This is a genomic window from Paenibacillus polygoni, assembly GCF_030263935.1.
Taxonomy (GTDB): domain Bacteria; phylum Bacillota; class Bacilli; order Paenibacillales; family Paenibacillaceae; genus Paenibacillus; species Paenibacillus polygoni.
Map to the genome: position 1 here is coordinate 1108186 of NZ_CP127162.1, position 57671 is coordinate 1165856.

The 57671-nt window shown below is 42.1% G+C and carries 54 protein-coding genes, 6 tRNA genes, 1 pseudogene and 2 riboswitches (2 of these 63 only partly in view); of the genes and pseudogenes, 43 read left to right on the top strand and 18 right to left on the bottom strand.

The window, feature by feature from the left end; genetic code table 11:
* The 3 genes in view from QPK24_RS05270 to fdhF are tightly spaced (at most 16 nt apart) and all read right to left on the bottom strand, a layout consistent with a single transcriptional unit that may run on beyond the window.
* Positions 1-113: the start of a P-loop NTPase gene (locus QPK24_RS05270; protein ID WP_285746773.1), read on the bottom strand. The gene continues 928 nt to the left of window position 1, outside the view; the window shows 113 of its 1041 coding nt (coding positions 1-113); the start codon lies at positions 111-113; its stop codon lies off the left edge, out of view.
* A 16-nt stretch (positions 114-129) separates the two neighbouring features.
* Positions 130-606 (bottom strand): helical membrane plugin domain-containing protein, encoded by a 477-nt coding sequence (locus QPK24_RS05275; protein WP_285746776.1) that lies wholly within the window; start codon positions 604-606, stop codon positions 130-132.
* Positions 607-611: 5 nt separating this feature from the next.
* Positions 612-3548, bottom strand: coding sequence for a formate dehydrogenase subunit alpha (fdhF, locus tag QPK24_RS05280; RefSeq protein ID WP_285746778.1), 2937 nt, complete (start codon positions 3546-3548; stop codon positions 612-614).
* 616 nt (positions 3549-4164) lie between these two features.
* Between fdhF and QPK24_RS05285 the strand changes: the two genes are divergently transcribed.
* From QPK24_RS05285 to QPK24_RS05310, 6 genes are all read left to right on the top strand, one after another.
* A complete protein-coding gene (locus QPK24_RS05285; RefSeq protein WP_285746780.1) occupies positions 4165-4512 on the top strand; it encodes a Na-translocating system protein MpsC family protein in 348 nt (115 codons plus the stop codon).
* Positions 4513-4523: 11 nt separating this feature from the next.
* Complete coding sequence (fdhD, locus tag QPK24_RS05290) at positions 4524-5348, top strand: formate dehydrogenase accessory sulfurtransferase FdhD (RefSeq protein WP_285746783.1); 825 nt, start codon at positions 4524-4526, stop codon at positions 5346-5348.
* A 28-nt stretch (positions 5349-5376) separates the two neighbouring features.
* On the top strand, positions 5377-6393 hold the full coding sequence (gene moaA / locus QPK24_RS05295; RefSeq protein WP_285749103.1) for a GTP 3',8-cyclase MoaA: 1017 nt from the start codon (positions 5377-5379) through the stop codon (positions 6391-6393).
* Between the two features lie 466 nt (positions 6394-6859).
* Complete coding sequence (locus QPK24_RS05300; protein ID WP_285746786.1) at positions 6860-7837, top strand: ring-cleaving dioxygenase; 978 nt, start codon at positions 6860-6862, stop codon at positions 7835-7837.
* Between the two features lie 301 nt (positions 7838-8138).
* Positions 8139-8732 (top strand): nitroreductase family protein, encoded by a 594-nt coding sequence (locus QPK24_RS05305; protein ID WP_285746789.1) that lies wholly within the window; start codon positions 8139-8141, stop codon positions 8730-8732.
* A 151-nt stretch (positions 8733-8883) separates the two neighbouring features.
* Positions 8884-9153 (top strand): phage holin family protein, encoded by a 270-nt coding sequence (locus QPK24_RS05310; RefSeq protein ID WP_285746791.1) that lies wholly within the window; start codon positions 8884-8886, stop codon positions 9151-9153.
* A gap of 156 nt (positions 9154-9309) precedes the next feature.
* On the opposite strand, the gene QPK24_RS05315 is transcribed toward QPK24_RS05310, so the two are convergent.
* Both QPK24_RS05315 and QPK24_RS05320 read right to left on the bottom strand, forming a co-directional pair.
* Positions 9310-11055 carry a glycine betaine ABC transporter substrate-binding protein gene (locus QPK24_RS05315; protein ID WP_285746793.1) on the bottom strand — a complete coding sequence of 582 codons (1746 nt, stop codon included), beginning with the start codon at positions 11053-11055 and terminating at the stop codon, positions 9310-9312.
* Positions 11033-12250, bottom strand: a complete 1218-nt coding sequence (locus tag QPK24_RS05320; protein WP_285746795.1) for a quaternary amine ABC transporter ATP-binding protein — start codon at positions 12248-12250, stop codon at positions 11033-11035. The genes QPK24_RS05315 and QPK24_RS05320 overlap by 23 nt, the downstream gene beginning before the upstream one ends.
* Before the next feature lie 436 nt (positions 12251-12686).
* On the opposite strand from QPK24_RS05320, the gene QPK24_RS05325 reads away from it, so the two are divergent.
* The 7 genes from QPK24_RS05325 to QPK24_RS05355 all read left to right on the top strand — a co-directional run bounded on the left by QPK24_RS05325 (position 12687) and on the right by QPK24_RS05355 (position 22308).
* The gene (locus QPK24_RS05325; protein WP_285746797.1) at positions 12687-13250 is read left to right on the top strand and encodes a GbsR/MarR family transcriptional regulator; all 564 of its coding nucleotides are present in this window, start codon (positions 12687-12689) and stop codon (positions 13248-13250) included.
* Between the two features lie 175 nt (positions 13251-13425).
* Positions 13426-14607, top strand: a complete 1182-nt coding sequence (locus QPK24_RS05330) for a LolA family protein (protein WP_285746799.1) — start codon at positions 13426-13428, stop codon at positions 14605-14607.
* Between the two features lie 249 nt (positions 14608-14856).
* Positions 14857-16038, top strand: coding sequence for an alanine racemase (gene alr, locus QPK24_RS05335; RefSeq protein ID WP_285746802.1), 1182 nt, complete (start codon positions 14857-14859; stop codon positions 16036-16038).
* Between the two features lie 220 nt (positions 16039-16258).
* Complete coding sequence (locus QPK24_RS05340; protein WP_160032285.1) at positions 16259-16540, top strand: CopG family ribbon-helix-helix protein; 282 nt, start codon at positions 16259-16261, stop codon at positions 16538-16540.
* Between the two features lie 3 nt (positions 16541-16543).
* On the top strand, positions 16544-16894 hold the full coding sequence (locus QPK24_RS05345) for a type II toxin-antitoxin system PemK/MazF family toxin (protein WP_160032284.1): 351 nt from the start codon (positions 16544-16546) through the stop codon (positions 16892-16894).
* A 234-nt stretch (positions 16895-17128) separates the two neighbouring features.
* Entirely contained in the window at positions 17129-19318 is a 2190-nt protein-coding gene (locus QPK24_RS05350; RefSeq protein ID WP_285746804.1) for an alpha-galactosidase, read from the top strand.
* 776 nt (positions 19319-20094) lie between these two features.
* Positions 20095-22308 carry a Tex family protein gene (locus tag QPK24_RS05355; RefSeq protein ID WP_285746806.1) on the top strand — a complete coding sequence of 738 codons (2214 nt, stop codon included), beginning with the start codon at positions 20095-20097 and terminating at the stop codon, positions 22306-22308.
* A gap of 66 nt (positions 22309-22374) precedes the next feature.
* On the opposite strand, the gene cmpA is transcribed toward QPK24_RS05355, so the two are convergent.
* Positions 22375-22518, bottom strand: coding sequence for a cortex morphogenetic protein CmpA (gene cmpA, locus QPK24_RS05360; protein WP_285746808.1), 144 nt, complete (start codon positions 22516-22518; stop codon positions 22375-22377).
* A 124-nt stretch (positions 22519-22642) separates the two neighbouring features.
* Positions 22643-23011, bottom strand: a complete 369-nt coding sequence (locus QPK24_RS05365; RefSeq protein WP_285746810.1) for a hydrolase/acyltransferase — start codon at positions 23009-23011, stop codon at positions 22643-22645.
* Between the two features lie 114 nt (positions 23012-23125).
* Between QPK24_RS05365 and QPK24_RS05370 the strand changes: the two genes are divergently transcribed.
* The 4 genes and pseudogenes from QPK24_RS05370 to QPK24_RS05385 all read left to right on the top strand — a co-directional run bounded on the left by QPK24_RS05370 (position 23126) and on the right by QPK24_RS05385 (position 24043).
* A complete protein-coding gene (locus tag QPK24_RS05370) occupies positions 23126-23596 on the top strand; it encodes a SprT family protein (RefSeq protein ID WP_285749105.1) in 471 nt (156 codons plus the stop codon).
* A pseudogene (locus QPK24_RS05375) lies at positions 23597-23825 on the top strand (ABC transporter permease); the annotation flags it as partial. It lies immediately after the preceding gene.
* A 47-nt stretch (positions 23826-23872) separates the two neighbouring features.
* A tRNA-Asn gene (locus tag QPK24_RS05380) sits at positions 23873-23948 on the top strand.
* A 6-nt stretch (positions 23949-23954) separates the two neighbouring features.
* A tRNA-Ser gene (locus QPK24_RS05385) sits at positions 23955-24043 on the top strand.
* 313 nt (positions 24044-24356) lie between these two features.
* On the opposite strand, the gene QPK24_RS05390 is transcribed toward QPK24_RS05385, so the two are convergent.
* Positions 24357-25223: a Cof-type HAD-IIB family hydrolase gene (locus QPK24_RS05390; protein WP_285749106.1), complete on the bottom strand. Its 867-nt coding sequence runs from the start codon at positions 25221-25223 to the stop codon at positions 24357-24359.
* Complete coding sequence (locus QPK24_RS05395) at positions 25223-26005, bottom strand: DeoR/GlpR family DNA-binding transcription regulator (RefSeq protein ID WP_285746812.1); 783 nt, start codon at positions 26003-26005, stop codon at positions 25223-25225. Before QPK24_RS05395 ends, QPK24_RS05390 begins: the two co-directional genes overlap by 1 nt.
* A 229-nt stretch (positions 26006-26234) precedes the next feature.
* On the opposite strand from QPK24_RS05395, the gene QPK24_RS05400 reads away from it, so the two are divergent.
* From QPK24_RS05400 to QPK24_RS05410, 3 genes are all read left to right on the top strand, one after another.
* Positions 26235-26306, top strand: a tRNA-Glu gene (locus QPK24_RS05400).
* A 72-nt stretch (positions 26307-26378) separates the two neighbouring features.
* Positions 26379-26454 (top strand) — tRNA-Lys (locus QPK24_RS05405).
* 14 nt (positions 26455-26468) lie between these two features.
* Positions 26469-26551 (top strand) — tRNA-Leu (locus tag QPK24_RS05410).
* Between the two features lie 182 nt (positions 26552-26733).
* Here QPK24_RS05410 and QPK24_RS05415 read toward each other — a convergent pair.
* Positions 26734-27576 carry a DegV family protein gene (locus tag QPK24_RS05415; protein ID WP_285746814.1) on the bottom strand — a complete coding sequence of 281 codons (843 nt, stop codon included), beginning with the start codon at positions 27574-27576 and terminating at the stop codon, positions 26734-26736.
* A gap of 231 nt (positions 27577-27807) precedes the next feature.
* On the opposite strand from QPK24_RS05415, the gene QPK24_RS05420 reads away from it, so the two are divergent.
* The 6 genes from QPK24_RS05420 (at position 27808) to urtE (ending at position 33452) form a co-directional block, all read left to right on the top strand.
* On the top strand, positions 27808-28197 hold the full coding sequence (locus tag QPK24_RS05420; protein WP_285746816.1) for a helix-turn-helix domain-containing protein: 390 nt from the start codon (positions 27808-27810) through the stop codon (positions 28195-28197).
* A gap of 485 nt (positions 28198-28682) precedes the next feature.
* The gene (gene urtA, locus QPK24_RS05425; RefSeq protein WP_407082952.1) at positions 28683-29945 is read left to right on the top strand and encodes an urea ABC transporter substrate-binding protein; all 1263 of its coding nucleotides are present in this window, start codon (positions 28683-28685) and stop codon (positions 29943-29945) included.
* Between the two features lie 44 nt (positions 29946-29989).
* Positions 29990-30895, top strand: coding sequence for an urea ABC transporter permease subunit UrtB (gene urtB / locus QPK24_RS05430; protein ID WP_285746818.1), 906 nt, complete (start codon positions 29990-29992; stop codon positions 30893-30895).
* An 11-nt stretch (positions 30896-30906) separates the two neighbouring features.
* Complete coding sequence (urtC, locus tag QPK24_RS05435) at positions 30907-32007, top strand: urea ABC transporter permease subunit UrtC (RefSeq protein WP_285746820.1); 1101 nt, start codon at positions 30907-30909, stop codon at positions 32005-32007.
* Entirely contained in the window at positions 31961-32779 is an 819-nt protein-coding gene (gene urtD, locus QPK24_RS05440; RefSeq protein ID WP_285746822.1) for an urea ABC transporter ATP-binding protein UrtD, read from the top strand. The genes urtC and urtD overlap by 47 nt, the downstream gene beginning before the upstream one ends.
* Entirely contained in the window at positions 32757-33452 is a 696-nt protein-coding gene (gene urtE, locus QPK24_RS05445) for an urea ABC transporter ATP-binding subunit UrtE (protein WP_285746824.1), read from the top strand. The genes urtD and urtE overlap by 23 nt, the downstream gene beginning before the upstream one ends.
* Before the next feature lie 84 nt (positions 33453-33536).
* Here urtE and QPK24_RS05450 read toward each other — a convergent pair whose 3' ends face one another.
* Complete coding sequence (locus QPK24_RS05450; RefSeq protein ID WP_285746826.1) at positions 33537-34160, bottom strand: hypothetical protein; 624 nt, start codon at positions 34158-34160, stop codon at positions 33537-33539.
* Between the two features lie 222 nt (positions 34161-34382).
* On the bottom strand, positions 34383-35105 hold the full coding sequence (locus tag QPK24_RS05455) for an urease accessory protein UreF (protein ID WP_285746828.1): 723 nt from the start codon (positions 35103-35105) through the stop codon (positions 34383-34385).
* A gap of 330 nt (positions 35106-35435) precedes the next feature.
* Here QPK24_RS05455 and QPK24_RS05460 point away from each other — a divergent pair.
* Positions 35436-35518 (top strand) — tRNA-Leu (locus tag QPK24_RS05460).
* Between the two features lie 51 nt (positions 35519-35569).
* On the opposite strand, the gene QPK24_RS05465 is transcribed toward QPK24_RS05460, so the two are convergent.
* Positions 35570-36061 (bottom strand): glutathione peroxidase, encoded by a 492-nt coding sequence (locus QPK24_RS05465; RefSeq protein ID WP_285746830.1) that lies wholly within the window; start codon positions 36059-36061, stop codon positions 35570-35572.
* Between the two features lie 365 nt (positions 36062-36426).
* Positions 36427-36647: riboswitch (cyclic di-AMP (ydaO/yuaA leader) on the top strand.
* A 60-nt stretch (positions 36648-36707) separates the two neighbouring features.
* Positions 36708-36910: riboswitch (cyclic di-AMP (ydaO/yuaA leader) on the top strand.
* Positions 36911-37056: 146 nt separating this feature from the next.
* Between QPK24_RS05465 and QPK24_RS05470 the strand changes: the two genes are divergently transcribed.
* On the top strand, positions 37057-37470 hold the full coding sequence (locus tag QPK24_RS05470) for a hypothetical protein (protein WP_285746832.1): 414 nt from the start codon (positions 37057-37059) through the stop codon (positions 37468-37470).
* Positions 37471-37672: 202 nt separating this feature from the next.
* Entirely contained in the window at positions 37673-38344 is a 672-nt protein-coding gene (locus QPK24_RS05475; protein WP_285746835.1) for an HAD family hydrolase, read from the top strand.
* A 143-nt stretch (positions 38345-38487) separates the two neighbouring features.
* Here the strand turns inward: QPK24_RS05475 and QPK24_RS05480 are convergent, their stop codons facing one another.
* A complete protein-coding gene (locus QPK24_RS05480; RefSeq protein ID WP_285746838.1) occupies positions 38488-39186 on the bottom strand; it encodes a Crp/Fnr family transcriptional regulator in 699 nt (232 codons plus the stop codon).
* A 217-nt stretch (positions 39187-39403) separates the two neighbouring features.
* Here QPK24_RS05480 and QPK24_RS05485 point away from each other — a divergent pair, with 217 nt between their 5' ends.
* Positions 39404-40591 (top strand): NupC/NupG family nucleoside CNT transporter, encoded by a 1188-nt coding sequence (locus QPK24_RS05485; RefSeq protein ID WP_285746840.1) that lies wholly within the window; start codon positions 39404-39406, stop codon positions 40589-40591.
* Between the two features lie 146 nt (positions 40592-40737).
* On the opposite strand, the gene QPK24_RS05490 is transcribed toward QPK24_RS05485, so the two are convergent.
* Positions 40738-42045, bottom strand: a complete 1308-nt coding sequence (locus QPK24_RS05490) for an Nramp family divalent metal transporter (protein ID WP_285749110.1) — start codon at positions 42043-42045, stop codon at positions 40738-40740.
* A 432-nt stretch (positions 42046-42477) separates the two neighbouring features.
* Positions 42478-43392, bottom strand: a complete 915-nt coding sequence (locus QPK24_RS05495) for a serine hydrolase domain-containing protein (RefSeq protein ID WP_285746842.1) — start codon at positions 43390-43392, stop codon at positions 42478-42480.
* Positions 43393-43895: 503 nt separating this feature from the next.
* Here QPK24_RS05495 and QPK24_RS05500 point away from each other — a divergent pair.
* The 3 genes from QPK24_RS05500 (at position 43896) to QPK24_RS05510 (ending at position 45352) form a co-directional block, all read left to right on the top strand.
* Positions 43896-44315, top strand: coding sequence for an organic hydroperoxide resistance protein (locus QPK24_RS05500; RefSeq protein ID WP_285746844.1), 420 nt, complete (start codon positions 43896-43898; stop codon positions 44313-44315).
* A gap of 225 nt (positions 44316-44540) precedes the next feature.
* A complete protein-coding gene (locus QPK24_RS05505; protein WP_285746846.1) occupies positions 44541-44816 on the top strand; it encodes a hypothetical protein in 276 nt (91 codons plus the stop codon).
* A 98-nt stretch (positions 44817-44914) separates the two neighbouring features.
* Positions 44915-45352, top strand: coding sequence for a thiol-disulfide oxidoreductase DCC family protein (locus QPK24_RS05510; RefSeq protein WP_285746849.1), 438 nt, complete (start codon positions 44915-44917; stop codon positions 45350-45352).
* A gap of 102 nt (positions 45353-45454) precedes the next feature.
* Here QPK24_RS05510 and QPK24_RS05515 read toward each other — a convergent pair whose 3' ends face one another.
* Complete coding sequence (locus tag QPK24_RS05515; protein ID WP_407082992.1) at positions 45455-46324, bottom strand: thermonuclease family protein; 870 nt, start codon at positions 46322-46324, stop codon at positions 45455-45457.
* 297 nt (positions 46325-46621) lie between these two features.
* On the opposite strand from QPK24_RS05515, the gene QPK24_RS05520 reads away from it, so the two are divergent.
* From QPK24_RS05520 to QPK24_RS05565, 10 genes are all read left to right on the top strand, one after another.
* Positions 46622-47800, top strand: coding sequence for a nucleotide-binding protein (locus tag QPK24_RS05520; RefSeq protein ID WP_285746852.1), 1179 nt, complete (start codon positions 46622-46624; stop codon positions 47798-47800).
* Complete coding sequence (locus tag QPK24_RS05525) at positions 47797-49032, top strand: TadA family conjugal transfer-associated ATPase (protein ID WP_285746854.1); 1236 nt, start codon at positions 47797-47799, stop codon at positions 49030-49032. The genes QPK24_RS05520 and QPK24_RS05525 overlap by 4 nt, the downstream gene beginning before the upstream one ends.
* 7 nt (positions 49033-49039) lie before the next feature.
* Positions 49040-49849 (top strand): type II secretion system F family protein, encoded by an 810-nt coding sequence (locus tag QPK24_RS05530; RefSeq protein WP_407082953.1) that lies wholly within the window; start codon positions 49040-49042, stop codon positions 49847-49849.
* A 13-nt stretch (positions 49850-49862) separates the two neighbouring features.
* Complete coding sequence (locus QPK24_RS05535) at positions 49863-50732, top strand: type II secretion system F family protein (protein ID WP_285746856.1); 870 nt, start codon at positions 49863-49865, stop codon at positions 50730-50732.
* A 12-nt stretch (positions 50733-50744) separates the two neighbouring features.
* Complete coding sequence (locus QPK24_RS05540; protein ID WP_285746859.1) at positions 50745-50933, top strand: Flp1 family type IVb pilin; 189 nt, start codon at positions 50745-50747, stop codon at positions 50931-50933.
* Positions 50934-50955: 22 nt separating this feature from the next.
* Positions 50956-51600 carry a TadE family protein gene (locus tag QPK24_RS05545; protein WP_285746861.1) on the top strand — a complete coding sequence of 215 codons (645 nt, stop codon included), beginning with the start codon at positions 50956-50958 and terminating at the stop codon, positions 51598-51600.
* A 26-nt stretch (positions 51601-51626) separates the two neighbouring features.
* A complete protein-coding gene (locus QPK24_RS05550) occupies positions 51627-53831 on the top strand; it encodes a hypothetical protein (RefSeq protein ID WP_285746863.1) in 2205 nt (734 codons plus the stop codon).
* Between the two features lie 36 nt (positions 53832-53867).
* Positions 53868-54869 carry a TadE/TadG family type IV pilus assembly protein gene (locus QPK24_RS05555; protein ID WP_285746865.1) on the top strand — a complete coding sequence of 334 codons (1002 nt, stop codon included), beginning with the start codon at positions 53868-53870 and terminating at the stop codon, positions 54867-54869.
* Positions 54866-55408 carry an A24 family peptidase gene (locus QPK24_RS05560; protein ID WP_285746867.1) on the top strand — a complete coding sequence of 181 codons (543 nt, stop codon included), beginning with the start codon at positions 54866-54868 and terminating at the stop codon, positions 55406-55408. The genes QPK24_RS05555 and QPK24_RS05560 overlap by 4 nt, the downstream gene beginning before the upstream one ends.
* Before the next feature lie 70 nt (positions 55409-55478).
* The gene (locus QPK24_RS05565; RefSeq protein ID WP_285746869.1) at positions 55479-57389 is read left to right on the top strand and encodes a DUF6382 and FHA domain-containing protein; all 1911 of its coding nucleotides are present in this window, start codon (positions 55479-55481) and stop codon (positions 57387-57389) included.
* On the opposite strand, the gene QPK24_RS05570 is transcribed toward QPK24_RS05565, so the two are convergent.
* Positions 57386-57671, bottom strand: partial view of a TIGR01777 family oxidoreductase gene (locus QPK24_RS05570; protein ID WP_285746871.1) — the final stretch only. It continues 608 nt past the right edge of the window; the window shows 286 of its 894 coding nt (coding positions 609-894); the start codon falls outside the window, past its right edge; its stop codon occupies positions 57386-57388. The genes QPK24_RS05565 and QPK24_RS05570 overlap by 4 nt on opposite strands.

Below are 57671 nucleotides of genomic sequence, written 5' to 3' on the forward strand. Positions count from 1 at the left end.
TGCGTACCGTCAATCTTTATATTCCGAACCATATTCAGGTCAACGATACTTTGATGAAGTTCCGGGTCATTAATGTTTTTAAGTGTTTGTAAAATCCGTTCGTTTGTCAGCATGTAAGAAACCACCTTCTTATTTTAAGCCTTTGCCAAGCCCTTTTAAAAAGTGAATTCCAAAATTTAAAGAGCGATTGACATCTGGATCATTTAATAGTTTTAAAAGTTTGAAGGCACTAATCTTTTCATCGGATTCAATAGCCTTGTTTGCTTCATCTAAGCCTGTAGTTAAGCTGTTAATCAGCTTCGCGGTTGTTTCCGGTTCGACTTCAGACAGCGCTCCGGCAGCACCCATTAAGTTATTGATGATATTCGTAACAGGTTTACGAGTCATTTGACCAAGGGCGATTTTTGCGACATCTTCTTTTGCTTCTAGTAGTTTTCCCGCCGCTTCTAGAGCTCCCATATCATTCAAATCAGCCATGATCGAAAAGACCTGATTCACCATGTCTTCATTTTCAGAAAGAAGCTGTTTTAAATTCTCTAACTTTTCTTCCTTACGTTGTTCTTCTGTCACTTGTTGTTTTTTTATCGTTGTAATTGGCGCAGCCATCTGAGTCACTTCCCTTCGTGAGTCGTTGTTAAGTGTACGTATCCAGGACGGTTCCATTTACGCTCGACTTCAACGCCATTTTGCGGATGACGTTTTTTATAACGCGGATTTGTTCTAGGCAGCGGATTTTTTCCTTTTGGCTTCAGTATTTCCACGCGTACTTTTGTTTGTTTGTAAGCCGGTGTAGATGTATTGATATCTGCAGCCGGTCCGGTTAAGAAATTGATTGCTGAATCTTTGCTGACGGAGTTCATTGGCAGAAATAATTCTTTTCCTTGTACCCGATCAGTTATTAGGGCATTAAGTTTTAATGCGCCATATGGTGATACGAGACGAAGCAGGGCGCCATCTTCAATGCCGCGTTCTTTGGCGAGTTCAGGTGATACTTCCACAAAAATCTCAGGTACTTTGGACTGAATCCCTTTGGATTTATTCGTCATGTTTCCTTCATGGAAGTGTTCAAGCATACGGCCATTGTTAATAAGGCAGTCATACTGTGCTTCGTATTCGACAGGCTGTACCCAATCATGTAAAGCGAAACGTGCTTTTTTATCCGGGAAGTTAAACCCATCTTCATAGAGCAGAGGTGTATCTTTTCCATCCAGACTCCCCCAGCAGAAGCTGCCCCAATCTGCAAGAACATCATAGTTTGCTTCAGCGAAGATCGGAGAGAGGCTGGCCATTTCATCAAAAATTTCACTTGGATGGCTGTAATTCCAATCTGCACCTAAGCGGCGAGCGACGGCCTGAAGAATCTCCCAATCGGCTTTTGATTCACCGAGCGTTGGCAGTACTTGATAGAGACGCTGTACACGGCGTTCTGTATTGGTAAAAGTACCTTCTTTTTCAAGCGATGGTGCTGCAGGCAGAATCACATCTGCATACTGCGCTGTACGTGATAGGAAGATATCTTGTACAACAAAAAATTCGAGTTGTGAGAGAACCTTATCTACGTGATTTGCATCGCAGTCGACTAGAGCCATATCTTCGCCCACTAAATACATAGCTTTCATCTTACCTTCCATAATCGCATCTAACATTTGCATGTTTGTACGACCTGGTTCTGGTTTGATTTTTACGCCATATGCTTTTTCAAATTTTTCACGTTCTGCATCGTTCGTTACTTTTTGGTAACCTGGCAGGAGATTTGGAAGTGTACCCATGTCACAAGCGCCTTGCACATTGTTATGACCGCGAAGAGGGTAGGCACCTGCACCAGGACGACGATAGTTACCTGTAGCAAGCAGCAGATTGGAAATCGCTGCGGATGTATAGGAACCGCCCGTATTTTGGGTAACGCCCATACCCCAAAGCACACAGGTACCGTCTGCATCACGAATCATTTCGGCCACTTGAATCAGTGTTTCTTTTGAAATCCCTGTCTGTTGTTCTGCATATTCCAGAGTGTATTTATCAAGTACGGCTTTAAATTCATCATAGAAATTCACGTTCTCTTGAATAAACGCTTCATCATGCCAGCCTTGATCAATGATGTATTTGGTAACAGCCATTAACCATACTTGGTCTGTACCTTGTTTTGGACGCATGAAAATATCGGAACGCTCAGCCATCTCATGTTTACGAATATCGGAAACAATTAATTTTTGACCGTGTAATTTATGAGCACGTTTGACGCGAGTCGCTAATACGGGATGACCTTCTGCAGGGTTTGCCCCAACAATGATGACAAGACCCGCTTTCGCAATATCTTTAATTGTTCCTGCATCTCCGCCCATACCTACTGTACGCATTAGTCCATCTGTAGCAGGGGACTGGCAATAGCGTGAACAGTTATCGACATCGTTTGTTTCAAACAATTGACGAGCCATTTTTTGAATCAAGTAGTTTTCTTCATTTGTAATTTTGGAAGAGGAGATAAATCCGACAGAACCTGTACCGTATTCTTTTTGGATACCGCCAAGTCTAGATGCGATCAGGTCCAGCGCTTCATCCCAAGATGCCTCAACAAATTCATTGTTTTTGCGAATCAGTGGTTTCGTAATCCGTTCTTCGGAGTTTACGAAGTCCCAGCCGAATTTCCCTTTGACACAAGTAGATACTGCATTTACAGGACCGTCAGAAGGTTGGACTTTTAGGATTTTGCGATCTTTGGTCCATACTTCAAATGAGCAGCCTACGCCGCAGAAAGTACATACCGTTTTTGTTTTTTTCGTGCGTTTACTGCGCATGGCAGCTTCGACCTCAGAAACAGCGAAGATACCGCTGTACCCAGGTTCAACTTCCTTAATCAAATCAATCATCGGATCAAGCATGTCTTGTTTAAGACCAGTCATAAAACCGGCTTCGCCAAGCATAGTTTTCTCCATAAGTGCATTACATGGACAAACCGTAACGCATTGTCCGCAGCTTACACAGGAAGAATCGTTGATCGCAACGCCTTCATCCCAGATCACTCGCGGTCTTTCGGCTTCCCAGTCAATGGATAACGTTTCGTTCACTTGCAGGCTTTGGCATACTTCTACACATTGCCCGCATGCGATACATTGGTTCGGGTCGTACCGGTAAAATGGATGTGACATATCGACTTCATGGGGTTCCACTTTTGGTTTATAGGGATATTTTTGATGTTCAATTTCCATGAGTTCTGCCGTGTTATGTAATTTACAGTTCCCGTTGTTATTGTCACATACGGTACAGTAGAGCAAATGATTTTCGAGTATACGGTCCATGGCTTCGGTTTGCGCAGCTTTTGCCTTTTCGGAATTCAGCTGAACGTTCATACCGTCTATAGCTTTTGTGGAACAAGAACGAACAAGTTCGCCATTGACTTCAACGATACATGTATCACAAGTTTGGATGGGATCAACAGAGGGGACGTGGCAGATTTGCGGATGGGCGATGCCGTTATGATTAAGGGTATCCAGGATGGTTGCCCCTTCTGCTGCATCATACGGTACGCCATTAATATTAATTTTGGTCAAGGTGATTTCCTCCTTTTGTTCTAAGAGACTTATATGTTCACAGGATCCTAATTAGGATGAAATAATGAATAAAATAACGAGTTGATGATTAGATTTAATGAAACCGTGATTACGAGGTATCTGTGTGAAATAGGTTTGGAAAATAAAAAATCCACCATGAAACAGCATGCCCTATACATGCTAAATGTTCATGGTGGATAAAATTCATAGCAGGCCGTGCTATAAATCCAATCTACTTCATTTCAATTTTTAGTACACCAATAGAATTCAAATATTAAGATCCATATGAGAAATGAGTTCAAATCTATTCTATAAACCCATGTAGGAATCAAAATACGTAAACACCATTCGTATATCATTTATTATAGCTCTTTTCAATTAAAATGATCAATAATATCAATAAAATTAATTGATGAGAGTCATTATCATTTGTATTCTCTAAACAGAATTAACTAAAAAATTAGCTGATCTTTTGATAAGATAAATGGACAAGAGAAACCATTACTAGTACTATTTTAACTGCATAAGCTGCTGATTTCATACAAAATGATAAGGGTTATCCTTATGAAAATACGATAATAAACAAAAGTTTCATAATGATAGGAGATTCGTTAAAATGTCAAAAAAAATACATGAATTTAATGACATGATTCGAAAACTACGCAAAGATAAATTTGGAAAAGGACCCGATCGTATTCATACCGTTTTCGTCGAGAATATGGCAGTTTCCACACTTTATGGAAATATTACACCTACCGAAAAATTCATTGCGAGTACTCCTGAAGGATTAAAAATGGTTCATGCAGCACGTACAAGTATGATCCAAGATTTGTACAGTGAATCGCCTCCAGAAGGCATGGAAGAACTCGTAGGTTCGAAATTGCTGCATTTATTTTCAGATATCAAAATTGAAGAGGATTTTGCTATTTCTGTATTTGTTTTTGAAGATAATATTAGTGAATAAGAGGATGCCTTATGGAAAATGCAGTAACTAGAAAGGTTATACATGTTGCAGATAAACAAATGAAAGAAATAGAAGATCTCGTGGTAACAGAACATGCAGTTACGGTCAAAATTAACCAAGAAGAATTTGTTACCATGGTTTGCACACCAGAGTATGTAGAAGATATGGTTGTTGGATATTTAGCTTCTGAACGGATCATTCGGAGTGCAGACGACCTTGAAGACATTTGGTACCAGCCAAAAGAAGGTTATGTGCATGTCAAAACAAAGAACGTAAATCCTTTTTATCAACAATTTCAAAATAAACGATACATTACTTCTTGTTGCGGGACGAGCCGCCAAGGTTTTGTGTTTGCCAATGATGCACTGGTAGCTAAAAAAATGGAAGATATTCATGTGAGAGTTACTACCGAGGATTGTTTCCGTTTAATGAACGATCTGCAAGATTCCGCTGAGACATTTAGAAAGACAGGCGGTGTGCATAATGCGTCGTTATGTGATGTGAATGGGATTATCCTAAGCCGTATGGATATCGGACGTCATAATGCACTTGATAAAATATATGGATATTGCCTGCGAAATAACATCAGCTTGAAAGATAAAATCATCGTATTCAGCGGACGAATTTCATCGGAAATTTTACTTAAAGTATCCAAAATTGGTTGTGAAATTGTCTTGTCCAAATCTGCTCCCACCGAACTTGCTCTGCAACTGGCAGATGAACTCGGTATTACAACGGTAGGTTTTATTAGACAAAATTCACTTAATATTTATACACATAAAGAGCGTATTCTTTTACCTGAGCAAGATGCAGAAAACGGACCTGTAAATGAATAACTCTTACTAATGAAAGAAGGAGATTACAATTTCAAATCTACAAGACCAACTACATAGACCTCTAAGAGATATAAGGATATCCGTGACAGACCGATGTAATTTTCGTTGTCAGTATTGTATGCCTGCCGAGGTATTTGGTCCAGATTTTGCCTTTTTACCGTCTGATAAAATACTCAGTTTCGAAGAAATTGAAAGATTAGTTAAGATTTTCGTCTCATTAGGTGTGAGAAAAGTACGTATTACGGGCGGGGAACCTTTACTGCGTCAAGATCTGCCTAAGTTGATAGAACGGATTCATCACATCGCCGGGGTAGAGGAGATTGCCTTAACAACCAATGGTACTCTACTAAAAAAATATGCACATGATCTAGCAAAAGCAGGATTAGCACGAGTCTCGGTTAGTCTGGATTCCTTAGATGAAGATCGTTTTTTTGAGATGAATGGTCACCGCGGAAAAGTGTCAACGGTATTAGAAGGAATAGAAAAAGCAGCAGAGGCCGGACTGCAAGTGAAGATCAATATGGTAGTGCAAAAAGGAAAGAATGACCAAGATATCGTACCTATGGCAAGATTTTTTAAAGAGAAAGAACATATTCTCAGGTTTATTGAGTACATGGATGTTGGAAATTCAAACGGTTGGCGATTGGATGACGTGGTGTCAAAAAAAGAAATCATTGACCGGATTAACGAGTTCTCTCCTTTGAAACCTACCGAGCCTAATTATATCGGGGAAGTAGCTACCCGTTATCAATATGAAGATGGTCAGGGTGAGATCGGCGTGATTTCTTCGGTTACCGATTCATTTTGCGGGACTTGCTCGCGTGCACGGATCTCTGCCGAAGGGAAACTGTATACTTGTCTATTTGCCACAGAGGGAACGAATTTGCGTGATTTATTACGGTCTGGGGAAGATGATGAATCGATCACCCGGTTTATTTCAAACGTATGGGAAAATAGAGATGATCGCTATTCTGATGAACGTAATGAAGAGACAATGAGAAAAAGAAAGAACTCGAAAATTGAAATGTCACACATCGGTGGTTAGATAGAATAAAGAAGAGGGCAGAAGAATTTCTCTGCTCCCTCCTTGAATAACAAGGTCAGATGGAGAGAGCAGGGTTCAAAAGAACCAAATTCAGAAGAAATTGAATGAAGTGACTCCGATTGGTGTAATGATAAGAAGGGAGAAAATGAGTTATGAGTTCGATATAGAAGGGAAATCATCCCGATTTATTTTGCGAAAAAAGGTTGACTTTCATTTAGATAAGTAATAAACTTTAGTTAAGCGATTGAGAAAAAGTAAGTTACAAATATCAAGTTATGAAATGCCAATAAGCATGAATGAATAAAAATCCCTGAATGTTAGAGATATGGAATGCAGCTCATTTTCATTAGAAAATAAAGAAGCCATTCGTTTTAATTTCGTCGAACATATGGGATTTGATTTTTAACTACATATCTTAAATTTGTAATACTTTAATTAAAGGTAATTTAGAAGGCAGGGATAAAATATGAACCATTTAAAAGGGATTCACCATGTAACCGCAATTACGAGTAACGCTGAGAAAAATTATGAGTTTTTCACTTATGTCCTCGGTATGAGACTTGTGAAAAAGACAGTAAATCAAGATGATATTCAGACGTATCATTTGTTCTTTGCCGATGATAAAGGCAGTGCAGGTACAGATATGACGTTCTTTGATTTTCCTGGTATTCCAAAAGGGACCCATGGTAATGATGAAATCTACAAATCTTCTTTCCGAGTTCCTACCGACAAAGCGATTGATTATTGGAAAGAACGTTTTGATCGTCTAGGAGTAAGTCACTCAGGCATACAAGAGCTGTTCGGGAAGAAAACCTTATCTTTCGTTGATTTTGATGATCAGCAGTATCAATTGATCTCAGATGAGTTTAATCAAGGGGTCCCTTCGGGTACACCATGGCAAAAAGGCCCGATCCCGCTGGAATATGCGATCACAGGCCTCGGTCCTATCTTTGTTCGCTTCTCTCAGTTTGATTATTTCAAAGAATTGATGGAGAGAGTACTTTTGTTCAAGGAAATTGCACAGGAAGGAAATCTTCACTTGTTTGAAGGAGGCGAAGGTGGAAATGGAGCACAGGTTGTTGTTGAAGACAACACAGAACTTCCGCCAGCTCGTCAAGGTTACGGTACGGTTCACCATGCTGCATTCCGGGTAGAAAACCGGGCTGTGCTTGATGAGTGGACATCTCGTATGGAAAGCTTCGGCTTTACTACGTCAGGTTATGTAGACCGCCACTTCTTTGAATCTTTGTATGCAAGAGTCACTCCGCAAATTTTGTTTGAGTTTGCAACAGATGGCCCTGGTTTTATGGGGGATGAACCTTATGAAACGCTGGGAGAGAAATTGTCTCTGCCGCCGTTTTTGGAACCGCGCCGTGAGCAGATTGAGCGAGATGTTCGCCCGATTGACACGATGCGAAGTGATAAAGTTTTCAATAAGGAGTAAACTGCAAAATTTTATCGTCGTAGAATTGATATAAATTTTGCAGTAACCTTTATTATTTCGGTCAAACTCGAAATGAGTCGATGAAATGATAAAGGCACCTTTATTATTTCGGTCAAACTCGAAATGAGTCGATGAAATGATAAAGGCACCTTTATTATTTCGGTCAAACTCGAAATGAGTTGATGAAATGATAAAGGCACCTTTATTATTTTGGTCGATCTCTAAACGAGCCGATAAAATAATAAAGGTAATCCTTTGAAAAATATAAATACATTATTCAATTAATAGGAGGAAATGAATTATGAATTTTTTTGAAGCAGTAGAAACACGCCGTTCCGTATATGCACTTAACAAAGAAGTAAAGGTATCCGACGATCGTATTAAAGAAATCGTGGAGCATGCAGTAAAACACGTACCGTCTGCATTTAACTCTCAATCCAGCCGCGTTGTCGTTCTTTTCAAAGGCGAGCATGAAAAACTGTGGGACATGACAACAGAAGTGCTGAAAGCCGTTATGGGCGATGCAGACTTCTCCGGAACACAGCAAAAAATGGATATGTTTAAAGGTGCTTATGGTACCGTATTGTTCTTTGAAGATCAAGCTGTTGTAGGCGGCTTGCAAGAAGCATTCCCTGCTTATGCAGATAACTTCCCAATCTGGTCTGAACAAACCGCAGGTATGCACCAATTCGCAGTATGGACGGGTCTTGCTACAGAAGGGATCGGTGCTTCTTTGCAGCACTATAACCCACTGGTTGACGAAAGAATTGCTAACGAGTGGAACGTTCCTGAATCTTGGAAACTTCGTGCTCAGATGCCATTCGGTGGTATTGCACAACCAGCTGGCGACAAAGAATTCAAACCGCTGGATGAACGCATTAAATTCTTCGGTTAAGTATCTATCTAGTTCTCAGCCATTCCTTTATCTTCGGATGAAGGGATGGCTTTTTATGTATCTACATTTCTACTGCATGTACTGTTTGTCCATAATTCTGCATACATAACCTAATAACTTATAAAATGCAGAAAAGGGGAGAGTGGGAGATATGGAGTGGAGTGTGATCTGGGAACTTATTGACCCGCGTCTAGTTGGAGTCGTAGCCGCTTGCTGGGCCGTAGGATTTATTCTTAAGTCTACACCAGCTGTACCGGATTGGACCATTGTCTATGTCGTTGTTATTGTTGCAGTACTGCTTACGATCTGGATGCTGGGATGGTCTGCGGATTCAGTCGTTCAAGGGGTTCTCGCGGGGTCTTTCTCTGTATATGGACATCAGGTGGTTAAACAGACGCGCAGTATTGGAAAAAAGAACTAGAGTAATGGACGGATGTGGAAGGCTCGGTAACATCAACAAAAAACCGTAACCCAGCAGAGCAGGGTTACGGTTTTATTTGTTTGTAATGCTTTTTATGATTGAATCAGATTGAAGCAACCAGAGTTATTATAAATTTTTGATTCTTACTTAGAAGTTTTATTTTAGATCTTCAATAGAGTCAATATCCATGTAGGCTGGAACAGTAAGTCCTGTTCTTGCACCTTCCATATTCACACCAACATCTTCGACTTTGTCAATATAGCGGTCGTAGTATGCTGCGGAAGTGACAGGCATCCAAGCTGCAAGGGTAGCATCCACATCGCCTGCTGCGACACCAGTCCACATCGGGCCCATTTCTACTTGAAGTGAAGTTACATTGTAACCCAGCTCATTCTCGAGGACATATTCCGCGAGATTTGTACTTGCGATTTCTGAGTCCCAAGACACATAGCTAAGTTTCAAAGTCTCACCATTTGAAGACCGCAGACCTTTTGTCCACTCCGCGACTTTATCTTTATGAGCTTCCGCCCATTTTTTTGCTGCTTGCTGTGGATCCATACCGTCCTGGATATCAATCATCATTTCAGCCATCTCATCAGCCGTCCAGTTGAAGCGATCCAAGAACTCGTAGGCTGCCGGATGATCTTCTTTAAGTCCTTTTCGGACAATCGTACGAATTTCTTCTGCATCTCCATAGGATTTAAGCGGATCTTCCAGGAATTTCAGATCATATTTGTTGAACATCCAGTGCGGAGTCCAGCCTGTTATGATAATTGGGTCTTCATTCTTCAGTGCTTTCTCCAGCATCGCTGTCATCGCAGAACTAGAACCTTCCACAAGCGTCCAATCGGTCAGATCATAATCTTCCAGTGCTTGTTTCGTAGAAGTCATGATACCGGCACCAGGGTCGATACCTACAATCTGATAATTTACGGCTTGGCCAACGGCATTTCGTTCCGCACCATCATCAGCGTTATTACCTACAAAATATTGAGAAAAACCAGCGATAAGTACAATAGCTGCAGCGACCGAGATCATCCAGATCCGCTGCTTTGATGTAAAGCGGGTGCTTTTTTTCTTTCCTGGCTTACCTACTAGATTCTGAGAGAAACGGTCGAGCACAATCGCGAGTACGACTACGACGAGCCCTGCTTCAAATCCTTTACCAATCTGAAGTTGTCCAACAGCGCGGTATACTTCAGCACCAATACCTTGTGCCCCAATCATTGACGCAATTACGACCATGGATAGTGACAACATGATGGTTTGGTTCACACCACTCATTAGTGTTGGCATGGCTAGTGGAAGCTGTACTTTAAACAGCTTTTGAGCCGAAGTTGAACCAAAAGCGTCAGCCGCTTCAACAAGTTCCGTAGACACTTGGCGGATACCAAGATGCGTCATACGAATGGTTGGCGGAATGGAGAATATAACGGACGCAATAACACCTGGTACAACACCGAGACTAAAGAAAGTAACGGCTGGAAGCAGGTATACAAACGCAGGCATGGTCTGCATGAGATCGAGGATCGGAGTAACCACTCTTTCCACGCTGCGGCTGTACGCCGACAGAATACCAAGGGGTACACCGATCACGACGGATACAATCCCTGACGTTACGACGAGTCCAAGTGTATCCATGGACTGCGTCCAGTATCCTAGATTATAAATGAGCAGGAAGCCGATTACCGTGAATGCGGTAAGTTTCCATTTTCCAAGGATATAAGCAAGAACACCAAAAATGATAATAAAAAGAAAAGGGTGGGGCAGCAAAAACAGCCCCGAGAAAAATCCGACGACACTTTCGATAATAGTCGAAATGACGCCGAAGAATCCGGAGAGTGAGTCATTTAGCCAATTAACTGCGGCATCTGTCCACTCAGCTATGGGTAACTTCGGCATGAGATGGTTCCTCCTTCGTTGTAACTTCGCCGCCAAGGGCTCCGAGCAGTGCGCCTCTTACGATAACGCCTACGATTCTTCCATTGTCGCCGACTACGGCTACAGGAACTTTGGCAGAGCTTGTAATTTCAAACAAGTCATTCATCATCGTTTCAGGCGGTACTTGAGGTCCGTCTGTAATGAGAATATCTTGTAATGTTTTTCCGTCTTTAAAAGCCCGAACCGCATCTTCCGCTGTTATTACACCGAGCAGTTTTTTAGAACGATCGATGACAAACAGGTTAGATATACCGCGTTCGCGCATGAGCTCAAGTGCTACCCGAGGGCCGCGATCGAGTGTGATGGTCTCTGGCCGCAGCATAACATGAGAAGCAGTGAGTACTTTAGATAAGTCCACATCCTCGACGAAACGAGCGACAAATGAGTTGGCAGGCTGGATCATAATTTCTTCCGGTGTGCCAATCTGTTCAACAGAACCATCTTTCATCAGCGCAATCCGGTCTCCAATACGAAGAGCTTCGTCCAGGTCATGCGTAATAAAGATAATTGTCTTTTGCATACGATCTTGCAGTTCTACCAGCTCATCTTGCATATCACGGCGAATCAGTGGATCAAGTGCGCTGAAAGCTTCGTCCATAAGCAGAACTTCTGGATCGTTAGCAAGGGCACGTGCAAGACCGACACGTTGCTGCATCCCGCCGCTGAGTTCACTTGGAAGTTTATCTTCCCAGCCTTTTAGACCCACCAGCTCAAGAGCTTCTTTTGCCTTTTCTCTGCGTTTTGCTTTATCTACCTTTTGAATCTCCAAACCATATTCGACGTTATCGAGTACTGTGCGGTGAGGCAGAAGAGCAAAGCTTTGAAATACCATGCTGATGGTTTCTCTGCGAACCTTGCGCAGCTGCTCTTTATTCATTTTACGAAGATCTTTCCCGTGAACGAGGATTTCTCCCGAAGTAGGTTCAATCAAGCGGTTCAGCATTCGGACAAGCGTGGATTTACCACTGCCAGAGAGTCCCATAATAACGAAAATTTCTCCCTGTTTGATTTCCATATTGACTTGATTTACGCCGACCGTAATATTTTTCTCTTTAGCCAAGCGCTTTTTATCCCAACCTTGTTCAAGAAGCTTAACTCCCTCCTGAGCATTAGGACCAAACAGCTTACTTACATTTTTCACTTCTAGTATGGTCATGCTTATCTTTACACCCCTTTTTCTATAACGATATAAGCTTTATTTCACTTAATTTAAACATTTGCCTTTGCCATTGTAACAAATTGGCTCTATACTTTCAAATGTACATTCCGTATGTTTAGTTTGTACAGTAAAAACTGTACGAATTGAATTTTAGCGAAATAAGCATATTTTCTCGTCTATTCTTCCTTTATTGAGGAATAGCTACGTAGGAGGCATCTTTACTTTTGATATTGCTTTTCTTAAAATAGATCATGACATTTAACAAAAATTGTGATCAAAGTCATCGATTGAGCAATTTGAATTTTAGATTGTCCTTAATGTAATTCTTTTATGATTTGGTATTTAGACCTGGGCCGTGGATATTTTAGCTATTCATTTGGACAGTAAATATTTTTATACAGTAGGATTAAGGGTAGAATGGGAGGTTACAAGCATGAGCTTGGACCAATTAAATGAAGAACAACAATCAAAAATAATGAATATTCGTAAGCGTGTCATTCAAACCGTCGGAAAAAATATGGAATTGTACGGACTCACTTCTTCTGCAGGCCATTTATATGGACTGCTCTTTTTTGCAAACCAACCCATGACGCTTGATGATATGGGAAGAGAAATGGAAATGAGTAAGACGAGTATGAGCACGAGCGTACGTAATCTTCTTGATCTGCAAATGGTGAACAAGGTATGGAGTAAAGGTTCTCGTAAAGATCAGTACGAAGTGGAGTATGACTGGCATCAGACCTTTATGGATTACTTCACCATTAAATGGAGACAAGCAGCAGAAAGTAATCTTCTTACATTTAGAAAAGCGATCGAAGAACTGAATAGGCTTTTAAAAGAACATGACGAAGATGAGAAGCTATACGAGATTCTTTCTAGAGATAAGAAAAAGATGGAGGAAGCGGTAGCTTACTACAAGTGGCTGAACCGTTTGATTGATACCATGGAATCAGAAGAGATTTTCCAGCTTGTTCCTAAGGAAGAATTGGATAAGTAAATGTAATCAAGATAAGTCTCACTTTCTACAGTAGAAAGTTGGGGCTTTTTTTGTTCGTTTCAAACGATTTTGAGTATTCAATCATCCAGCTTGTCAGGCCAGTCTGCATAAATCGAACAAGTCCCTCATAAACATGTATCAATCAACTGAAAACAGTGTTAAAGGGGATGATGTCATGCGCCGGATATCATGGATAATTGCCATGGTACTGTGCTTTTCAGGTCTGCTTACGGCTTGTGGACCAAAGGACGCAGAGTCAGTAGTAAAAGATTTGAACGAGGTCGTAGGGGAACTAGAAAGTTACAAAGGTTCGGGTGTAATGACACTGTATTCTGGAGAAACACCACAGGAGTACAAAGTAGAAGTATCGCATCAAAAACCTTCTTATTATCGTATTGCATTAACGAACGCGAAGAAAAATATTACACAAATTGTGCTGCGTAATGATGATGGCGTATTTGTTCTAACACCGAGTCTGAATAAAAGTTTCCGGTTTCAAAGCAACTGGCCGGACGATCAGGGTCAAGTCTATTTATATGAGACCCTTGTCCGCAGTATCATCGGTGATAATGCCCGTCAATTTGCAGACGAAGAGGAAAGTTATGTGTTTGACGTAGCTGCGAATTACAATACTCATTCGCTTGTTCGTCAAAAAATTTGGCTGGACAAGAAAGATTATTCACCAAAACATGTTGCCGTATCAGATGCCAATGCTAACGTTGTCGTTGATGTAAAGTTTGATACATTTGAATTTGGTACGAAGTTTGAAAAAGACTCCTTTGATATGCAAAAGAACATGTCCGCTGGTAGTGGAGAGACACAGGCTCCTGAAGCAGGCAGTACTCCTACGATTAATGAAGATGTGAATACACCGGAAGTAACAGTTCCAGAAGAGCAGGATCCTGGAGTGGACGTTTCCGATCAGCCTGAATTAGGGAATCCAGGTGACGAGGTAGGGGGAGAAGTAAGCCCGGATGATAGTGCAGCTGCAGAAGAAGGAGCATCAAGTGAACTAGGAGACTTTGGCGTTATTGAGCCTACTTATCTTCCAAACGGAGTCAACATGAAAGGCGAGCCGACCATTATGGAAACAGAAGATGATTATGCCGTCATGTTACGTTTCGAAGGAACATATAATTACACCATAATTGAAGCAAGACCACAAGACAGAGCCTCTTCGTATGCTGCTACAACACCTGTAGATCTAGGCTTCACTATTGGTATGATGACGACAGAACTGCCTCAGACATTAACGTGGTTTGATGAAGGAATGGAGTACCGTATTACAAGCGACAACCTCCCTGTAGCAGAAATGGTACAAATCGCCGCTTCTATGCAGGAGCAATCGGGTAAATAATAGGTGAGACAGGCGGATACCGAAAAATCTACGAAGTATTTCTTCGTAAATTAAACGGCTGTTCGCCTCTTTTTTATCCGCAGATTGTAGGCAAAATGGGACCCGGCGGCGAATATAACAATAAATGTATTTCCCTTTTCCTTATAGCAATCAAAATGCCCTGGTTATAGGGATTTGACAGTCGTGTTTCTCTCGCATACCATTAGTTTATTATTAGGTAGGAATTAAAATCAGGGAAGGTGACTTTGGGTGGAAGGACAGTATCGCCCGACCCAAGCTGAAATTAACTTGGATCATTTAAGACATAATGTGAATGTATTTCGTGAGAATTTGCCAAAAGATGTGTTATTCAGTGCTTGTGTTAAGGCGAATGCTTACGGTCATGGTGCTGTAGAGACGTCAAAGGAACTGGAAAGGATAGGAGTAGACTATCTCAACGTTGCTTTTCTTGACGAAGCCCTAGAACTGCGTAATGCAGGGATAAAAACACCAATACTTATACTGGGATATACACCACCGGAAGGGATCGAGATTGCATATCAAAACGATATTACGGTAACGGTATTTAGTGAGGAAGTGATCACAAGTATCGAAAACCTTGATCCTTCCGAAGACATACGCAAGCTGAAAGTGCATCTTAAGATTGACAGCGGGATGGGGCGTCTTGGAGTGATTACGGCAGAAGACGCAAAACAGGCAGCAGGCCGCCTGTCATGTCTTTCCTATGTAGAACTCGAAGGGGCATATACCCATTTTGCCAAAGCGGATGAAGAAAATAAAGACTATACACTGATGCAATATCAACGGTTCATGGATGTGATTAGCGCGCTGCGGGATTCAGGTTACAAGCTCCCGATCATACATACGGGTAACAGCGCTACTGCTATTGATACTCCGTCTCTTTCGCTGAATATGGTACGGGTAGGAATTAGCCTGTATGGTCTATATCCATCGGATGAAGTGGATAAGCAGAGCGTGCAATTACTCCCAGTGCTTTCACTAAAGACCAAGATTGTTTATGTAAAAAATGTTCCAGAACATTGGGGCATTAGTTACGGAACCAAGTATTATTCTTCAAATGAAGAAAGGATTGGAACCCTTCCTATCGGTTATGCAGATGGTTATTCCCGGATGCTGACCGGTAAAGCAGACGTTCTAATACGCGGCCACCGCGTCCCGGTCGTTGGTACCATTTGTATGGATCAGTGTATGGTGTCTTTGCAAACGTTAACGGATAAAGAAGATATTAAAGCTGGTGAAGAGGTTGTTCTCATCGGTCAGCAAATGGGCAGCACAATTACTGCCGACGAGCTGGCATCGAAGATTGATACGATTAACTACGAAGTTCTGTGCATGATTGCAAATCGTGTCCCGCGTATTTATATCCGGGATGGAAAAGTCATCGCTCACGTTAATGCCCTGTTATCCTAAGTTTCGTGAAATTTCTGTGAAGAAAGAGGATATCGTCTAAAACCCGCGAATTGTGTAGATATTTATAAAAATGGATGATGTACGTATTCGTTCATTCCGTTTATAATGAGTAATGCATACTTGATATACGCGGGGCATATATATCCTCTTGTATAAATTTCCTGAAATAACGTTATACTGGTATACAGTGGCGTAGGTTTTGTGTGGGGGTGGAAGAGACTTGACCAATGTACAGAACACCAAACGGATTATGATCAGTTTGCCAGATCATCTTTTGCAGGAAGTTGATGGGATCGTAGCAATGGAAAATTCGAACCGCAGTGAATTTATTAGGCAGGCTATGAAGCTGTATTTGATGGAGCGCAAGAAGCGTTACATCAGAGAAACCATGCAGCGCGGCTACATGGAAATGGCCAAAATTAATTTGACCATGGCTTCCGAAGCCTTTCACGCGGAGGACGATGCAGACAGCACTCTGGGCCGCTTAGTGAGCGGGGTGTAAACATTGATCGTAAAACGCGGCGACGTATTTTTTGCGGATCTTTCACCCGTTGTTGGTTCCGAGCAAGGGGGAGTCAGACCGGTGCTTGTGATCCAGAATGATATCGGCAATCGTTTTAGTCCAACCTGCATCGTAGCTGCCATTACGGCACAGATTCAGAAGGCTAAATTGCCGACCCACGTAGAAATTGATGCCGAAGCACATGGGTTTGACCGGGATTCTGTTGTTCTGCTGGAGCAGATTCGGACCATTGATAAGCAGCGTCTTACAGATAAGATTACGCATCTGGATGACGAGACGATGAAGCTTGTTAATGAATCGTTACAGATCAGCCTAGGTTTAATTGATTTTTAGGTGAGCATAAGGAGCGAACAGTATTGCAGTACTGTTCGCTCTTTTTGCTATGTTTAGACATCTCATCAGTGTATCTTAACGTTTTTGTATTTATTTTAGATGGGGATGGAATCAGAAGGCGAAGATAGTACATTGCATTTAAAATTAACGGATTCTATACTGGGAAAGAGGATTAGCAATTTCTACATTCGATTTTTGAAAGCGCTATTAAAAGACATGGGAGTGGATCACATCATGGCGATTTTTTATAACGAAGATAAACGTATTTTCCATCTGCAAACAAAAACGGCTAGTTATGTATTTCAGGCTTTGCCTACAGGTCATCTGACTCAAATATATTATGGTAAAAGATTACGCGATAACGATTTCGCATGGATTCATGTGCGTGAGGAGCGTTGTTCTTTCAGCCCGAATCCGGTTCCGGAAGACCGGACAATCTCTTTTGATACCTTGCCTCAGGAGTACCCGGTATATGGCACGAGCGATTACCGCTCTCCGGCTTTTCAGCTTCGTCAGCCAAACGGTTCGACGGTAACTGAATTTTTGTACAAAGATCACCAAATTGTAAGCGGAAAGCCTGCATTATCGGGACTTCCAGCGACGTATACGGAGCAGGATACCGAAGCGGATACGCTCATTGTGAAACTGGAAGATTCCGTAGCAGGAATCCAATTAGAGCTGACTTATACCGCATTTCAGGAATATGATGCGATCACACGCTCGGCACGAGTGATCAATATAGGGGATGCTACAAACGAAATTGTACGTGCTTTAAGTGCGAGTATTGATTTTCCTCATGCGAACTACGAATGGCTGCAGCTATCAGGAGCTTGGACTAGAGAACGGAGTATTGTCCGCAAACCGCTCACTGTCGGCAATCAAAGTGTAGAAAGCCGTAGAGGTGCCAGCAGTCATCAACAAAATCCGTTTGCAGCACTATTAAGTCCGAATGCAACAGAAGATACAGGCGAAGTCTACGGATTCAGTCTTGTATACAGCGGTAATTTCATAGCACAAGCAGAAGTGGATCAGTTCCAAACGACACGTTTGTCCCTTGGCATTAACCCATTTGAATTTGGCTGGATTCTTGAGCCAGGCGAAGCTTTCCAGACACCGGAAGTAGTTATGGTATACTCTGACGAAGGACTTGGCAAAATGTCTCAAACATACCACAAGTTATACCGGGAGCGTCTCGCAAGAGGACAGCACCGCGATCAGGAACGTCCGATTCTTGTTAATAACTGGGAAGCGACTTATTTTAACTTTACAGCGGACAAGATTGAAGACATTGCTCGCGCTGGGCAGGAACTTGGTATTGAATTATTCGTTCTTGATGATGGTTGGTTTGGACATCGGGATAATGACAACTCCTCATTAGGCGATTGGTTTGTTGATAAAAATAAACTGCCTGAAGGGTTAAACAATCTGGCTGAGCGTGTAACGGAGACCGGGATGCAGTTTGGCCTGTGGTTTGAGCCGGAGATGGTATCTCCAGATAGTGATCTTTATCGTAATCATCCAGATTGGTGCCTGCATATTCCAAATCGTCGCCGTACCGAAGGCAGACAGCAGCTCGTCCTTGATATGTCCCGTAAAGGTGTACAAGACGAAATCGTGCGTATGGTGTCGGACATTTTGGCAAGTGCTCCGATCACGTACGTAAAATGGGATATGAATCGAAGCATGACAGAAGTCGGTTCCGCTTTATTGCCGCCAGAAAAACAGAAAGAAACAGCTCACCGCTATATGCTCGGTTTGTATGATGTGATGGAGCGAATTACTTCGAGATTCCCGCACATTTTATTTGAAAGCTGTTCCGGTGGAGGAGGCAGATTTGACCCAGGAATGCTGTTCTACATGCCGCAAACATGGACAAGCGATAATACCGATGCTGTATCTCGTATGAAGATTCAGTATGGAACAAGTCTTGTATATCCGATTAGCTCTATGGGTTCTCATATCTCAGCTGTCCCTAATCATCAGGTTGGCCGGATTACCTCTCTTGAAACCCGCGGTCATGTGGCCATGTCCGGTAACTTTGGATATGAGCTGGATCTGACGTTATTTGATGAGAACGATAAGAAAACGGTGCAGGAACAGGTTGCTCTATATAAAGAGATTCGTAAGACCGTACAATTCGGTGTGTTCCATCGTCTGCTGAACCCGTTTGAAGGGAACGAAGCGGCATGGATGTTTGTCTCACCGGATGGGGAAGATGTGGTCGTATTCTACTTCCGTGTACTGTCCGAACCGAATGCTCCGCTGCAGCGTTTGAAGCTGAAAGGACTTGATCCTGAACGTGATTATGCTGCTGTAGATGGAGAAGGCGTATATAGCGGGGATGCCCTGATGTATGCCGGTATTTCCGTAGGAAATAAAGTGGGAGATTATCATAGCGAGATGTACCGTTTTAAACGCGTATAGTCCGTTTTTATCATTGTTTTTTAGGAAAGACTGCAAAAGCTGCCTTAAGGTACTGCTGCGCAGTCTTTTTTTGCCGTAAATACAGTAAATTGGCGCTTCAAAAGTGGAAATTGAGCCGAAGTTCTGTGATAATAAGATACATCCGCCTAAGGCGTGATATAGAGACCCGAGAAATGCTGGATGGGACAGACAGATTTCGTGTACGATATACTTTTCTGGGGCGTATTCTTAAATAAATAGAAATCGAAGTGCGTGCAGTTATTGCAAGCAACTTCGAACTAATCTAAAAAATATGTGCTTTATAAAAAAAGAAAATTGGACGTCTCTTATTCTTTTGCGTGATGTTGTAAATGCAGTGCTACTGAGCAGACGGCAGCGAAGTAACAAATGAATTCCAAGAAGCGAAGCGTCCGCCTTTGTGATAGGAGTTGTACCACTGAGTTCATAGGATAAAAAACTCCAATCACAACAGCGGTCATGGAATCATTTGTGTACGCAGCGGCTATTTTCGTTAGCGCAGTTTGTCACTGCATAGTGCACTTTGCATAAAGGCAGACGGCAGCGAAGTAACAAATGAATTCCGAGAAGCGAAGCGTCCGCCTTTGTGATTGGAGTTGTACCACTGAGTTGATAGGATAAAAAACTCCAATCACAACAGCGGTCATGGAAATCATTTGTGTACGTAGCGGCTATTTTCGTTAGCGCAGTGTGTCACTGCAGAGTTCATCATGCAACGGAATCAGAGCGGGTAATCCATAGAAGAAAGAGGGATTTTTTTGTCAGAGCTATCCGCAGTTGAATTGAACGATGAGAAACTGAAGAAAGAACAGGAAGAGCGTATTGTTAATCAAGTTGCCAAAGAACTGTCGCTTTCATTAAAGCAGGTAAAAACAACGGTATCCTTGCTGAACGAAGGGAATACAATTCCTTTTATCGCAAGGTACCGTAAAGAAATGACAGGCGAGCTGGACGAGAATGTGCTGCGTCTGATTGAAGAAAGAACGGTCTATCTTCGCAATCTGGAAGATCGCAAAGTGGAAGTCATTCGCATTATTGAAGAGCAGGGCAAACTGACGGAGGAACTAGCGAAATCAATCAAACAAGCGGTCAAACTACAAGAAGTAGAAGATTTGTACCGTCCTTATCGTCAAAAACGTAAAACCCGTGCGAGTGTAGCTAAAGAAAAAGGGCTTGAGCCATTGTCCGAGTGGATCTGGAATCAGCCAAAACAAGGAAATGTAATGGAAGAAGCTGCTCGATATGTGAACGAAGAGCTTGGAGTAGATAGTGCAGATACGGCGCTGCAAGGCGCAAAGGATATACTAGCTGAGAATATCGCTGATGATGCATCCATTCGTTCCTGGGTAAGAAGATATACACTGGATCACGGGATGCTGACTTCGGAAGCGAAGGATAGCGATGTGGAATCCGTATATGAGAATTACTATGACTACCGAGAACTCGCAAAAAAAATGCCGCCGCATCGTATCCTTGCGATTAACCGCGGAGAACGTAAAGGAATATTGAAAGTGGGTCTCGATGTAAATGCAGATCCGGTCCATAACTATATTGGCCGTCAGATATTAAAACCATCATCGGTTGTCAGCGACATCCTTGAGAATGTAATTGTGGATGCTTATAAGCGTCTCATCGCTCCTTCTATTGAAAGAGAAGTTCGTACAGAACTGACGGAAAAAGGTGAAGCACAGGCCATCTCGATTTTCTCTGGTAATCTGCGCAGCTTGCTTTTGCAGCCGCCAATTCCAAATAAACGTGTACTTGGCGTCGATCCTGCTTACCGGACTGGCTGTAAACTCGCGGTTGTTGACGAAACAGGAAAACTGTTAGAGGTAGCTGTAACGTATCCGACACCGCCAAATAATAAGAAGCAGGAAGCATTAGCTAAGTTTAAAGAGCTGATCAATAAATATGATATTGAACTGATTGTCATTGGTAATGGGACAGCTTCCCGTGAAACCGAGCAATTTGTAGCGGAAGTTATGCAGGAGATCGGAGATCCTAAACTTGCTTATCTGATCGTGAATGAGGCAGGGGCAAGTGTATACTCTGCTTCCAAGATTGCGCAGGAAGAATTCCCTGATCTGGACGTAGCAGAGCGCAGTGCTGCTTCCATTGCCCGCCGGGTTCAAGATCCACTGGCTGAACTTGTGAAGATTGATCCAAAAGCCATTGGTGTAGGTCAATACCAACACGATGTATCTCAAAAACATCTGGAGGAGAGTCTGAAAGCCGTTGTAGAATCTGCCGTTAACCATGTTGGCGTAGATGTGAATACAGCTTCTCCTTCGCTGTTATCTTATGTAGCGGGAATAAACTCCACGATTGCTAAAAATATTGTGAAATACCGTGAAGAGAACGGTAGATTTTCTTCTCGTAAAGAACTGCAAAAAGTACCGCGTCTGGGCGCGAAGACATTTGAACAATGTGCTGGGTTTATGCGTATTTCGGAAGGGGATAACCCGCTGGATAAAACAGCAATTCACCCGGAGTCTTACTCTGTAGTTGACCGTGTCTTTGCAGAACTCAAAGTGGACCTGGATAAACTGGGTACCGAAGAACTGACACGGATCTTGGAAGAACAAAGCGCGCAAGAGCTTGCTGACAGAGTAGAAGTCGGTCTGCCGACACTGCGCGATATTCTTGAGAACTTACAGCGTCCGGGCCGTGACCCGCGTGAAGAGTTGCCGCTTCCTATTTTCCGTACCGATGTACTGAAGATTGAAGATCTGGAACCGGGAATGGAGCTGCAAGGGACAGTTCGTAATGTAATTGACTTCGGTGCCTTTGTAGACATTGGCGTAAAAAGTGATGGACTCGTTCATATCTCCCAGCTTAGCAACGGATTTGTTAAGCACCCAATGGATGTGGTATCCGTAGGAGATAATGTAACGGTATGGGTGCTTGACGTGGATTTGAAAAAAGGCCGCGTTGCTCTCACGATGAAGGACCCAAATCAAAACAAACAGTAATCGTTCGTAAGGACAGCAACAGCCGATGATGAGAATGAAGTTTCTGATTCACCGGCTGGCAGCTGTTTATAGGTCAGTTTCATTCGTCATACTATATTGAGCGCCTGGGCGATTGCGATAGAAGAACCAGCATTCGTTCAGCAGCCGAATTTGCCGGCGATCTTTCTTATGGAAAGCACGCATGAGTTGGTTACTAAGCCATTGGGGCATAGGGGAATCCCTCCTCCGTAGGTTCATTTCTGTACGTTAGCATATGGGGAGAGGACCCGTATTGTGCCCGTTCACATGAAAATAACCGTTCTACAAGGATTGTAGGACGGTTATTTGTGTTTTTTTATAGTGGATGTTGTAGAGTAATTTCTTCTTCTTCGTACCATTGTTCGAGCTGTGCCTGAAGGGCACGGATTTCGGTTAGCAGGGCGATCAGAGGATAGTGTTCTTCTTTTACAGCTGCAAAGGATTTCTCTAGATCGTTAATATAGGCAAGACCTTGTGTAATCACATAGCGTTCTTCCAAAAGGTCCAGCTGATCACATTCAGCAATGGCTCTAGGAAGGGCAGGTACAATATCAGCGGTCAGCTTATCGATTTCTTTATTCAGACGAAGATTCAGTGCGCTGAGCTGATAAGCATAATCGGAAGGCATTTCCACAAATTCTAACTGATCGGCATGTTGCAGAATAACGTATCGCATTTTCGACATACGTGCATTTCTCCCCTTTAGTTCGGTCGGTGGTTCCTTGACAGTGTATCCCAAGGTATACTTACAATCAAGTAGAAACAATGAAAGAAAGAGAGCTGAGCATATATGAACTCCATGACGAATGAAGAACTGCAGACATGGATAGAGCGCATCTCAATCGAAAGTTTTGGCGTTCCATTTCAGCATGAAGCCGTATTTAACAGCAGGCTGACGACGACAGGCGGAAGATACATGCTTCGCAGCCACCGGATTGAGATTAATCCGCATCAGCTTGAGGCTTACGGCAAAGAAGAGGTAGAGAAGATTATTAAGCATGAACTATGCCATTATCATCTACATATACGAGGGAGAGGTTATCGTCATCGCGACCCTGAATTTAAACAGCTTCTAGCTAAAGTGGGTGGAAGTCGTTTCTGTCAGTCCTTGCCGGATGGAAAAGGCAGGAGAACCCTGCCCTATAAATATAAGCTTGTCTGCCAGAAGTGCGGGCAAACGTATCAGCGTAAGCGTAAGGTAGATGTTAAAAAGTATCGGTGCGGCAGATGCAGCGGTCCGCTTGCCATGTCGGAGATAAGTACTCCCTAATCAAGCATGATTCCAACCATAGATCGTATGAAGACGGTAGGGATTGTTCAGCTTCTCGGTATGATGACAGGGATGATTATAGCCGGTGCAGATCCAGTAGAAGCGGTAAAGTGTCAAATGCTTATTGTGTTTCTTTTACAAGTTATGCAGAAGCAATTACGGCAATTACATTGTCACTGCTGAGTTTAAATCGTGGTGTACAGCAGATATAAGAGTTAAGAAAATTTGATGCTTGACTCTTATTTAATTTTTTGATAAATTATATATAGTTAATGTTCCCTGATAGCTCAGTTGGTAGAGCACTCGACTGTTAATCGAGTTGTCACAGGTTCGAGCCCTGTTCGGGGAGCCATTCTTTGGAGAGATACCCAAGTGGCTATAAGGGGACCCTCTGCTAAGGGGTTAGACTGCGTAAGCGGTGCGAGGGTTCGAATCCCTCTCTCTCCGTTCGAAGAACAATAGGAAAGCCCGTTAGGGCTTTTTTTGTTGTCTATATTTTGGGATGATTGTTTGTATTCGAGAAGTTACATATTTGAGATTTAGTTATTCGAGCATTACATATTCGAGCATTACATATTTTAATTTTAGAATTAAAGATCTATATTCTAGAATTTTAGATCTATATCCTAGAATTTTAGAACGGGTAATTTTCGTTTTTGAATGTGGTGATACGAATGTAACTTTATAAAACGGCATTATTTATAAAATAGAGCGCATGGAATTTGGAATCCATGCGCTCTATTATTATTTTATCTACCGATTATTCGCCGGCAGTTTTTTTTAATTTCCGTTCAATGGCGTAAGCGACGCCATGTTCTGTATTTTTTAAGGTAACTTCTTTAGCAAGTTCCTTGATCTTGGGATTTGCATTACCCATAGCAACTGAATGGCGGACTATGGATAGCATCGACACATCGTTAAAGCTGTCCCCGATCGCCATTGTCTCTTCCATGGATACTCCAAGACGAGATGCCAGTTTACTTAGCGCGTTGCCTTTGGATGCTTCGGGGTGTTCTACCTCAAAATTATGGTCTGCCGAAATGACCATGGCTACATTCTTGTCGTTTCGGAACTGAGCTCGGCCTTTCTCCAGTTTCTCAGGGTCAAAAGAAAGTGAAAGAATATTGTAAATTTCAGCACTCTCAGGGATGTTGCGGTAACTCGGAATACGGACAATACCCGTTTGTTCATATTGTTTTTCTGCGAGCTTTAGCAAACGATCCATACTTTCTTCCGGGTTCGCACTAAGGGCACGGTCAATTTCGATAGACATGAGTTGATGTCCTTGATTGGGAGAATAGATTGCTTGATCGGTGAGCACCTCATAATAAAATTCGTTTGCTTCCAGCCATTCGAGTATGCTAAATGCAATCTCTCGATCCATAGGAATGGATTCGATTTTATTTTCGTTTTCATCATGGGTGGTTGCTCCGTTAGCTGCAATAACGGGGGTAACAAGCTCTGCTTTTTTACACAGGGCTCTTACATCAGCGTGGGCTCTTCCTGTAGCGATGACTACATGGACCCCGTTATTTTGGGCAAAACGAATGGCATCTGCATTCTCGGAACTAATCTGACTTTCGGTATTCAGCAGTGTTCCATCTAAATCAATCGCAATAAGTTTAATCATGATAATTCCTCCTGTTCCTCACTAGAATCTGGCACTAGAACTTCCACCTGATGTTGTTCAAAGAAATCCATCATCGATGTGCTCGGAAGTTGATCTGTGATAATGACATCAACTAGGGACCAGTCTGCAAATCGGTAGAAGTAATTCCGTCCAAATTTAGAATGATCCGCAAGGACGATGACCATTTCGGCTTGTTCCATCATCTTACGTTTTACTTTTCCTTCCTCATCATTTGCGCTAAGTCCGTCCGTAGTAACTCCGCCGACTCCAATAAATGCTTTCTCGACATAATAATGAGATAAGGTTTCAATTACAGAAGCTCCATATACATAACGGTGTTCTTTGTGCAGGATGCCGCCTAATAGCCGGATATCAACCGATTCTTTCTCGGACAGCAAATCAGCTGAGTTGATGGAGTTCGTTATCACGGTGCAATTTTCCGCATGTAAAAATTCAGCGCAGGCTTGAACCGTGGTAGAAGAGTCAAGAATGATACGGTCACCTTTTCGAACCAGAGCGGCAGCAAGTTTTCCGATCTTTTTCTTTTCCTCTGATACAGTGACAAGTCGGTCTTTATAATTTTTGAACTCCTGAATCGGGGAGGGGAGAAGCGCACCTCCGCGAGTACGGACAATAAGGTCTTGTTCTTCGAGCTTAATGAGATCACGTCTCGCTGTATCTCTAGATACATCGAACTGTTGGCAAATCTCTTCAATGGAGATTCGTCCTGCGTTAGCAAGGTGATCCATAATCAGTTGCATTCGTTCTTCCTGATACAATTTGGAAACCTCCTAACTATATGCATCAATATAAGTTATTTTAATGTTTTGTAAGTCAAATTGCAATATTTAATACAAAATACCTTGATTTAAATGAGTATAATCCCGTTTTTATAAGGAAACATAAGTTTTTTATTTTTTAATAAAAAAATTTAAAAAAGGGGTTGTCATGGTTGTTTATATTATGGTATACTCTATCTTGTCGCTGAAGAGCACAGAATGTTACTAAGGCCCGTTGGTCAAGGGGTTAAGACACCTCCCTTTCACGGAGGTAACAGGGGTTCGAATCCCCTACGGGTCACTTTTTCTCTTAATGATTTAGGAAGATACCAATCCGTGTTATGGCATATAACATCATGGAACTTCTCATCAAGAGCCATTAGCTCAGTTGGTAGAGCACCTGACTTTTAATCAGGGTGTCGAAGGTTCGAGCCCTTCATGGCTCACCAGTATAATTTCATATGCGGTCGTGGTGGAATGGCAGACACGCTATCTTGAGGGGGTAGTGGGTGTATACCCGTGGAGGTTCGAGTCCTCTCGACCGCATCATATCGAAGGAAAGCCTTGTGCGTTTAGCATAAGGCTTTCCTTTTTTTGCAGAGAGAGTGAACTAGACGCGTAACAATAGAAAAAGGACTGTTTCCGGAACCGATTGAGAATACGGGCCAAGAAAAGTCCTTTTGAGATTAGATAAGAGAATATTAAATGATATTAGAATAAAGATTATTTTATTTAAAATAATACATAAACCCAATTGCACCCACACCTGTATGTGTACTAATAATAGGTGAGGTGTAACTGATCTCTACATCTTCATGACCAGTAAGCTCATGGATTAAATCTTTCAGCTGGGATGCTAATTTGTAATTCTCAGCGTGAGCGATTCCCACTTTGTAGATCGTTTTTCCTTTCACATCTTCAGCAAACTGCTTGGCCAGATATCTTGCGATCTGGGGTTGGCTTCTAAGATTTACGACGGGAGTATAGTTACCGTCAATAAGAGAAGCGACAGGTTTGATGTGCAGAAGGGAACCGATCAGTGCTTTTCCTTTTCCGATACGTCCGCCTTTTACTAAGTTATCCAGTGTGTCTACCGCGACAAACAGTTTCGTATTTTTCTTGACCTCTTCTATTTTACTTATGATTTCTTCGACTGTTTTGCCTTGCTCCGCCATTATAGCAGCTTCGATAACTTGATAAGCGAGTGCTTTGGATGTGAATTCGGAATCGATAACCGTTACTTTAGCATCTGACATGTCGGCAGCCATTTGCGCTGAACGTACAGTACCGCTCATGCCTCCGGTCATATGAATGGATATGATTTCGTATCCTTCTTCATGAAATCGATTGTATCTTTCTAGAAATTCGCCGGCAGCCGGCTGAGAACTCTTAGGCAGCTCATCGCTTTGGATCATTTTTTGAATGAATTCTTTAGGTGTAATATCTATTTGGTCAAGATAGGTTTCGCCTTTTATGGTAAAAGAAAGAGGCACCACTTCAATACCGTATCTTTGAATGACGGAAAGGTCGAGATCCAGTGTAGAGTCCGTCACAATTTTAATCTTACTCATTTGTTCACTCCTTCGTAGATAGAGGCCATCATATCAAGGATAACGTATTTTTATAGTAATCACCAGTGACAGATATAACTATATAGAACGCCCACAGTAAGTACAAATACCAGACGGAGAATGCGCGTGTTGTGTGTTATAATATGGAATTAATACCTAGGTTATATGAGCTGCTAGTCTACAGATTGCTGGGCTTTCATATTACTATGACTTCATGGAAGGCGGTCTTATATGCATTCGATTTACGAACGGATTGAGTATCTAATTATGGAAAGAGGCATGACCAAAAAAGCATTTTGTGAGGAATTGAAAATTAGCACAGGTAATTTGGGGGATTGGAAACGGGGAAAATCAACTCCGAGCACGGCGAAGCTAATTGAGATTGCTGCTTACTTTGGGGTGAGTTTGGATTGGATCATGCTTGGTAAGCATGATGATGAGGTTAGAGAACAGAAAGCTGTCTATCGTATGGGAAACCATGAACAGAATGTAAATGTAGGAGATTTATCTATAGAAGAGCAGGCTTTCATTAGAGAGTATATTGAATTCACACATTATCGCAGAAGAAAACAGGCGAGTCTGTACGCCGGCAAAACTTCTGAGAAAGGTAACAGAAAATAACGGATTACATAAGGACATTTAAAATAGCTATCACATAACAGGCCATGATCTTATCGATCATGGCCTGTCTGATTTTCTTATATTTTTTAAAGTGCCAGTGATTTTGTAGTTATCTTGTTTAGTGAATAGTCTAAGCAGGGTCGCGTTTTGTTCCATCAGGGAATGTAGCTTCTATTTCGTAAACGACGGGAGCTTTGCTTTTTCTTCCTCTGTCCAGTGAATATGAATACGACAAGGTAATAGTGTATTTCTTGTAATGGATTTCAATTCTAATGTTAAATATACTTACATATATTTAGGGGTATTGTCTATTTAGCCTGTTATTTTTGTTATTATGCACCATGTAACTAGGCATGGAATAAAAATATGTTAGGTATATTGACATAGATGATTTCTCCTCTCTATAATGTGAGATACCAAACAATAATGGAAAAACAGGAAATAAATGTTCGGTTTGGGCTAACTGATTAGAGGGGATGAGGTTCATGCTAATGCGAAAGTTCGGTAAATGGTTTCCTGTGGTGTTAACAGGTGTGATTATGTTGTCCGGCTGTGTATCTGGAGGAGAGGGTCCCGCTAGGCAGACGTCTGCTACGGAAGGCAGTAGTACGATAAGTGCTTCAGATAGTGACACGATTAAAGTGGGGATTCTGCATTCTCTCAGTGGAACGATGTCTATTAGTGAAGTATCAGTTAAAGATGCGGAAATGCTTGCGATTGAAGAGATAAATAAGGCGGGCGGAGTGCTTGGAAAACAAATCGAACCCGTTATTGAAGATGGTGCTTCGGATTGGCCGACTTTTGCAGAAAAAGCAGGGAAACTTCTGCAGCAAGATCGGGTAGCTGCGGTGTTTGGCGGCTGGACATCGGCAAGCCGAAAAGCCATGCTGCCTGTTTTTGAACAAAATAATGGACTGTTATTCTATCCCGTACAATACGAAGGGCTTGAATCCTCCCCAAATATTTTCTATACCGGAGCTACAACCAATCAGCAGATTGTTCCTTCTGTAAGCTGGTTGCTTGAGAATCGCGGCAAGAAATTCTTCCTGCTTGGTTCGGATTACGTCTTCCCTAAAACAGCGAATAAAATCATTCAGGCACAGCTTAAGGCAGAAGGGGGAGAAGTGGTCGGAGAAGAATATACTCCCCTTGGTCATACGGATTACAGCACAATCATCAACAAAATCAAAGCTGCAAAACCAGATGTTGTTTATAACACGCTGAATGGAGATAGCAACGTTGCCTTCTTCAAACAACTAAAAGACGCGGGCATCACATCAGAGGATCTAACGACATTGTCTGTCAGTGTTGCGGAAGAAGAAATTCGCGGTATTGGTGCGGATGTTCTCGCAGGTCATTTAGCAGCTTGGAACTATTACCAAACAACGGATACGCCAGAGAATACAAAATTCACGGCTGCATATAAAGCGAAATATGGAGCTGACCGTGTGACTGCGGATCCTATTGAAGCCGGGTATACTGCCGTTTATTTATGGAAAGCAGCAGTGGAAAAAGCAGGATCTGTTGATGTGGCTCAAGTGAAAGAGGCAGCAAAAGGCATTGAGTTTAATGCACCAAGCGGCAAAGTGACCATTGATGGAGAGAATCAGCATATTTACAAAACGGTACGTATAGGTGAAGTCCAGGCCAACGGGCAGTTCAAAGAACTCTGGAACTCTGGTGAGCCTGTGAAGCCTGATCCGTATCTGAAAACCTATGAATGGGGAAAGTCACTTGGCGCTAACTAACTTGTATCTACAATAGATAGATGAGAAGGGAGGCGGCATAATCGATGGATATGTTTTTGCTGCAAGCTTTTAACGGCCTGAGTGTAAGTTCCATTTTGCTTCTGATTGCACTCGGCCTCGCCGTAACCTTTGGACTAATGAATATTATCAATATGGCGCATGGTGAGATGATCATGATTGGTGCTTATGCCACCTATGTAACGCAAAATTTATTTCTCTCCTATATGCCTTCATCTTGGTTTAGTGCGTACTATCTTGTCGCGCTTCCTGCTGCGTTCCTTGCTTCTGCGGGGGTCGGCTGGATGCTGGAAGTGCTTCTTATCCGCCACTTATACGGAAGACCCCTGGATAGTTTGCTTGCTACCTGGGGAGTAGGTATGATTCTGCAACAACTGGCAAGGACGATTTTTGGTGCCCCGAATGTCGGGGTGACCAGTCCTTCCTGGCTTAATGGAGGAGTAGCGGTTACGGAAAGCATCACGCTTCCTTACACGCGTTTGTTCATTATTCTGCTGGTCGCTGTCGTGCTATTCTGCATGTACATCTATATTTATAAAACAGCAGCAGGACGCCGGATGCGTGCTGTTATGCAGAATCGAAATATGGCGGGTTGTCTTGGGATCTCTACTCGGCGCGTTGATGGACTTACCTTTGCCATTGGTTCTGGTATTGCGGGAGTGGCAGGATGTGCACTGACTTTGCTTGGTCCGATCGGACCATCGATTGGAACTTATTACATCGTTGATGCATTCATGGTTGTTGTTCTAGGCGGGGTAGGGAAACTGATTGGTACTGTGACGGGGGCGCTTGGAATAGGAGTCTTCAATACTTTATTTGAGACGTACACAAGCGCATCTATCGGTAAAGTGCTTGTGTTTGCATGCATCGTTGCTTTCCTTCAATGGAAACCGAGAGGGCTCGTGGCACTGCGTTCACGGAGTTTAGACTAGGGGGGCTGAGGATGCCGTTAATAAATAGACTGGGAACCCGGGGACAGCGAATTGCCTGGGGAGTCGTGCTGATTCTGATGAGTCTGGCGCCGCTCGTATCTACGGAATTTCGGTTAAGTTTACTTGCGAAATTTCTTGCTTTAGCGATTCTTGCCATTGGCCTGGATCTGATCTGGGGTTATGGGGGAGTGTTAAGTCTAGGACATGGAGTGTTTTTTGGGCTTGGCGCTTACGCCATGGCGATGTATCTAAAATTACAAGCCAGCGGGTCGGCAATGCCCGATTTCATGGTATGGAATAGTGTGACGGAACTTCCGTGGTTCTGGGCAATCTTTCGATCTTTCCCTGCTGCGTTTTTACTTGGTATCTTATTGCCGGGTTTGCTTGCTTTTTTGCTTGGGTTGTTCACCTTTCGAAACCGGATTACCGGTGTATATTTCACTATATTAACGCAGGCGCTAGTTATGATCATGGTAACGCTGTTTGTAGGGAAGCAGGAATGGACGGGAGGAACCAATGGGTTAACCGGATACCATCACATTTTTGGAATGGAGCTTCATCGTCCATCAACAACCATTATCCTTTATTATGTAACGCTTCTGATTCTAGTCTTGTCTTATGTGCTCTGCAAAAGAGTTGTACGCAGCAGGTTTGGTCAAGTGCTCGAAGCTGCCAGAGATGGTGAGAACAGAGTTCGATTTCTCGGATATGATCCTGCGTGGTACAAAACAATGGCATTTACCTTGTCTGGTGCGCTTGCCGGACTTGCGGGGATGTTGTTTGTCCTTCAGGTTGGTATTATCTCTCCTTCAATGATGGGGATTGTCCCCTCTATTGAAATGGTGTTATGGGTTGCGCTTGGGGGCCGGGGAACCCTGGTTGGAGCTATGATCGGGGCTGTAGTGCTGAACGCTGCAAAAACAGGGATTAGCGAAGCGTATCCAGAGGGATGGCTTTTTGTTATGGGGGGTCTGTTTGTAGCTATCGTATTGTTCATGCCTAAAGGTCTTATTGGTGTATATCACAGTGTAACTGGTATGCGGGTGCGAAAAGGAGGTGTGCCAGATGGCCAGTCCGTCCGTAAACGTAAGCATAAGCAAGCAACATCCTAACGAAAAAATCGTGCTCGCGGTTCATGGTATCACGGTTTCTTTCTCTGGATTTGTAGCGGTGCGTAATATGAATTTATCCTTGAAACAGCGAGAACTTCATTTCTTAATTGGTCCAAATGGAGCAGGGAAAACAACGATGCTTGATGTGATTTGCGGAAAAACCAAACCTGTATCAGGCCAGGTTCTTCTTCCGGATGGGACAGATCTTATTTCTAAGAAAGAACATCAGGTCGCAAGACTCGGTATCGGCCGTAAGTTTCAAGCGCCTTCTGTATTTGGCGGGCTGACTGTACATGAGAATTTAGAGATCGCACAGAATCCTAACAAAAATGTGTTTTCCGCACTGCGTAAACGGCGAGGGGATGGTCTGACGAATGAAATGAAAGAAGTGGTAGAACAGATTGGCCTTGGTCATCGTTTGAATCTTATGGCCGGTTCTTTGTCCCATGGAGAAAAGCAGTGGCTTGAGATTGGAATGCTTTTACTTCAAAACCCTGAGGTGCTATTGCTTGATGAACCTGTTGCAGGAATGACAGATGAAGAGACAAACAAGACGGGTGTGCTGTTAACTGAGATTGCGAAAGAGCGATCGGTAGTTGTGGTAGAGCATGATATGGAATTTGTTAGACAGTATGCGCAGAAGGTCACTGTGATGCATGAAGGAACACTGCTTACCGAAGGGACGATGCAGGAGGTTCAGCGGAATCCAGTAGTTGCTGAAGTGTATTTAGGTAAAAGGAGGAAGGAAGATGCTGCTGCTGAAGGGGGTTGAGTCGGGGTACGGGGAGAGTATGGTGCTTCGTCAGGTACATCTTGATATAAAACCTGGTCAGGTTGTTTGTTTAATGGGCCGAAATGGAGTAGGTAAATCAACACTGTTGCGAACACTAATGGGTATATTAAAGGTTCGCAGTGGTAGTATTCATTGGGATGGAAAAGAAGTGACAAAGTGGGATTCGGCCAAACGTGCTCGGGTTGGAATTGGCTATGTCCCTCAGGGAAGAGATGTCTTTCCGCAGATGAGTGTCAGAGAAAATCTGCTGCTTGGACTTGAAACGGCTCCTAAGGGAGCGAAGGAAATTCCGGCAGATGTACTGGGAATGTTCCCTGTGCTGAAGACGATGATGGATAGACAGGGCGGCGATCTGAGCGGGGGTCAACAGCAGCAACTTGCCTTCGCGAGAGCGCTTGCTGCAAAGCCGCGATTATTATTGCTTGATGAACCGACAGAAGGGATTCAGCCATCCATTGTAGATGATATTCGCGATGTTATTATTCAGATCAAGAATCAGGGGGATACAGCCATCTTACTTGTGGAACAAAGCGAAGAATTCGTTCGCAGTGTGGCAGATTATATCTATGTAATGGATAAAGGCGCTATTGCCATGCAGGGGGAACCGGAAGAACTTGGACTTGCGAGCTTCGAACATTATCTGACGGTTTAACGGAGGGTTGCCTAAGTAAGTGCTGGCTCCGTGTTTCTTTAAGCAGCTCTCCTATGTTCGGATGAACAAAGGGGAGCTGCTTCTTTAGGCTTCGTCTAGAAAATGAGAATACTGAGGGTACACTCTTCTTATGCAATCAGGACAAATATCATGTGTGAACTCGGCGTGTGTATTTCTTTCTACAAAGCTCTCAACAGGATTCCATTCATCCTCTTCGTCTCGAATTCGTTTACATACAGCGCATATGGGAAGCATGCCCCGAAGGGTTTTGATCTGGGAAGAAGCGTGGTTAAGGTGGGTTTCCAGTGTTTTAAAGGGGGTGATGTCATAATATGAAATGGCGAGACCGACAAAATCGGGCTGAAGAGAAGTTTTGTAGGGGGAAGCTTCTAACTGAAACCATGTGTAGCCTTGATCTGTAAGCGTGCTTATTTCGCAGGCATAACTAGGTGTATGTCGTTCCAATACGTTCTTCAGATGAAGAATAATGAGTTGTATGTTGTGTATGCAGGTTCCTGGAATTTCATTAAGGATCCTGTAATAATTCATCTTTAAATAGCTCTCTGCAGGATGGGGAAGCAGCTCAGAAATTTTGGTGAGCCATGTTTGATTGTATGAAGAAATGAGTCCTTCTTCATTAATTATTACGGTCGCAGAACGAAATTGATTGTAGGAATCTTCGAGTGTAAGCGGGTTTGCTTCAGACAATGGCCGTCTCTCCCTATTAAATATTTCGTTCTTGAAAAAACAATAAAGAAGGAGTTTCTTCTTTGTATTTCTATAAAAGTATAGCTATATTATATACGTTTTTACGTCATCTAACAATGATAAATAACTTACATACGTCTTTCTTTTCCGACAATGTCGTCGATTAATGATGAAAAACACGCCGGGATGGATAATCGGCGTGTTTTAGGGAAGGGGGGCTACTTAATACGAGGAGAGTCTTGATGGGGCTCTGAATGCCTTAGTTCCTTCTTCGGGAAAAGGGAAGTTAGGAAGAAATGGTTGTACGGTGAAACGAGAAGGGAGAAATACAGAGGAGTCAGACAAATCTAATTTGTTCCATTCTTGATCTAAATGTTCTCCTAATGTTTTGTGTAATTGTTCAAGTTCATTTGGTTTAATAAAAAGGAGTTGTCTTGCGTGAAGGAAGCACACATTCTTGGCAGCGTGAAGATAGCTGGATACGGCATTTATGAGGGGGACGCCGATTTCGTAATTAATCCAAGCATGTACGATAGGTAAAGAGATGACAGCCCCGTATTGTTCGGCGGCTTTTTCGAGTGGAGAAAAGTCCATCCATGGATGTAATGCTTTGGATAACTTGATAAGTCGTTTTCCCGTTGTTCTTGATGAATTCGGTTGTTCTGCAGCAGGGGAGTGCTGACCATGTAGGGTCTTATCGATAAGAGCAATTCTTTGGTAGTCTTGATTGGCAGCAGCGGTGTATGTTCCTTTGATGGCCATACCTTCGATTCGGATGAGATTAGGGTAAAGTTCATGGCGCATGAATGTCTCGAAATCCTGCGAAGTATGGATCATTCCTGTCTCGATCTTTGATTTAAGTCCAAAGGAGTGTGAAAATCCTCCTACCTGAAGTGAGGAATCAAGCAATTTTACGTAATCGAGCAGCTTATTTCCTCGGTTCATTCCGTTCGCCTCCCTGTGGATTGTGGTGATGATGGAATTTGATAAAAAGAAGAGATCGATAAGTGTGTTATATGTGTGTTATGTTTTTAAGTTTTCCGCTGTATTTGATACCTATTTTGACATATAAAAACCATAAAAGTCAATATAAATCTCTTCTTTTATTATTATATGTTATGTAAATTAACGTAAATTTGACGTAAAGGGAATGTTTAGTTCCTTGTTTTATGTTTTTGTGATGTAAAAAAAATTTTTATGTTTTTGTCTTTACATGATATAGGTTTATGTGTATAATATATTTTGTTGGCACGAAAATGTTGCTGAACAAGATGCGCGGTCGTGGTGGAATGGCAGACACGCTATCTTGAGGGGGTAGTGGGTGTATACCCGTGGAGGTTCGAGTCCTCTCGACCGCATCAGACAGAAGAGACCTTGAAGTTATAACTTCAAGGTCTCTTTTTTTGTTCTTATATCCCTTGGTGTGATAAGAGCTTTGCGATATCCGCTTCAATTTTGTCCGGGGTTGTCTGTGGACTGTATCTTTTTACAATGTGGCCTTCTTGATCTATAAGAAATTTAGTGAAGTTCCATTTGATCGCTTTCGATCCTAGAATGCCAGGTGCCTTAGTCGTTAAATATTTGAAAAGGGGATGAGCATCTTCTCCGTTTACATTTACTTTCTCAAACATAGGGAAACTGACACCGTAATTCATCTGGCAAAATTCAGCGATATCATCACTTGTCCCTGGTTCTTGATTTGCGAATTGATTACTTGGAAAACCGAGTATTTCGAAAGACTGTTGATTGAATTTATCATAAAGTTCTTGCAGCCCTTTGAACTGCGGTGATAATCCGCATTTGCTGGCGGTATTCACGATAAGCATCACTTTACCTTTATAAGCTGACATATGAAGTTCTTGACCTTTTATGGTATTAACATGGTAATCATAAATGGACATTGATTAACCCACCGCCTCATCTTTTTCTTCTTATTATAAGAGAATAGACAAGCCGTTTACAATATTTTCTACAATTAAATTTTAAACAATTAATAAAGGGAGTTAACCAATGTGAGTCAACCATATACCTTGTCTTTTTAAGATTTAAACAAAATGCATGTAATCCTTAGCTACATAGAGATTAGAGGAAATGGAAGCCTTATTGTTTTGTTTTTTAATAGAATTTAGATGAATATGACGTAATATTGACGGAATTGAGCTCTAGAATACCTTTACACCGTTCTGCTTCGGGTGTATGATTCATATCGTAAATCTTGAGCACAAAGAAAGACGAGTTACATTTTATAAAACAATAGAAATTCTCATTACTATGCTTGCTGAATTTTCGTCTTGATGTATTCAAACGAAAAACGGGGGAACCAATGATAGCAGGGCTGCTTGGATCGGTGTAAGAGCTGGTTCTAGGAACTTTGTTGGGGTGAATCTTTATTCGTCGAATGACAGTTTCATTCGGGTGTGTAAGGAAGGGCGACTCTCATCGTCCGAATCCGACAGCTAACCTCGTAAGCTAATAACTTGAGAGAGGAATGATGAATCTTGTGATCGTTTATCGACCGCAGGGGCGCTAACCCTCTGTGGTTTTTTATTGTTTTCTACGCTGAATTTTTAGATTCATCTATTAATTTTTAGGTGGGTCTTTGATAAAAACGGGGGAACCAAACGGGAATGAACATTCGGAAGATTGTTTATTCCAAGGGGTGAATTTCCGGGTCGTCAGGCCGGGAATAGGGCAACTCTCTCTTGTCCGAATCCGGCAGCTAACCTCGTAAGCGTATATAGGGAGAGGCAGCAGAACCGTGAGCACCTAAGAGGAGAATTGGGAATTTTCGTGATTCCTTATTTTCCTATTTGGGTGGGAGAGCGCCGGCATGCCTTCATGATGTAAATGGTGTTCTTTTTTTTGTTGTCTTTTCAATCATAGGGAGGCTTACACAATGAATAATGAAATCATTCTGGTTACTGCACCTAATGAAGCAGCTCGAAATTTTATAAGATTACTTATGTACAAAAAATTGTCCTTTGCGGTTCTCACGAATAGCGAACAGGAAGAAAAAAAGGTTAGAAAGCTTGGAGTGCAGCATATTATCCGTATGGATACTGCGTTTGCTCATAAATGGGCACTGCCCGATGCAACCGTAGGACGGATATTTTTGTTTGAGAACAGCATGAATTTAACCTGTCGCTTTCTGCAAATATGCAGACCATGGACACAAAAACCAATAACGATTATTACTCAACAGAATCATCCGCGCGGTGTATACCGGGGGATGGGAGCGAATCATATCGTTTTCACTATCAAGGGTGAAGTCGGATTCTTGTTGAACGAAGAACGAGCTGCTGTTAATTAGAATGTTTTTCGTCCTGAAATGATAAATAAAGAATTTGTTTTACATCTATTGATGTAGCAGGGCAGGTATCCTTGCTATGATTGCGGAACAAATCTTGCATTGCTATAATGGTCAGATAAGATATACGTAGTGTGAGACTCATGATCATCATGGGTCTTTTTTATATGGAAGATCATTGTAACTTGAAAGGTTGAGACAAGAGATGGGAATGTGGTCTGACGTAAAGTGGCTTTTTTTTGATGTAGGGGACACGCTTGTCGATGAATGGATACCGGTGGACCATATTATGAATCAGTTTGTTGAGCGTGCTGCAGATCGAGGTTATTCCATTACGATTCAGGATGTGAGGGAGAAGTTTATTGAAAGCTACTCTAATTTTATTGACTCTCCCATGCAGTATGCGATCTCTCAGTTGATTGAGAAGGAAGAGGACCGGGCTTATATTCGGCCTAGGCTGAAATATCGTAAAGAACTGGAGACTCCCTACCCAGAAGCTAAAAAAATTCTTGCTCAGCTTGGAGAACATTACCGGATTGGCATTATTGCGAACCAAAGTCCAGGTACGGCTGAACGGCTTCATCAATATGGTTTTAGTTCTTATGTTGATGTTATTGCTTGTTCTGCAGAGCAAGGACTAGCTAAACCGGACGTTAGACTGTATGAATATGCTTTGGAAAAGGCAGGATGTGCTCCTTCGGAAGCAATAATGATTGGGGATCGGATTGATAACGATATTGTTCCTGCTAAATTACTCGGGATGAAAACCATCCGTATTTTACAAGGGTATGGAAGATATCAACCCTCTAAAGGCGCAGATGATCTGCCGGATTGTACAATATCCGGTTTAGATGAATTAATAGGACTGCTCCTATAACACTGAATTGGGAAAAAGGAACAGAAAAATAATATGCCTGGCAGAATGGACCCCGAATAGTAGACAGTGTAAAAAGGCGAATCCTATCTCGGGGTTTCACCTATCGAAAATTTCCATTTACAAGGTTTTCATCTTATTACCGTTTATTCATAAATATTGTCTTTTGCTAATTTACGAAGTTTATTAATGTTTTTGATATGTACGGTACCATCAATTCTTTCAATAATTTGTTGATTACACAATTTCTGAATTACTCGGTTTAAATGTCTGTAACTTGTACCAATAGTATCCGCTATTTCGATTAAGCTTGAATTCTTCATTTCCTCCCGAAATAAATTACCCATGCTATCCGTAGAAATAGATAATAAATAGCTGGCAAACCTCACTTCTACAGGATAAAGAACAAGGAATGTAGTGAAATTGGTCTTTGTCCTAAACTTCTGTGCAATAGACTTGAGTAATCGTAGCAGAAAGCTTGGATTATCTCCGATTATTTCTTTCAAATTTTTGTACGAAATACGTAAAGCGATACATTCTGTGCTGGCCTCCACTGAATTCATTGCTGCTTCCTCATTCGCAAATTCGATATCCCCCAGCATTGCAGGATTTTTTTGGAATCGTATGATTAATCTTTTGTCTTCGGAAGTTAATGTGTATACTTTTACTTTCCCCTCGACTAGAAAAAACATCTCCTTTAGAGGTTCGCCTTCGGAGATCATGTTTTCTCCTTTTTCAAAACTGCATAATCGTATCTTGTTGAGATCTTCTATCGAAAAGAATTCATGCAGGTTCATTTTCTCCAGATATGAATAAATTAATGGTTGATTATCAGTTATACGCATCTTTCTTCTTCCTCTAATTTTATTTTGTGTTGTTTATTATTCTGCCCTGAACTTCAAAGTTAAAAACTGCGAGAAAATAATAGAATAGAATTTGTTAGGTGTAGGACATATGTCCTTGAGTTCAATAGGGAAAGTAATTAGTATACATACGGCGGGAAGAAAGGCAGGTTTTTTTCTTAGACTTCTCCCATGAAATTTAACAGAAAGAGGGATAGTTTTGTTTGGGGTTTTACTTGGTATCGTTGCAATTGTTCTATTATTAGGTGTTTCTTACTTGCTTTCTAACGACAAAAGAAACATCAACTTTAGAGCGATTATTATTATGCTGGGGATTCAATTTATTCTGACTTGGCTACTTCTCAAAACAACGACGGGTCTGAAGGTAGTCGATACCATTTCAACTGGTTTCAATAAATTGTTAGAGTATGGAATGGAAGGTGTTGACTTCGTTGTGGGTGGCTGGATCCCAGAGGGACAATCGCCGTTCTTTGTTAATGTCTTGCTTATCCTCGTTTTCACTTCAGCGTTCCTATCTTTATTAACACATTTAAAAATCCTTCCGTATATTATTAAATTTGTGGGTGGATTATTATCAAAGGTGACTGGATTGCCTCAAATCGAGAGCTTTAATGCAATTAACTCTATATTTTTTGGACAAGCAGATGCAATTCTTGCGATTAAAGCTCATATAAAAAGTTTAAATAAAAATCGCTTGTTTATCATATCTACTTCTGCAATGGCGAGTGTTTCAGCCGCTCTTATTGCTTCTTATATGACTATGCTGCCATCAAAGTTTGTTTTGATTGCAGTCGTATTAAATGTATTCAGTGCGTTGATCGTAGCTTCTATAGTAGCACCTGTGAAGGTTTCAAAAGAGGAAGAAGAAATCGATATAAATGAAATGATTCATACAAAAAATGTCTTCGAAGCTATTGGAAGCGGAGCTATGGATGGTGGAAAGGTAGCTCTAATTGTAAGTGTCATGTTGATCGCTTACTTAGGGATACTTGCACTTGTCAATGGAATCTTTGATGGTGTTTTTGGAATGGATTTAACGACGATGGTTGGGTATGTTTTTGCACCAATCGCCTACCTAATGGGTATTCCGGGTAATGAGATGATTACGGCTGGTTCCGTAATGGGGACAAAGTTAATTGCTAATGAATTTGCTGCAATTATGCAGTTCCAACCTATGATGGCAGATCTTTCGGAAAAAACAGTATCTATTCTTTCAACGTTCCTTATTTCCTTTGCTTCTATTGGTTCTATTGGTATTGTAAGCGGTGCTGTACAAGCTATTGATGGTGCAAAAGGGAAAGAAGTGGGTGCCTTTGGATTGAAAATGTTACTTGTGGCAACAATGGCGTCCATTCTATCCGCTACAGTCGTTGGATTATTTTTATAATTCGCTGGATTGTTCTTTCTTTAGAAAAAAAGAAAATTGATGGATTTTGTTGAACTGAGCCCCGAAGGGTAGACTTAGAAAAAGTCGACCCTTCGGGGTCTTTTTTTGGGGTTTAGTTCGTAACTAAGCTGCAGACTACATTTATATCAGAAAAGGGTTAATGCGAGCAGACAGATATTTAAGATGACAATGATTCCTGCAATGGTCCAAGATAAGATGCTCAGCCATTTTTTGTTGACGAATTCACCCATCATTTTTTTACTGCTTGTAAACATGACAAGTGGAATGACAGCAAAGGGAAGCTGCAACGATAAAATGACTTGACTCAAAATCAGGAGATCGGTGGTACCTTTCTCACCTGCAATCGCCGTAACAATGACAGCAGGGATAATGGCAATCAGCCGGGTAGCAAGTCGTCTTAGCCATGCAGGCAATCTGATATTTAGGAAACCTTCCATTACAATCTGACCGGATAGTGTACCGGTAAGTGTGGAGTTTTGCCCTGAAGCGAGCAGTGCAATCCCGAATAAAATACTGGCTGCTGTCGTTCCGAGAAGCGGGGTAAGCAGATGGTATGCATCCGTTATATCTGCTACATCAAACATGCCTGCTTGGTGAAACGCTGCTGCAGAGACCACGAGGATCGCCCCATTGATAAACATGGCAATGGTCAGTGCGATCGTTGAGTCAATCGTTGTATAATGAATCGCTTCTTTTTTGGCTTTGACCGTATTCTCAATCTTGCGTGACTTCACGATAGAAGAATGGAGATATAGATTGTGCGGCATAACGGTTGCGCCAAGAATACCAATGGCTATATAGAGCATTTCAGGATTACGCAGCACTTCGGAATCGGGAACGAGACCTTGCATGATACCAGAACTGCTGGGATGTGCCATAAACAAATCAATTCCAAAACAAATCGCAATGGTACCCATTAAGACGATGACGATACTTTCTAAAGTCCGAACTCCTCTACTTTGAAGGAGTAAAATTAGAAGAACATCGACTGCTGTAATGATAACCCCATACAGAATGGGGATACCAAACAACAAATTTAATGCAATGGCTGAACCTATAACTTCTGCGAGATCTGTAGCGGCAATGGCGAGTTCTGCGAGAACCCAGAGTACTGCAACAACTGCGGGGTTAAAACGGTCTCGGCATGCCTCGGCAAGGTCTTTACCTGTAACAAGTCCCAGTTTGCCTGAGAGCGTCTGAAGTACAACGGCCATGAGATTAGACAAGACGATGACAAACAGCAGGCGATACCCGAACTGAGATCCACCGGCAATATCTGTTGCCCAGTTCCCTGGGTCCATATAACCAACCGCAACAAGGAAGCCGGGACCGGTAAAAGCGAGCAGCTTACGAAACCAGGATGCGTCTGCCGGCACCGTAAGAGAACCTGTATAACCTCCACCTTGAGATTCTCCTCCCGATAAAGAATACATTGAATTTTGTTTTTGTTTTTTAGAAAAACTCATAAGATGTCACCTGTTTCTATGGGGAATAAAAGTTATGAATAAAAATCTGAATTTTCAGAAATATGTCTTCTGCTTACAAAATATATTGTACTACCACAAATTTATTTGTCCAGTGCAACATTTATGCGTGAGTAAAATAAATAAAAATGCGAGATGTGTTCATTTATACATATAAACTAAAATCAATTTCATAACACATAAAAACGATAAATTTGTAACGGTTCATAGATACAGAAGCAATTTGCCCTATATATCGTCATGGTTAAAGCAACGAATGGTATTCGAATGGATTTGCTTTGTTCGATAATTTGAATATACAAAAAGCAAGCAAAGGATAGGGATGGTAAATCACTTTGCTTGCTGAATTATTTTCTAAAGATAGGGTATTCAGATGAATCTTCATCCTAATTGTGGATACAATTCAGACCACATGACATCCATAATACCTTGAATATTATTTTCCTCGCTATTGATCGCGATCACCGCTTCTTTATCAGGTATGATGACAAGCAGCTGACCGAATGCCCCATCTGCACGGTATGCCCCGTGAGTACACATCCAGAACTGACAGCCGTATCCGACTCCCCAGTCTCCTTCAGCAGGCGTATTTATATGTTTCCGGGTAGCATAGTTGATCCAAGACTCAGGGATTAATTGTTCACCATTCCATATTCCCTTGTTCAGTAACAGCTGACCGAACCGTGCCAATTCTTCATTGCTGATTCTAAGTCCAGTACAACCAAGTGTAACGCCAAGCGGTGAACTGTCCCACTTCACGTCATATATCCCAAGTGGAATAAATAGCCGGGGAACCAAATAATCCCGAACCGTTTCACCCACTGCCGCTTGCACAAGAGCAGAAATCATAAAAGTATCTCCGCTGCTGTATGTAAATTGCTCTCCCGGTGCACGGTCCAAAGGTAAAGAGAGATAATGCTTCGCCCAGTCTTTTTCTAGGAGAGTACCACGCTCATTCGCCCATAATGGAGGGTTATCATGTCCTGTTGACATCGTCAGCAGTTCATATAATGTGATTTCTTCAGGGGAAGGGATGTTGGGGTACTTAGACTTATGCGTCGTAGAGTAAGAGAAAATTTCACCGAGTTTTGTTTCGAGGGACAGTTTTCCTTCTTCTAGTGCAAGACCCACCGCCATACTGGTAAAAGATTTACTGACCGAATGCTGCAAGCGGCGCTCATCTTTTGTTAAATCCCAGTCCCCAGCGGGCTTCCCGCCTTGTAGAATTCGAACAGAGCAGACATGCAGCTTATTTTCTTTCGCTTGTTGAACAAATCCCGTTAGATCAATCGTCATGACAACCTTCCTTTCCTTCGCCATTTAGGTCAAGGGAGCATCAGTAACTTATTTCATAAGACGGAACCTTTCACATTACAGGGTTTCTGCTGCGAAAATATGGTATTACAGGTGTATCCATAAGTCAATATTAGGATAATAAACCAAAAATAATAAATATTCAGAGGATTAATATCCTCAGATGTACAGATATAGATGAATAGCAATTATAGTACTTTGCTTAACGAACATTCATTTGTAGATCTATCTATAGGTCGAATATCTGACGAATATCTATAGAGGATATCTATAGGTAGAGGGAGGGAATAGAACTAGTTTCATAAGAAGGAGTATAGCTGGTTTCCTCGGCCCTCAAAAAGGTAGTTCATTTATTCAATTTGTTTTATTTTCTGTGAGAAGTTTAAAAATAAATATGCACGAACATCACATCCTAACATTACAAGGTAGGAAATAAGATGTTTATAACACGAATACTAAATTTACTAGGATAAGGAGCGATTAAGATGGAAGCATTGTATACAGCAAGCGCAACCGTACGCGGAGGAAGAGACGGATCTTTTGAAACATCAGATGGTGTACTTCGCCACGACTTATCTACTCCAAAAGAATTGGGCGGTGCAGGCGGTAACGCTACGAACCCAGAACAACTATTTGCAGCAGGTTATGGTGCATGTTACGAAAGCGCACTGAGCAATATTGCTCGTAAAGAAGGCGTGAAAATAAGTGATGTAGAAATCACAAGTAATGTCATGATCGGGAAGGATCCGAAAGATGACGGGTTCCAACTTGCCGTTCGTCTTGATGTGAAGATCCCAGGTGTAGACCGTGCACAGGCAGAAGATTTGGCTAAGAAAGCACACGATTTCTGTCCTTATTCCAAAGCTACACGTGGTAACATCCCAGTTGAACTTAACGTTATTTAAGTGAATCAATAAAAATTAGGTTTGAATAGATGATCTCTCGACGAGATATAAAAGAGACCTTGGTGGGTACACCAAGGTCTTCTCTTTTGTAACTGACTTTACGATTCATTCGAATATTGTTTCCATACAGGCGTATATTGATTTGACATCAGGGTTAAAATTCTTTAATATGACTAAGTACTTATAGTACGTGGCATGAATAAATTTGAAATCACAGGTGATTACATGTCTTATAGACCCCAGATTGTTGACTTAACAACTGCTAGCCGCAATGAAGAAGCGGGACTTTATGAATTTACAATGAAGCTTAAAGATGGAACGCTTTGTCGTGCATTTTATTCTAACAAACCGGAATGGCACATGACTAGCATCAGCCGTCTTCAGAAGACTCCATGCCCGATTTGCCGTAAGGATTTCATTTGTAAATGTATGGAAAAATTTGCGGGTGATATTCATGAGCAAATCATGAATGACCAATTGATCGAGCAAGCTGTCAAATAGGAATAGCTTGTTATGATGAGCGTCCGTGAGATCACGGCGCTTTTTTTCTATATTCGTATAGTCTAAGAAGTGGTTGAGCTAAGCTAAGGGGTGAGATTATGAAGAATGATTCACACTTTGATATGAAACCATATATGAATCTTAATATCGTGCTTATTGATGGGGTTTGTCATTTATGTCAAGGACTCACGAAATGGATTATTAAGCGAGATGGCAAGGGGAGTTTTCACTTTGCTTCACTTCAATCGGAGATCGGCCAGAAGCTGCTTGAACATGGAGGATTACCTCTTCATTCTATGGATACGTTTGTATTTATTGAACAAGGAGAGTATTACACTCGCTCCACCGGCGCACTGCATATTGCAAAAAAACTGGGGTTCCCTTATCATCTTGCTTCTGTATTCTTGGTAATTCCGGCTGCGGTTCGGAACCGGGTATATAATGTGGTTGCCCGTAATCGTTACCGCTGGTTTGGCAAAGATGAAGATGATGCTTGTATGTTACCAACTCCCGAGATCCGTGAACGATTTTTATAAATACGATGATAAATAAAATAAGGCAGCCAGTAGCAGGATAACACCTCCATCTGTTAGTGAGATCTAACAAGTGAAGGCAGTTCACTGCGTGGCTGCCTTATTTTAATTTTTAGGAGCTCTATAACCAGCAGCTACCGCTTCCGCTTCTGTACAAAACCAAGCCTCGGGTTGGGTTGATTTGTAATTAGGAGATGCAGTGGTGTGGTAAATTTTCTCTCCCTTAGCATTGATATTCCCTTTAATGGTACAAGTGTTGTTAGGCGGAGTAGAAGAAGTACTACTTCCATTAGAAGATACAGTTCCGCTAGTCGTGCTGTTTGAAGTAGTACTGCTGTCTTCCTGATACTCAGCAGGATGAAAACCATCCTCTTGTGCATAGTTTTCATATTTCCATATCCCTAGTGCTTGCTTTTTGCTTTTATTCTGAATGGCTTCAAACTCATCCACATAACGGACGTTCGGCGGATAGATATAAGCAACCCTTGCATAACCTTTCTTAAGCAGCGATTCCTGGAGCATTACCCCATCCGCATAGACGTAAGCGAGCAGACGAGAATATTTATCACGATTGGGACCGATATCAAATTCAAGTTCGATATTCTTGGCCTTTTCTAGCAATTGCTTTGTATACTGCTTTGCTTCTTGACCAAGTGGCTGTACACCAAGCTTTGGATGAGATGTTTCTGGTGTGTCTACGAGCAGCAGGCGGACAGATTGGCTCTTGCCTTCGTACATCACTTTCAAGGTATCTCCGTCCACAGCACGATCGAGGGTAACAGGAACTCTTGGATATTTGTAATCCGTGCTTGATTGATCTGGCGAATTAGTTTCATTTGATGTGCCGGTAGAAGTACCTGTATTTGATGTACTGCCTGTATTCGTATCAGTGATCGAATCTCCTAACTGAATCTCACCGCAGCCCGCTGTAAGAACAGTAATACTCAGGACAAGTGGAATCATCCACCGTCTCAAAAAAGACATGAAAAACACTCCATTCTAAGATGTATAGTATGTATGCGTGGACCTCTCTAAGTGTACTATATTCGTAAAAGAAAGGGAACGGACGTTTGCTAATCTTACTTGTGATTCAATGCTTTTTAAAAGAGAAATAAGGAAATAAAAATTTGTTCTTGATGAGCGTGGAAAATTATGCTAATCTATCGTTAACTTAATCAGCACGTGACGGAAGCACCGTCCATATATTGCAGGAAATCTTGCGATAATGGGCGGTGCTTTTTTTGCTGTGGAAGGGGAAAGGTATGATGATTAATGAATAAAGTGCTGCTCGCAAGCAGCAGTTTGGAATATGTTGAGGCGCTGCTAGATTTTATTCAAGGAAGTCCGTATTCGGCCGTATTTCAGGTGACTGCTTTTTCACAGCCGGAGGCCATGTCGAGGTACATAGAGGAATTAACTCCAACCTCTACTCCGGATTTAGTAGTAGCGGAAGAGTCATTTATTGAAAAATGGAACTCCAGTCCTTTTGCAGATAAAGTATCTGTTCTTCTATTAACAGAGCAGTTTGTTTCTGAAGAAAGTCAAACGAAAATTAGGAAGTATCAGCCTTTGCCTGCCATCTTAGCGAAATGGGAAGAAGTGCTGCTCAGTTTGAGCAGACGAGAAAGAGGTAGATTTACCAGTGCACAAACATGGGTGATTGGGGTCACTTCAGCATCTGGGGGCTGCGGAAAGACAACCGTTGCTCTCAATCTAGCTAAACAGCTCGGACGGTCGGGTTATTCGGTATTCTATCTGAATCTAGAAACCATGGATAGTACAGGGCCATTTTTACATACATCAAAATCATCAATAGAGAGGCAAACCGAATCAGGCGGCGATTTGTTTAGTCAATTATTGTACCAGCTGAGAGCTAATAAAGTACCGAATAATAGTTTTCATGGAGAGAAGAATGACAGGATCGATTTAAATCCTTATACGGTAAGGAATGAACGTATTCAAGCAGATTGCTTTATTCCGGCAAACAATCGCAAAGAAATGCTTCAGATGAGTAAATCGGATACGAGTGAATTAATCCGTCTCATTACGGAGTCAGGTCAATACCATTTTGTTATTGCAGACCCTGATTCAGTGTGGGACTTGCGATCGGAAGCGGTGATGGAGGAATCTCAGCTCTTAGTATGGCTGCTGTCTGATGATATTCATACGATGAATAAATGCAAGGAATGGATGAAGTTTCATAGGCAGCTTGATCCAGAACAGCATGAGAATAGAATGAGAAAAACATGGCACGTAATTAATCGTTATATGGGAAATATGGTAAACGAGCTTCCGGACGAAGGGATGATTGCAGAACATTATCTGCCTTATATCCCTTCCTGGAAACAGATGCGGGAACCAGATTTACTGCTGAATTCACCGATATATCAGAAGGAAATGAATAAGCTGTGTGAAACGATTGGCGCTCTGTACAGGGAGAATACAGCATGAATGAAGCGTGGTTCAAGGAATTAAGGAAGACGGTGCGTTCAGGTCTTGATGTGACTTCATCTGCAGGAGATTCGGAACTTATGGAGCATATCGAGCGCAGGGTACTTTATCATTCAGATTTGGTACATCTGACTTCTGGAGAAAAGCAGACCCTAATTAGACGATTATATGATTCCTTTCGAGGACTTGATGTTCTTCAGCCGCTTGTAGATAACCCGAATATTACGGAGATTATGATTAATAGTCATCACGAGATTTTCATTGAAGAACATGGTGAAGTGAAGCAGATGCCCATCGCATTTGAATCCGCGGATCGGCTCGAAGATATTATTCAGTCCATTGTCTCCGGGGTAAACCGCATTGTTAATGAGTCTTCTCCGATCGTGGATGCGAGGCTGAAAGATGGGTCACGGGTGAATATTGTTTTACCGCCGATTGCTCTAAAGGGTCCCACAATGACCATCCGTAAGTTCCCGGAGAAACCAATGAGTATGGAAGATCTGGTTCGTATCGGTGCTCTGACCAAAGAGGCTGCACTGCTGTTGCAAAAGCTCGTAAAGAGTAAATACAACATTTTTATCAGCGGTGGAACGGGATCAGGGAAAACTACGTTCCTCAATGCCTTGTCTCAGTATGTTCCCAGCAGTGAGCGGATCATTACAATCGAGGATTCAGCAGAGCTGCAGATTGTTACCGTACCGAATCTTGTATCGCTCGAGACACGTAATGCCAATACGGAAGGCAGAGGGGAAATATCAATCCGTGATCTCATTCGATCTTCACTTCGGATGCGGCCTAATCGAATTATTGTAGGCGAGGTACGAGGGAGTGAGGCGCTGGACATGCTGCAGGCGATGAACACAGGGCATGATGGAAGTCTCTCAACGGGACACGCGAACAGCATTGCGGATATGGTCAGTCGTTTAGAAACGATGGTACTGAGCGGGGCAGATCTGCCTATTGTTGTCGTTAGACAGCAGATCAGTTCAGCTATCGATATATTTGTTCATCTATCAAGACTCAGAGATCGTTCAAGGCGGGTTACCGAGATCAGTGAAGTGGTCGGAATGGAAGATGGGGAGGTGAGGCTGAATCGGCTATATCAGTTTCAGGAACGCGGGGAAGCAGAAGGGCGTATTGTAGGTGAACTTGTTCCGAACTCATCGAAGCTTGTACATGTGGACAAATTGCGGGCTGCCGGCATCCATTATCCATTTAACGAAGATAGATAAGAGGAGGATGAAAGTGGATTTGAGCAGGAGGTTTATTCAGAACAAGAACCACTCACCTGTAGAGTCTAGCGGTAAACTATCTGACTATTCAGTACATGATTTAAGTTCTCGGCAAAAAATAGTATGTCTGATTGTCAGCGCCATTCTGTTTTTTATGATCGGCTACTTATTTTATCATCACATAATTATGAGCAGCATATTAGCCTTAGCAGCATTTTTTATCCCTAAACACTATAATCAATACCTGCTTGAAAAGAGACGATCGGCTCTCAGTCTTCACTTTAAGCAAGCACTGTATTCTTTATCTTCCTCTCTTGCTGCTGGAAAGTCCGTAGAAAATGCATTTAGGGAAGCTGTCCTCGATCTTCGAATGCTTGATCCACAGGCAGATCATGATCTGATCCGAGAGTTTACTATTATCTGTACAAGAATGGAATATGGTCAGCCGATTGAGGAAGCTTTATTAGATTTTGCAAATCGTGCTCATATGGAGGATATTACAAACTTCGCTGATGTGTTTGTTACTTGTAAACGTACAGGCGGTGATCTGGTTGAAGTCGTAAGAAAAACTTCTTCGGTTATCGGAGAAAAGCTAGATATTCAGCAAGAAATTGCAGTAACTATTTCGCAGAAAAAGTTTGAATCCAAGGCGGTGTTTGCTTCTCCTTTTGTGTTTTTATTCGTGCTTAGTGTCACGTCTCCAGATTTCCTTACACCTTTATACAGCCCGGCCGGATATCTCATTTCAAGTGTATCTATTATCGTATTGTTTGCTTGTTTCTTATGGGTGAATCGTATTATGAATATTCGGGTGTAAGGGGCGAGGAGTAATGGTGATCATTTGTAGTATGATAGTTGCTTTGCTTGCCTTGTGGTGGATTCTTGCCAATCGAACAGCTAAAACAAGGTATCAAAAGCTGAATCAGGTTGAGATGACTGGACTGCGTTTTCGTAAACTGCATGCTCCCTTTATTGGCCTGATTGAACGAATCGACTTCGTAAGAAAATTCCCGATGTTTGTTTATCGTGTGCAGCATTCAATTCAGAGAGCTTATGGTCCTAAATATGGTCATGAGAAAATGATGTTATATCTTGCAGAGATGTTTGTATATAGCTGGCTTGCGCTAATGGGTGGGGCTGTGATGACGCTTTGGTTACATGGGCTGATGGGAATTGCAATCGGATGTATGCTCGCTATTATCATTCCCTTTGCACAGCTGAAGGATCTTCACGAGAAGGTGAAGCTGCGTGAACAGGATATTTTAATGGAACTGCCAGAGTTTCTTAACAAAGTTGTCTTGCTTGTTGGTGCAGGGGAGACCGTCCAGAAGGCAATTATTCATTGTACGGAGCGTAAACAGAGTTCTGACCATCCTTTGTACATAGAACTGAGACAAATGATTGCAGAATGGAACAGTGGATTTTCATTTCAACAAGCCTTTGAGCAGTTTAGTAAAAGGTGCGGCGTTCAAGAAGTATCTATATTTACAACCACTGTACTGCTTAACTTTCGGCGGGGAGGTAATGATTTTGTACTCTCTCTAAGGGAACTGTCGCGAGTATTGTGGGAGAAGAGAAAATCACTAAGTCGTACTAAAGGGGAGCAGGCTTCATCTAAGCTTGTGTTTCCAATGGTAGTCATTTTTTTAGTCATTGTAATTATGGTAGGTGCACCTTCGTTTATGACGATGAATTTATAGGGGGAAATAGTAATGCTAACAACCGTTAAAAATAAGATGATTGGTTTTTGGAAGGAAGAGGATGGTCTTGGTACGCTGGAGATGATTTTAATTATTGGCGTCATTATTGTAATTGGTCTTATTTTCAAAAATCAGATCACTTCGATCGTCAATAAATTGCTGAAACAGGTGGGTACAAAAAGTGAAGAGTTTTTCGAATAAACTCTTCAGGTTCAGAAACCATTTGAGAAACGACGATGGGAGCTTCACGCTTGAAGCTTCTCTCGTGTTTCCTGTCATTTTGTTTACGATATGTTTATTGATGTTCTTTTGCGTGTTGCTGTACCAGAAATCGATGTTAACACAGTATGCATCTGCATCTTCGGAGCGCTCAGCTTATAACTGGGAGAACAGCCATAAGGAACCGAAGACAGGTGCATTTCCAGAGAACGAATATGATAGGTTGTATTGGAGATTAGCTGATGATTATATGCTTGGTTCGCTTTTTGGTACGTTTGGAGCAGAATCTGCCTCCTCAATATCCGTTCCAAGTGAGAGATTAGAAGGTAATCTTACATCACAGAAAATGAGTCAAACAGCTGCATCGCTCCCATCAATGTACAGCGGGACGATGGAGTATGAGAATAAATTCATGAACCGGCAGATCACAACGAAAATAGATCAATTAGTATCTTTACCCATGGTGGGTTTCTTACTTCGTTCAGATCGTAAAATCCACCATTCAGGGAAAGCAACAGTGGTTGAGCCCGACGAGTTCATCCGCAATATAGAGCTGATTCGATATTATGGAGCACGATTTTCGGGGATGGGAACACCCGGTGATCCATCAGAAATCGCACAAATTCTCGGGAAGCTAACGGGGAAATAACTTGTAGGATGCGGGGGAGAAACGGATTGTTTAAGAAAGGGGAGTCAGAGTCGGGAGCAGTAACTATTTTTCTGGCCATGGTGCTTGCGGTCATCTTTATGTTTGTTGCTGTATTTATAGATTACGCAAGAATCGGAGCTATGAAAGTTCAGACAGAGAGGTTATCTCATGCTGCTGTTCGTTCTGTAATGTCCTCCTACATGCCGGAGCTTCAGCAGAGATATGGACTATTTGCTCACAGCGGGGAACAAGGGGATTTCATTATGTCTAAAGTGCTAAATGATAGTACAAAGCCCATTCCTCATCGGGATGGACTCGCCATTATTCCGATGCAACTGGATAGTTCAGGTCTTGTGTTTGAACGTGAACTGGGCAGGTATGATCATTTTAATCAACAGATTCAGGAAGAGATGAAGTATAAAGCGCCGATTGATTTTTTATATGATGCGGTAACTAGATTTAAACCTCTCTCAGAGGATCTAAAGCAAGCAGCTCACAGTGTAGACGTTCTGCGGAAGTTACAAAAACTATACGACAAGCGTGAAAAATCACTTGAGCAGGCTATCAAAAAGAGAAGGGAAGCTGCGAAAACGGCAGAGATGATTGCGAAGCTGGTGATGGACCCTCCAAGCAGCTACTTCAGTGATAGCCCGCTCGGTGGAAACATTCGATCGTTAGCAGATGGAGCCTCTCGTTACTCTGATTATTACGCTAAATATACAGAAGATGAAGCAAGGGAGCCTCGCCTTAGAATTCATGGTGCGGAGCTAAGCGAGTATCGTATGGACCTAACTGGCGTATTGTTTCGCCTCGGACAAGCGAGAACAGAAGCAGAGAGCATACACCAGCAAAAGATTGAAGAGGCGAATGATCTGATTGAAGAAGCGAAACAACTGAATGAGCAAATGAAACAGGTCATTAAAGATGGTGAAGCGAGAGCCGCTAATCAGGCATATGACAAAGTAGGTCAAGCAAACACACCAGGTAAGGGAGTATCCTCATCTGGAAATGTAAATGGGGCCGAATTACGTAAGAAGACAGAAGAATTAGTGCGAAAAGATATGGAGTTTGCTGATTTTATAAACAGCCAGAATCAACAATTAACAGATTATACATATACTCAGCAAAAAGTAATGGCTGCTGAAAGTTCACTTCGCAACCTATCAGACGGTGATTCCTATCAAAAAAGAAATGCAGTTCTTTCTGCGAATAAGCATATTCAGGTATATATGGACCGCTACGTAAAATCTAGCAGCAGTAATGTGATAGATCAGTCCGCAGAGCAGATCGATGATTATAGAGCAGCTGATAAAGAAAGAGCAAAGGTGGACAAGCAGTCACAACAAAAACTGAATGAAGCTCAAAATAAAATCAAGTTATTAGTGGCTGCGGCCGGTCTTGAAGAAAGTACTAAACAGTTTAATGAACTAAAAACGTATTTTAATGAGAGTATTTCCTTTAATAAGACGAGTAGTGAAGAATCAGTTAGCTCACAAATATCTGATGACCCTTATGATGCGGGTGGAGATGCGATGACGAATATGGATCAGATGTTTGGCGGTATGTCTGGGTTTATTGATGTTCTGAGTGATGAGCTGTTTCAGAATGAATATGCAATGCATTATTTTTCGTCTGTTGATTTTTCGATGTTATCAGGCAGTAAGACGAACACGAGTACGCTTGAACCGGAATCATTTTTTCTACCGGAAAGTCAGGAACTCGAGTATATCATTTATGGGTTTCATAATCCTTATGGGAATATTACAGCAGCCTATGGCGAAGTGTTTACTATAAGGCTTGCGATTAGGACGATGGAGGGACTTGTGGAGAGCAGTAAGCTGGGTAATCCGCTGCTTATCCTTTCAAAAGCGATTCTGTATGGACTAGAACATGCACTTGCTGATATGAACTCTCTTGCGGATGACGGAAAAGTAGAATTATCTAAATACGCCAAGCAGATATCGGTAACCTACCGCGACCATTTACGCTTTTTCTTGCTTGCACACAGCAATAACGAGAAAAAGATGTCCCGAATGATGGCATTGATCCGGTTGAACACGGATATAGATCTGTTGAAGTCGTATACCTATGCCTCAGGACAGACAGGCATGAGGATGAAATTATGGTTTTTACCTGGGATAACCAAAATGTTAGGGACGATATCAGGAAGTGCTAATCGTGTAGAGAATGGTAGTGTTTATATCACGGTTCAGTCGGATTACTCCTACTAGATTATCCAGTTCATTTTAATAGGGGCTAATATAACTATGAAAATTCACAAGAAACGAAATAGAAGAAGTAGAAAGATAGGCGGCAGTCTGAGGTCAGACAAGGGGAGTATAGTACTCGATGCTTCTCTAGTCATGCCGATCTTTCTCTTTTTTATCGTCTTTCTTATTTACTTTGTCCAAATGACGTTATTTGTAACGGCCCTGCAAACCGCTGCCTCAGAAACAGTAAAAAAAATCTCTGCACATATGTATCCTGTAGTGCTTGCAGTGGATGCGGCAGGCTCAGTAGATTCAGGATTAGACGGCTTGGACATCCCAGGGACAGGGGAGGGCGGAATTTTTCCGATCCCTGAACTGTCTTTGACTGATTTAGTTACCAAGTATGCTTCTGCTCTGCCCGAACCGATTGGTGAGTGGGCTTCTATGGCAGCAGCAAGTGGAGAAGCACCGCTGCAGCATCTACAAAGTTCAGTTTCGGAAGCTGTACTCGACCCGGTAATTAAGCCGCTCCTCTCTCCGGTAATCGAGAATACGGTACTTGAATATGACCGAATTCACGTTAACGGCATCGATTTACCGAACCTGAAAGAAAAAACGAACCCTTACTTCGGGATCGAGCTAACCTATGAGATGCCGCTTAAAGTTCCTTTTACAAAGAAAAGCATTCGAATTCAGGCCAGCAGTAAAGAGCGGATCTGGATTGGAGCTACAAACGAGGGGAATTCAGAAGGAGACGGTACCAACGCTGCGAGGGGAAATGTAGCCCTGTTATCTAAACCAGAACCTGCCTATATTGCGAGACAGGCTACCATTAGGGCAAAGATTACTCCGGGTGCTTCGGCAAATTTGTCGGTATTTTATAAAACAGGAGAAAGCACAGCTAAACATGTAGGATGGGCTACCGCCGATGAGAATGGTGAGGTAGAGTGGACGTGGTTTGTCGGTACAAGAACGACAGAGGGAACGTGGCCTTTTGTCATTGAAACAAGTGATGGGGCTAGGTTAGAAGTGATGTTTGAGGTTGCCTCAAAGACGTGAAGGAAGTGAATGTGATGGAACTTGTTTATTACGGATGTGGAATTTTTGTGGTAGCTGCGTTTATTACAGATGTCAGTTCTATGCGAATTCCTAACCTGTTATCTTTGTCTGCTATCATTAGCGGGCTGATCGTTCATTTATGCATAGGTGGTTTTCAAGGTTTGCTTTCAAGTATGAGCGGACTTAGTACTGGATTTGGGATCATGTTTGTGCTTTATCTTGCTGGAGCGGTAGGAGCGGGCGATGTGAAAATCTTTGGCGGAATCGGGGCATGGACTGGGGTTTTATTTACCGTTCAAGCAATGGTATACTCCATTCTCATTGCAGGCATAATTGGCCTTGCTATTCTACTTTGGAAAAAACAGCTGGTTCAACGATTGGGAAAGCTCATTCTATATATTTTTAGCCGGGTAATCCCAAGTATCGGATTCATGAGTCCAGTGCAAAGTTACAGTCCGCTGAAGGAAGGCCTTCGGTTTCCCTTTATGATTGCTGTGTTACCGGGGTTTATAAGTGCATGCGGGATATATTTATTATAAAAAAGTGTGCTAATTGTATACAAAGAATAGACAAAGATTAGAACAGTGAAGTGTCTAAAGGAGAGACGTTATGATTAGCTTGAAACGAGATTTTATACATAACGGTAAAGCAATGATGACGATTGATAAAACTGGCGGATTTGTTCGCAGTGAACTGAGTGAGGTACAGCTGCAAATGGTGATGTCCAATGTCATTTCAGGTCATCTGCCAATGTCTATGAAAGAGATCAATCAAGAAATTACGTTTCACTACGATATATCAGGTAAAAAAATGCTTTCCCAAACAGCAAGACATGAGAAATTATCTCTAACAGGTCTATTTCAATTACTGCTGCAGATCACTCAGACATTACTTACTTGTCCGCAGTATATGCTTGACGAGCAAAGGTATGTATTACATGAAGATTATATCTTTACAACCGATCCTCTTGAGGAAGCAAAAGTGTATTTATGCTATATACCGGCTTCACTAGAAAAGGAAGTAGAATCCATCGCTTTTCAAATAAGTCAGATGGTAAATAGAATGATGCCTTATGTCAAAGCGCTAGAAGGAACGGGGATACAAAGAATATTGCAGTTATGTAATGATGGAGATTTTCAGCTTGATGATTTGCAGGAATTGTTGAATGAGCTGCTTATATCTGAGGCAGGTGTAGGAAGTAAGTCTTCAGCAAGAATAAACAGCGTTCATGGTGTGTCGTCTTCGTACCCTATGGACGGTTATTTTCAAGGGGAATCATCTCGATCCCTCATAAATGAACCGGGTGATCCTAACTTACAGAGATCTTCTAGACCTACACCTGCACCCATACCTGTACCCGTACCCAAACAAATACCGGTATTGTCCAATCACTCAAACGATAGCTTCATTTCGTCTGTTCCGCTTAACCCGCTCCGCCGTTCTTCATCTGAATCAGCAAGCGAGAATAGACCGGGCCTAGCTTTGGGTTCTATTTCGCACCCTATTTTTTCTATGAAAGATACCTATGAATCAAGTGGATATCACTCTATCGAAGGAGAAGAGAAAGAGACTAAAAAACCTAAAAAATCAGAAAAACCAATCTATTACTGGCTCGGCGGGATGCTTCTCGCCTCTGTGTTGTGGAGATTTCTTTATATGGATGAACCAACGACCATTCGGCTTGTAATGTGTTTGGTTATTACCGTAACACTGGCAGCAGCTGCCTATCTGCTATCTGCAGGAAAGCTCGCTGGGATAGGTAACATGTCTCTAAACAGCACAAGAAAACAAGAAGATGATTACTTGAACAACGAACTCTCAAACAACGAACTCTCAAATAACGAGCAATCGTCTTCCTTCTCCTTATTTCAGCAGAAAGAAGAGACTGATTTTCCTGGGAAAAGGGGGATTTTCGGTGGTGGAAATAAAAACAAAGAAGGCGCGGAACCTTGGCGCTGGAACTCGCCATCTAAGCTGGAAGAATCTGATGCTGAACTCCTCAGCAATCCTTTTAAACAAGTAGCCTCAGACTTTAACATCTCTTTTACCGCACCTAAATCACTAGGAAATGAGGAGCAGGAGACGACAGATCATTACTATAATTCTTTGCGTCATAGCACGCAGATGCTGAACTCATCTCATGCTCAGGCGACGGTGCTTCTTTCTGATGTAGAGTCAGTTTCAAGTTCTGCTGGTCAGTCCGCTGTGGTGACTATAAAAAAAGGAATATTAGAAAGGCAAGCTCCCCAAGCTGCACCTGAACAAATGGAGTTAGGTACAGCAAGTTTTATTATTGGCCGTTCACAGGAAGTGTCTCAATATGTTGAGGAAGGGAAGGGGACATCCCGGGCACATGTAGAAATCAGTAAATCGAAAGATCAATACTATATTAAAGATTTAAATTCAATGAACGGTACACTATTGCTTGATCAGCCGATGATTCCTTATAAAGAATATGTCCTCGAAGAAGGCGATTTCTTTGTCATTGCAGAATCGAAATATACTTTCCGTTACGTCTAGCTGTTTTTTAACTGATACATTGCGTCATTTAGGTGAGGGTAATCAAATTGGAAGCCGCATTCCTCAGCTTTGTCAGGCACTGCTTTCTGACCTTCCAAAATGAGAATGGACATTTCGCCAAGCAGTGCTTTGAGCATAAAAGAAGGCACTGGAAACCAGTGAGGACGATGCAGAACTTTTCCAATGGTTTTTCCGAAATCAGTATTCGTAACAGGGTATGGAGAAGTGGCATTCACTGGACCGCTCATCTCAGGATTTCGCACAGCGTAATCGATCAGCTTC

Coding starts and splice junctions, on each gene's coding strand:
- QPK24_RS05475 (WP_285746835.1), top strand. CDS start 37,673: ATGGGAATGTGGTCTGACGTAAAGTGGCTTTTTTTTGATGTAGGGGAC.
- QPK24_RS05365 (WP_285746810.1), bottom strand. CDS start 23,011: ATGTCGAAAATGCGATACGTTATTCTGCAACATGCCGATCAGTTAGAA.
- cmpA (WP_285746808.1), bottom strand. CDS start 22,518: ATGCCCCAATGGCTTAGTAACCAACTCATGCGTGCTTTCCATAAGAAA.
- QPK24_RS05455 (WP_285746828.1), bottom strand. CDS start 35,105: ATGAACCGAGGAAATAAGCTGCTCGATTACGTAAAATTGCTTGATTCC.
- QPK24_RS05275 (WP_285746776.1), bottom strand. CDS start 606: ATGGCTGCGCCAATTACAACGATAAAAAAACAACAAGTGACAGAAGAA.
- QPK24_RS05505 (WP_285746846.1), top strand. CDS start 44,541: ATGTCTTATAGACCCCAGATTGTTGACTTAACAACTGCTAGCCGCAAT.
- QPK24_RS05305 (WP_285746789.1), top strand. CDS start 8,139: ATGAATTTTTTTGAAGCAGTAGAAACACGCCGTTCCGTATATGCACTT.
- QPK24_RS05540 (WP_285746859.1), top strand. CDS start 50,745: ATGCTAACAACCGTTAAAAATAAGATGATTGGTTTTTGGAAGGAAGAG.
- QPK24_RS05415 (WP_285746814.1), bottom strand. CDS start 27,576: ATGAGTAAGATTAAAATTGTGACGGACTCTACACTGGATCTCGACCTT.
- urtB (WP_285746818.1), top strand. CDS start 29,990: ATGGATATGTTTTTGCTGCAAGCTTTTAACGGCCTGAGTGTAAGTTCC.
- QPK24_RS05495 (WP_285746842.1), bottom strand. CDS start 43,392: ATGACGATTGATCTAACGGGATTTGTTCAACAAGCGAAAGAAAATAAG.
- QPK24_RS05555 (WP_285746865.1), top strand. CDS start 53,868: ATGAAAATTCACAAGAAACGAAATAGAAGAAGTAGAAAGATAGGCGGC.
- QPK24_RS05565 (WP_285746869.1), top strand. CDS start 55,479: ATGATTAGCTTGAAACGAGATTTTATACATAACGGTAAAGCAATGATG.
- QPK24_RS05465 (WP_285746830.1), bottom strand. CDS start 36,061: ATGTCCATTTATGATTACCATGTTAATACCATAAAAGGTCAAGAACTT.
- QPK24_RS05330 (WP_285746799.1), top strand. CDS start 13,426: ATGCGCCGGATATCATGGATAATTGCCATGGTACTGTGCTTTTCAGGT.
- QPK24_RS05470 (WP_285746832.1), top strand. CDS start 37,057: ATGAATAATGAAATCATTCTGGTTACTGCACCTAATGAAGCAGCTCGA.
- QPK24_RS05525 (WP_285746854.1), top strand. CDS start 47,797: ATGAATGAAGCGTGGTTCAAGGAATTAAGGAAGACGGTGCGTTCAGGT.
- urtA (WP_407082952.1), top strand. CDS start 28,683: ATGCTAATGCGAAAGTTCGGTAAATGGTTTCCTGTGGTGTTAACAGGT.
- QPK24_RS05300 (WP_285746786.1), top strand. CDS start 6,860: ATGAACCATTTAAAAGGGATTCACCATGTAACCGCAATTACGAGTAAC.
- urtE (WP_285746824.1), top strand. CDS start 32,757: ATGCTGCTGCTGAAGGGGGTTGAGTCGGGGTACGGGGAGAGTATGGTG.
- QPK24_RS05315 (WP_285746793.1), bottom strand. CDS start 11,055: ATGCCGAAGTTACCCATAGCTGAGTGGACAGATGCCGCAGTTAATTGG.
- QPK24_RS05350 (WP_285746804.1), top strand. CDS start 17,129: ATGGCGATTTTTTATAACGAAGATAAACGTATTTTCCATCTGCAAACA.
- QPK24_RS05530 (WP_407082953.1), top strand. CDS start 49,040: ATGAAAGTGGATTTGAGCAGGAGGTTTATTCAGAACAAGAACCACTCA.
- QPK24_RS05420 (WP_285746816.1), top strand. CDS start 27,808: ATGCATTCGATTTACGAACGGATTGAGTATCTAATTATGGAAAGAGGC.
- QPK24_RS05535 (WP_285746856.1), top strand. CDS start 49,863: ATGGTGATCATTTGTAGTATGATAGTTGCTTTGCTTGCCTTGTGGTGG.
- fdhD (WP_285746783.1), top strand. CDS start 4,524: ATGGAAAATGCAGTAACTAGAAAGGTTATACATGTTGCAGATAAACAA.
- QPK24_RS05285 (WP_285746780.1), top strand. CDS start 4,165: ATGTCAAAAAAAATACATGAATTTAATGACATGATTCGAAAACTACGC.
- QPK24_RS05490 (WP_285749110.1), bottom strand. CDS start 42,045: ATGTATTCTTTATCGGGAGGAGAATCTCAAGGTGGAGGTTATACAGGT.
- QPK24_RS05325 (WP_285746797.1), top strand. CDS start 12,687: ATGAGCTTGGACCAATTAAATGAAGAACAACAATCAAAAATAATGAAT.
- QPK24_RS05500 (WP_285746844.1), top strand. CDS start 43,896: ATGGAAGCATTGTATACAGCAAGCGCAACCGTACGCGGAGGAAGAGAC.
- urtC (WP_285746820.1), top strand. CDS start 30,907: ATGCCGTTAATAAATAGACTGGGAACCCGGGGACAGCGAATTGCCTGG.
- QPK24_RS05310 (WP_285746791.1), top strand. CDS start 8,884: ATGGAGTGGAGTGTGATCTGGGAACTTATTGACCCGCGTCTAGTTGGA.
- QPK24_RS05320 (WP_285746795.1), bottom strand. CDS start 12,250: ATGACCATACTAGAAGTGAAAAATGTAAGTAAGCTGTTTGGTCCTAAT.
- QPK24_RS05370 (WP_285749105.1), top strand. CDS start 23,126: ATGACGAATGAAGAACTGCAGACATGGATAGAGCGCATCTCAATCGAA.
- urtD (WP_285746822.1), top strand. CDS start 31,961: ATGGCCAGTCCGTCCGTAAACGTAAGCATAAGCAAGCAACATCCTAAC.
- QPK24_RS05520 (WP_285746852.1), top strand. CDS start 46,622: ATGAATAAAGTGCTGCTCGCAAGCAGCAGTTTGGAATATGTTGAGGCG.
- QPK24_RS05480 (WP_285746838.1), bottom strand. CDS start 39,186: ATGCGTATAACTGATAATCAACCATTAATTTATTCATATCTGGAGAAA.
- QPK24_RS05510 (WP_285746849.1), top strand. CDS start 44,915: ATGAAGAATGATTCACACTTTGATATGAAACCATATATGAATCTTAAT.